Source organism: Streptomyces sp. NPDC086077 (genome assembly GCF_040686175.1).
Lineage (GTDB): Bacteria > Actinomycetota > Actinomycetes > Streptomycetales > Streptomycetaceae > Streptomyces.
Genome location: NZ_JBFBJT010000052.1, coordinates 1 through 46,388 on the forward strand (window position 1 = coordinate 1; position 46,388 = coordinate 46,388).

The 46,388-nt window shown below is 72.8% G+C and carries 38 protein-coding genes and 3 pseudogenes; 27 read left to right on the forward strand and 14 right to left on the reverse strand.

Features of this window, described 5'->3' with window-relative positions; translation table 11 throughout:
- Nucleotides 1–771 precede the first annotated feature (771 nt).
- The 4 genes from AB0O67_RS17200 (at nt 772) to AB0O67_RS17215 (ending at nt 5,648) form a co-directional block, all read left to right on the forward strand.
- The gene (locus AB0O67_RS17200) at nt 772–2,730 is read left to right on the forward strand and encodes an ABC transporter ATP-binding protein (RefSeq protein WP_365450788.1); all 1,959 of its coding nucleotides are present in this window, start codon (nt 772–774) and stop codon (nt 2,728–2,730) included.
- Nucleotides 2,727–4,508 (forward strand): ABC transporter ATP-binding protein, encoded by a 1,782-nt coding sequence (locus tag AB0O67_RS17205; protein WP_365450790.1) that lies wholly within the window; start codon nt 2,727–2,729, stop codon nt 4,506–4,508. The genes AB0O67_RS17200 and AB0O67_RS17205 overlap by 4 nt, the downstream gene beginning before the upstream one ends.
- Nucleotides 4,509–4,856: 348 nt before the next feature.
- A complete protein-coding gene (locus AB0O67_RS17210) occupies nt 4,857–5,327 on the forward strand; it encodes a DUF5709 domain-containing protein (protein ID WP_365450792.1) in 471 nt (156 codons plus the stop codon).
- Nucleotides 5,328–5,384: 57 nt separating this feature from the next.
- Nucleotides 5,385–5,648 carry a type B 50S ribosomal protein L31 gene (locus tag AB0O67_RS17215; RefSeq protein WP_365450794.1) on the forward strand — a complete coding sequence of 88 codons (264 nt, stop codon included), beginning with the start codon at nt 5,385–5,387 and terminating at the stop codon, nt 5,646–5,648.
- Nucleotides 5,649–5,677: 29 nt separating this feature from the next.
- On the opposite strand, the gene AB0O67_RS17220 is transcribed toward AB0O67_RS17215, so the two are convergent.
- Entirely contained in the window at nt 5,678–6,472 is a 795-nt protein-coding gene (locus tag AB0O67_RS17220; protein ID WP_365450796.1) for a metal-dependent hydrolase, read from the reverse strand.
- Between the two features lie 145 nt (nt 6,473–6,617).
- Here AB0O67_RS17220 and AB0O67_RS17225 point away from each other — a divergent pair, with 145 nt between their 5' ends.
- Together AB0O67_RS17225 and AB0O67_RS17230 are read left to right on the forward strand one after the other, a co-directional pair.
- Entirely contained in the window at nt 6,618–9,131 is a 2,514-nt protein-coding gene (locus AB0O67_RS17225; RefSeq protein WP_365450798.1) for a DUF3516 domain-containing protein, read from the forward strand.
- A gap of 19 nt (nt 9,132–9,150) precedes the next feature.
- Nucleotides 9,151–10,017, forward strand: a complete 867-nt coding sequence (locus tag AB0O67_RS17230; RefSeq protein WP_365450800.1) for an acyl-CoA thioesterase II — start codon at nt 9,151–9,153, stop codon at nt 10,015–10,017.
- A gap of 410 nt (nt 10,018–10,427) precedes the next feature.
- Here the strand turns inward: AB0O67_RS17230 and AB0O67_RS17235 are convergent.
- Together AB0O67_RS17235 and AB0O67_RS17240 are read right to left on the reverse strand one after the other, a co-directional pair.
- Nucleotides 10,428–11,213: pseudogene (locus AB0O67_RS17235) on the reverse strand (DUF6397 family protein); the annotation flags it as partial.
- A gap of 137 nt (nt 11,214–11,350) precedes the next feature.
- Nucleotides 11,351–11,764 (reverse strand): roadblock/LC7 domain-containing protein, encoded by a 414-nt coding sequence (locus AB0O67_RS17240; RefSeq protein WP_365450861.1) that lies wholly within the window; start codon nt 11,762–11,764, stop codon nt 11,351–11,353.
- 91 nt (nt 11,765–11,855) lie between these two features.
- Between AB0O67_RS17240 and AB0O67_RS17245 the strand changes: the two genes are divergently transcribed.
- Entirely contained in the window at nt 11,856–12,284 is a 429-nt protein-coding gene (locus AB0O67_RS17245) for a PPOX class F420-dependent oxidoreductase (protein ID WP_365450802.1), read from the forward strand.
- Between the two features lie 15 nt (nt 12,285–12,299).
- Here AB0O67_RS17245 and AB0O67_RS17250 read toward each other — a convergent pair whose 3' ends face one another.
- The 5 genes from AB0O67_RS17250 to AB0O67_RS17270 all read right to left on the reverse strand — a co-directional run bounded on the left by AB0O67_RS17250 (nt 12,300) and on the right by AB0O67_RS17270 (nt 17,358).
- Nucleotides 12,300–12,905 carry an ATP/GTP-binding protein gene (locus AB0O67_RS17250; RefSeq protein WP_365450804.1) on the reverse strand — a complete coding sequence of 202 codons (606 nt, stop codon included), beginning with the start codon at nt 12,903–12,905 and terminating at the stop codon, nt 12,300–12,302.
- A gap of 249 nt (nt 12,906–13,154) precedes the next feature.
- Entirely contained in the window at nt 13,155–13,568 is a 414-nt protein-coding gene (locus AB0O67_RS17255) for a DUF742 domain-containing protein (protein ID WP_365450806.1), read from the reverse strand.
- Between the two features lie 22 nt (nt 13,569–13,590).
- Nucleotides 13,591–14,025 (reverse strand): roadblock/LC7 domain-containing protein, encoded by a 435-nt coding sequence (locus AB0O67_RS17260; protein WP_365450808.1) that lies wholly within the window; start codon nt 14,023–14,025, stop codon nt 13,591–13,593.
- A complete protein-coding gene (locus AB0O67_RS17265; protein WP_365450810.1) occupies nt 14,022–16,535 on the reverse strand; it encodes a nitrate- and nitrite sensing domain-containing protein in 2,514 nt (837 codons plus the stop codon). Before AB0O67_RS17265 ends, AB0O67_RS17260 begins: the two co-directional genes overlap by 4 nt.
- 49 nt (nt 16,536–16,584) lie before the next feature.
- On the reverse strand, nt 16,585–17,358 hold the full coding sequence (locus tag AB0O67_RS17270) for an MHYT domain-containing protein (protein WP_365450812.1): 774 nt from the start codon (nt 17,356–17,358) through the stop codon (nt 16,585–16,587).
- A gap of 152 nt (nt 17,359–17,510) precedes the next feature.
- On the opposite strand from AB0O67_RS17270, the gene AB0O67_RS17275 reads away from it, so the two are divergent.
- The 4 genes from AB0O67_RS17275 (at nt 17,511) to AB0O67_RS17290 (ending at nt 21,099) form a co-directional block, all read left to right on the forward strand.
- The gene (locus AB0O67_RS17275; RefSeq protein ID WP_365450814.1) at nt 17,511–18,110 is read left to right on the forward strand and encodes a class I SAM-dependent methyltransferase; all 600 of its coding nucleotides are present in this window, start codon (nt 17,511–17,513) and stop codon (nt 18,108–18,110) included.
- 116 nt (nt 18,111–18,226) lie between these two features.
- A complete protein-coding gene (locus tag AB0O67_RS17280) occupies nt 18,227–18,523 on the forward strand; it encodes a hypothetical protein (protein WP_365450816.1) in 297 nt (98 codons plus the stop codon).
- A 135-nt stretch (nt 18,524–18,658) separates the two neighbouring features.
- On the forward strand, nt 18,659–19,483 hold the full coding sequence (locus AB0O67_RS17285) for a hypothetical protein (RefSeq protein ID WP_365450818.1): 825 nt from the start codon (nt 18,659–18,661) through the stop codon (nt 19,481–19,483).
- Nucleotides 19,484–19,707: 224 nt separating this feature from the next.
- Nucleotides 19,708–21,099, forward strand: coding sequence for a tannase/feruloyl esterase family alpha/beta hydrolase (locus AB0O67_RS17290; protein ID WP_365450820.1), 1,392 nt, complete (start codon nt 19,708–19,710; stop codon nt 21,097–21,099).
- A gap of 4 nt (nt 21,100–21,103) precedes the next feature.
- Here AB0O67_RS17290 and AB0O67_RS17295 read toward each other — a convergent pair whose 3' ends face one another.
- Entirely contained in the window at nt 21,104–21,286 is a 183-nt protein-coding gene (locus AB0O67_RS17295) for a hypothetical protein (RefSeq protein ID WP_189704020.1), read from the reverse strand.
- A gap of 249 nt (nt 21,287–21,535) precedes the next feature.
- Here AB0O67_RS17295 and AB0O67_RS17300 point away from each other — a divergent pair, with 249 nt between their 5' ends.
- The 3 genes and pseudogenes from AB0O67_RS17300 to AB0O67_RS17310 form a co-directional block, all read left to right on the forward strand.
- Nucleotides 21,536–24,388, forward strand: coding sequence for a DEAD/DEAH box helicase (locus AB0O67_RS17300; RefSeq protein ID WP_365450823.1), 2,853 nt, complete (start codon nt 21,536–21,538; stop codon nt 24,386–24,388).
- Nucleotides 24,385–25,650, forward strand: a complete 1,266-nt coding sequence (locus tag AB0O67_RS17305; RefSeq protein WP_365450825.1) for an SWF or SNF family helicase — start codon at nt 24,385–24,387, stop codon at nt 25,648–25,650. Before AB0O67_RS17300 ends, AB0O67_RS17305 begins: the two co-directional genes overlap by 4 nt.
- A gap of 144 nt (nt 25,651–25,794) precedes the next feature.
- Nucleotides 25,795–26,031, forward strand: a pseudogene (locus tag AB0O67_RS17310) (esterase-like activity of phytase family protein); the annotation flags it as partial.
- A gap of 40 nt (nt 26,032–26,071) precedes the next feature.
- Here AB0O67_RS17310 and AB0O67_RS17315 read toward each other — a convergent pair.
- From AB0O67_RS17315 to xylA, 3 genes and pseudogenes are all read right to left on the reverse strand, one after another.
- A pseudogene (locus AB0O67_RS17315) lies at nt 26,072–26,185 on the reverse strand (leucine zipper domain-containing protein); the annotation flags it as partial.
- 101 nt (nt 26,186–26,286) lie between these two features.
- Nucleotides 26,287–26,568, reverse strand: coding sequence for a hypothetical protein (locus AB0O67_RS17320; protein WP_365450827.1), 282 nt, complete (start codon nt 26,566–26,568; stop codon nt 26,287–26,289).
- 300 nt (nt 26,569–26,868) lie between these two features.
- Nucleotides 26,869–28,035: a xylose isomerase gene (gene xylA, locus AB0O67_RS17325; RefSeq protein ID WP_365450829.1), complete on the reverse strand. Its 1,167-nt coding sequence runs from the start codon at nt 28,033–28,035 to the stop codon at nt 26,869–26,871.
- A 209-nt stretch (nt 28,036–28,244) separates the two neighbouring features.
- On the opposite strand from xylA, the gene xylB reads away from it, so the two are divergent.
- The 3 genes from xylB (at nt 28,245) to AB0O67_RS17340 (ending at nt 31,799) form a co-directional block, all read left to right on the forward strand.
- Nucleotides 28,245–29,690, forward strand: coding sequence for a xylulokinase (xylB, locus tag AB0O67_RS17330; RefSeq protein ID WP_365450831.1), 1,446 nt, complete (start codon nt 28,245–28,247; stop codon nt 29,688–29,690).
- Between the two features lie 94 nt (nt 29,691–29,784).
- Nucleotides 29,785–30,999 (forward strand): ROK family transcriptional regulator, encoded by a 1,215-nt coding sequence (locus AB0O67_RS17335; RefSeq protein WP_365450833.1) that lies wholly within the window; start codon nt 29,785–29,787, stop codon nt 30,997–30,999.
- A 200-nt stretch (nt 31,000–31,199) separates the two neighbouring features.
- Nucleotides 31,200–31,799 (forward strand): peptidoglycan recognition family protein, encoded by a 600-nt coding sequence (locus AB0O67_RS17340; RefSeq protein WP_365450835.1) that lies wholly within the window; start codon nt 31,200–31,202, stop codon nt 31,797–31,799.
- A gap of 29 nt (nt 31,800–31,828) precedes the next feature.
- Here the strand turns inward: AB0O67_RS17340 and AB0O67_RS17345 are convergent, their stop codons facing one another.
- On the reverse strand, nt 31,829–33,280 hold the full coding sequence (locus AB0O67_RS17345; protein ID WP_365450837.1) for an FAD-dependent oxidoreductase: 1,452 nt from the start codon (nt 33,278–33,280) through the stop codon (nt 31,829–31,831).
- Between the two features lie 48 nt (nt 33,281–33,328).
- Nucleotides 33,329–34,561: a polysaccharide pyruvyl transferase family protein gene (locus AB0O67_RS17350; RefSeq protein ID WP_365450839.1), complete on the reverse strand. Its 1,233-nt coding sequence runs from the start codon at nt 34,559–34,561 to the stop codon at nt 33,329–33,331.
- A 561-nt stretch (nt 34,562–35,122) separates the two neighbouring features.
- Between AB0O67_RS17350 and AB0O67_RS17355 the strand changes: the two genes are divergently transcribed.
- The 10 genes from AB0O67_RS17355 to AB0O67_RS17400 all read left to right on the forward strand — a co-directional run.
- Complete coding sequence (locus AB0O67_RS17355) at nt 35,123–36,088, forward strand: NAD-dependent epimerase/dehydratase family protein (RefSeq protein ID WP_365450841.1); 966 nt, start codon at nt 35,123–35,125, stop codon at nt 36,086–36,088.
- A 130-nt stretch (nt 36,089–36,218) separates the two neighbouring features.
- The gene (locus tag AB0O67_RS17360) at nt 36,219–37,880 is read left to right on the forward strand and encodes a carbamoyltransferase C-terminal domain-containing protein (RefSeq protein WP_365450843.1); all 1,662 of its coding nucleotides are present in this window, start codon (nt 36,219–36,221) and stop codon (nt 37,878–37,880) included.
- A 211-nt stretch (nt 37,881–38,091) separates the two neighbouring features.
- Nucleotides 38,092–39,177 (forward strand): glycosyltransferase, encoded by a 1,086-nt coding sequence (locus AB0O67_RS17365; RefSeq protein ID WP_365450845.1) that lies wholly within the window; start codon nt 38,092–38,094, stop codon nt 39,175–39,177.
- The gene (locus AB0O67_RS17370) at nt 39,174–39,800 is read left to right on the forward strand and encodes an HAD-IIIA family hydrolase (protein WP_365450847.1); all 627 of its coding nucleotides are present in this window, start codon (nt 39,174–39,176) and stop codon (nt 39,798–39,800) included. The genes AB0O67_RS17365 and AB0O67_RS17370 overlap by 4 nt, the downstream gene beginning before the upstream one ends.
- Nucleotides 39,797–40,963, forward strand: a complete 1,167-nt coding sequence (locus AB0O67_RS17375) for a glycosyltransferase family 9 protein (protein WP_365450849.1) — start codon at nt 39,797–39,799, stop codon at nt 40,961–40,963. The genes AB0O67_RS17370 and AB0O67_RS17375 overlap by 4 nt, the downstream gene beginning before the upstream one ends.
- Nucleotides 40,960–41,925 carry a glycosyltransferase gene (locus AB0O67_RS17380; RefSeq protein ID WP_365450851.1) on the forward strand — a complete coding sequence of 322 codons (966 nt, stop codon included), beginning with the start codon at nt 40,960–40,962 and terminating at the stop codon, nt 41,923–41,925. The genes AB0O67_RS17375 and AB0O67_RS17380 overlap by 4 nt, the downstream gene beginning before the upstream one ends.
- Nucleotides 41,922–43,193, forward strand: a complete 1,272-nt coding sequence (locus tag AB0O67_RS17385; protein WP_365450853.1) for a glycosyltransferase — start codon at nt 41,922–41,924, stop codon at nt 43,191–43,193. Before AB0O67_RS17380 ends, AB0O67_RS17385 begins: the two co-directional genes overlap by 4 nt.
- A gap of 132 nt (nt 43,194–43,325) precedes the next feature.
- Nucleotides 43,326–43,985 carry an SIS domain-containing protein gene (locus AB0O67_RS17390; RefSeq protein WP_365450855.1) on the forward strand — a complete coding sequence of 220 codons (660 nt, stop codon included), beginning with the start codon at nt 43,326–43,328 and terminating at the stop codon, nt 43,983–43,985.
- Nucleotides 43,982–45,391 (forward strand): D-glycero-beta-D-manno-heptose 1-phosphate adenylyltransferase, encoded by a 1,410-nt coding sequence (gene rfaE2 / locus AB0O67_RS17395; protein ID WP_365450857.1) that lies wholly within the window; start codon nt 43,982–43,984, stop codon nt 45,389–45,391. Before AB0O67_RS17390 ends, rfaE2 begins: the two co-directional genes overlap by 4 nt.
- Nucleotides 45,388–46,388: glycosyltransferase family 9 protein (locus tag AB0O67_RS17400; RefSeq protein ID WP_365450859.1), on the forward strand; the 1,001-nt coding region annotated here is incomplete at its 3' end. The genes rfaE2 and AB0O67_RS17400, both read left to right, overlap by 4 nt.

Here is a 46,388-nt window from a genome sequence, read left to right on the forward strand (position 1 = left end):
GTGTCTTCCTTGGTGGCACTCGAAGCCCAACAAGTCCCCCGGCTGGGCGCCCGGGCGGCGGGACGCGGTGAGAAGGGCAGCGCGCGGTCCGTCTCGGAGTCTTGGGCGACCGAACCGGGGGCGAGCCTCCTGCCGGCCTCGGTGGCCGGTGGTCCGCAGCCCTCGGGTTCTGTTCAGCAGCGGCGGCGGTCCTCGGTGATCAGCCCTCGGACGGCCGTCAGCGCGTGGTCGCCCGAGCCGGCGGCATACACCTCGGCGACAATGCGTTCGGTGTTGCGGGGCGTGGTGAGGATGGTTCCGTCGGCGAAGGTGAGGATGCGGTCGGGGGTGGCGGCGAGGGTGGTGGCAGCGGTGCGCTTCGCGGCGCGGTGCCCGGCGCATTTTCGGGCGGGGCTGTCGGAGCGCGTTCCGACGCGCTCCTCGGCGCGCCTTTCGGCCGCATAGAAGGCGCTTGCGCAGTCGCGCCGGCGTCGGCGCTCGCGCTCGCGCTCGCGCCGAGGAGGGTGCTCGCCACGAGGGTCGCCCCGGTGAGCATGGACATGATAATTCGGCTGTCATGACCGGTGTTCTACGGCGACTTGGGCTCACCCGCAATGAGGTCTCTGGGGCGGGGGTCGACGCGAGGGGACGGGCTGCAGCCGGTTCTGCGCAATGGTCCAGAAAACCGGTTGCCTCCGACCTGCCTGTGGCGCGAGCCTTTCACGGCTTGGTGCCCACCTGCGCGCTCCGCGCTCGCACCCCTTCCGCCCTGACAAGAGCCACTGGGACGTCATGCAGATTCAAGACCTTCCGTATCCCGACCCTGGTGTGCCGGACGCGCGTTCGGGGCCGCGGTTCCTGTGGTGGCTGGGCCGGAACCAGTTGCGCGGTCAGCTCATCGCCCTGACCTGGGGCCTGGTGCACTTCGTCTCGGTCTCCTCGCTGCCGTTCTGCGTCGGCTTCGCCGTCCAGGCCGTGGTCGACCGCTCCGGGGAGCGGCTCGCCCTCGCCGGCGGGCTGATGGTGCTGGCCTGCGCCGGCAACGCCCTCGGCGACACCTTCCTGCACCGGGCCGCCGTCACCAACTGGATCACCGCGGCCGCCCGGGTCCAGCAACTTCTGGCCCGCAAGGCCGCGCATCTGGGTTCCGCGCTGACCCGGCGGGTCGCGGCCGGCGAGGTCGTCGCCGTATCCACCGGTGACGTCGAGAAGATCGGCTGGTTCGTGGAGGCGGTGTCCCGCTTCACCGCGGCTGCCGTCACGATCGTGCTGGTCTGTATCGGCCTCGTCGTCTACCAGCCGGCCCTCGGCGTCGTCGTCGCCGTCGGCCTTCCGGTGCTGGCGGTGGCCGTACTGCCCCTGCTCCCCCGCGCGACCCGCCGTGCCGACGTCCAGCGGGAGAAGGCGGGGTACGCCACCGAACTCGCCTCGGACACCGTCGCCGGGCTGCGCGTCCTGCGCGGCATCGGCGGTGAGGAACTGTTCCTCGACCGCTACCGCCGCGCCTCCCAGGAGGTCCGTCACGCGGCCGTGCACAACGCGCGAATGTGGTCGCTGATCTCGGCGATCCAGGTGCTGCTGCCCGGCCTGCTGCTGATCGCGGTCGTCTGGTACGGCGTGCATCTGGCCCGGCAGGGCCGCATCACCGTCGGGGAACTCGTCACCGTCTACAGCTCGGTCATGCTCCTCACCTATCCCCTGCGGCACTTCGAAGAGATCGCGATGGCCTATTCGTTCTCGCGGCCCTCCGCCAAACGGGCGGCCCGTGTGCTGTCGCTGGAGCGGGCCACGGACGCCGAGGGGGCGCGCGAGGACTCTGCGGAGCCATCCCCCGGGGGCGGGCGCACGGACTCAGCGGGCTCGAACGCGGGCTCGCAACCAGGCGGCCTGCCGTCCGGGGACCTGCCGTCCGGGGACCTGCCCTCGGGGGACCTGTACGACCCGGTCACCGGTCTGCTCGCGCCGTCCGGTCGGTTCACGGCCGTGGTGTGCGGCGACCCGGATGCGGCAGGACGGCTGGCAGAGCGGCTCGGCGGCCATCCCTCGGAGGCCGGTACGCCGGTGCTGCTCGGCGGGGTTGCGCTCGACGAACTGCCGCTGGACCGCGCGCGGACGGCGGTGCTGGTCCAGGACAAGGATCCCGTTCTGCTCTCGGGCACCCTGCGCGACCTGCTCGACGTCCCCGCGTCCGGAAACGTACGCCCGGACGAGGCGCTGGCGGCCGCACAGTGCGAGGACGTGCTGGCGGCGCTCGTGCAGGGCTCGCTCGACGCCGACGACCCGATGGACGCCCGGATCACCGAACGCGGGCGCTCCCTCTCCGGTGGCCAGCGCCAGCGGCTCGCCCTCGCCCGGTCGCTCATCACCGACCCGGAGGTGCTCGTCCTGGACGAACCGACCTCCGCCGTCGACTCCCACACCGAGGCACGGATCGCGGAAGGCGTGCGCGAGCTGCGGGCCGGGCGCACGACGGTCGTCTTCACCTCCTCGCCGCTGCTGCTGGACCGCGCGGACCGGGTGGTGCTCGTCCACGAGGGCGAGGTCGCCGCGGTCGGTGTGCACCGGGACCTGGTGCACGAGGAGCCCCGGTACCGGGCCGTGGTGACCCGGGAGACCGAGGAGGAGGCCGCCGCGCTGAGCGGCGTACTCGCCGAGTTCGACGCCGACGAGCTCAACAAGCTGGACGAGTTGGACGAGTTGGACGAGCTGGACGAGCTGGACGAGCTGGACGAGATCGAGGAGACAGCATGATCGGCGTGGCGCCACCGGCGTACGACCCGGCGGCACCGACGACGGCGCACACCCTGCCCGTCGGTGCCCCCGCGACCGTGCGCGCCTACGTGGCCGAACTGTTCCGCCGGCACCGCCGGGCGTTCCTGCTCCTCGTCGCCGTCAACACGATCGCCGTGATCGCCTCCATGGTCGGCCCCTACCTGCTGGGCGGTCTCGTCGAGCGAGTCTCGGACGACGCGCGCCAGCTGAACCTGGGCCTCACGGTGACGTTCTTCCTGCTCGCCCTCGTCGTGCAGGCCGTGTTCGTGCGTGAGGTGCGGTTGCGCGGCGCGATGCTCGGCGAGCGGATGCTGGCCGATCTGCGCGAGGACTTCCTCGTGCGGTCGGTCGGGCTGCCGCCGGGAGTCCTGGAGCGGGCGGGAACGGGTGATCTTTTGTCCCGGATCACCACCGACATCGACCGGCTCGCCAACGCCATGCGCGAGGCCGTTCCCCAGCTGGCGATCGGTGTGGTGTGGGTGGCCCTGCTGCTGGGCGGCCTGGTCGTCACGGCACCCCCGCTGGCCGGCGCCGTGCTGCTCGCTCTGCCGCTGCTGGTGATCGGCTGTCGCTGGTACTTCCGCCGGGCGCCTGCGGCCTACCGGTCCGAGGCCTCCGGGTACGCAGCCGTGGCCGCCGCGCTCGCCGAGACCGTGGACGCCGGGCGTACCGTCGAGGCGCATCGGCTCGGCGACCGCCGGGTGGAACTGTCGGAGCGCCGGATCAAGGAGTGGACCGCCTGGGAGCGCTACACGCTCTGGCTGCGGTCGGTGCTGTTCCCGGTCATCAACGTCACCCATGTGACCGTGCTCGCGTCCGTCCTGATGGTCGGCGGGGTGTTCGTGCTCCAGGGCCGGCTCGGGCTCGGGCAGCTGACCACGGGCGCGCTGATCGCGCAGATGCTCGTCGATCCGGTCGGGCTGATCCTGCGCTGGTACGACGAACTGCAGGTGGCCCAGGTGTCGCTGGCCCGGCTCGTCGGCGTCCGCGACATCGAGCCGGACGCCGGGGACCCGGCGCTGGCGCCCGACGGCCGGGACGTGCACGCCGACCACGTGCACTTCGGTTATGTCGAGGGTGTCGACGTACTGCGCGAGGTGTCGCTGGACGTCGCCCCCGGCACCAGGCTGGCGCTGGTGGGCCCCTCCGGCGCGGGCAAGTCGACACTGGGCCGGCTGCTCGCCGGGATCTACGCGCCGAGGGACGGCCGGATCACCCTCGGCGGTGCGGAACTGTCCCGTATGCCCGCGGAACGCGTCCGCTCGCACGTGGCTCTCGTCAACCAGGAACACCACGTCTTCGTCGGCGCCCTGCGCGACAACCTGCTGCTCGCCCGCACCGACGCCGTCGACGCCGAGCTGTGGGCGGCGCTCGGCGCGGTCGACGCGGACGGGTGGGCGCGCGCGTTGGAGAAGGGGCTGGACACCGAGGTCGGCTCGGGCGGGCTCGCGCTCACCCCGGCCCAGGCCCAGCAGATCGCGCTGGCGCGGCTGGTGCTGGCCGATCCGCACACGCTGGTCCTGGACGAGGCGACGTCCCTCCTCGACCCGCGCGCGGCACGTCACCTGGAACGGTCCCTTGCCCGCGTCCTCGACGGCCGCACCGTCGTCGCCATCGCCCACCGCCTGCACACCGCCCACGACGCCGACGTCATCGCCGTCGTCGAGAACGGCCGCATCAGCGAGCTGGGCAGCCATGCCGAGCTGGTCGAGGCGGACGGGGCGTACGCGGCGCTGTGGAGGTCGTGGCATGGGTGAGGGGTGACGGCTCACGGCGCCCGGCCTCCCTGGGGAGAACGGGGTGCGAGCGGCGCGCGGCCGCTGTTCGGACGCCCCCGGCGTCGCCGCGCGCCGTCCCGGCCGAAGCCCCCTCCCCGGCCCGGGCACCCACGTGCCGGGCCGCGCGGCTTCGACGGCTCGCCCCCTGTCGGTGCCCGTGGCGTTGCGCGGGGGCGAACAGGGGTGGAAGGCTGGAAAGCGGCGCAGGCTCGGGGAGCGTCCGCGAAGTGCGCGGGACAGCAGTGGACGCAGTCTGTGTCCCCGGTACGGACGGCGCGACGTCGACCGTGGCGGGAACGGCCCCGTCCTCACCACCTGGAGGTACCCGTGAACAGCGCCGACGGATGGGGAGACGACGTCTACCAGCCCGACGGGTCCGAGCAGCGCGAGGACACGGGGCTGCTCGACGCGGAGGACACCCTGGACAACGACGGTGTCAGCGACCCCCTGGATCGGGGCTGGTCCCCTCCGGAGCGGCCGTGGGCGGTGGAGCACAACGGCGTGACGGCAGCCGAACGGGTGCGGGGGGAGACCCTGGACCAGCGGCTGGCGGAAGAGCTGCCCGAGTCGGCCGTACCCGAAGGCGACGGCCTCGGCGACGCCGACGGCACCGACGGGGAACTCCTTGACAACGAGGTCGGCGGCGCCCGGTCCGGGCGGCTCGTCGCCCCGGACGAGGGGGCGCACGAGGACGACGAGTCCGCGCTGATCGCCACGGACGTCGGGATCGACGGGGCGGCCGCCTCCGCCGAGGAGGCCGCCGTCCACATCGTCGACGAGGACGCCCTGTCCGGCTGACGCCGACCGCGCCCGCCCGACGCCCCCGCCCATGCCCCCTCCGCACCAGGAGCAGCCATGCAGCAGGACAAGCACCCCGACTACCACCCGGTCGTCTTCCGGGACCGCGCCGCCGGGTACGCCTTCCTGACCCGGTCCACCGCCACCAGCGAACAGACCATCGAGTGGGACGACGGCGAGAACTACCCCGTCGTGGACGTCGAGATCTCCTCGGAGAGCCACCCGTTCTACACCGGCAAGGCCCGCACGGTGGACACCGAGGGCCGCGTCGCCCGCTTCGAGCGCCGGTACGGAGAAGGTACGCGTCAAGGCACCGACTGACGACGTCTCCGTGCGCGCCGTGCTGGGCCTCAGATCACGTTGAGTGCCGCCGCGCCGCCCACTCCCCCGAGCACCATGAACGCCGGCATCAGCACCTTCAGCTCCACCCAGCTGCCCGCCCTGAACCGCATGACCTTCGGTGGCCCGATCGGATACCAGCGCTTGCGGCCCACCGGGATCGGCCACAGTATCGGGCAGCCCGAGACGGTCAGCGCGTCCCCGATGTCGTGCACCAGCGCGCCGAGCACGATGGGCAGGCCCAGCCACAGGTACTCCTGGCCCGGCTCTGTGAACAGCCAGTCCGCCCCGTTGCCGGGCTGGTCCAGGACACCGGCGACGATCCAGGCGCTCGTCGCGGCGAGCAGCCACACCAGGACATCCGCGCTGGCACCGCGGGTCGCCCGCCACAGCAGGCCCTCGATGGCCAGCACCATGTGGACGAAGAGGATCGCCAGCACCGCCCAGCGCCCGCCGGTGATCGCCAGCACCGAGGCGCCCGCGCCGATCAGGACCGCCCACAGCCAGGTGTGCGTGAGCGTGCGGTGCCCCCCGGAGCGACGCGGATCGCCCTGCTTCTTCGTGGCCTTGTAGACGGCGTAGGAGAGTTTGTCGACGATCTCGCAGAGCCAGCGCGACAGCGGTCCGAAGGAGCGCGAGATGGTGGCGGCCTTGTGGTCGAGGTCGGGGGCGAGCGCGGCTCCAGCGCAGATCAGCGCGCCGCACAGCAGGACCGGCCAGGGCATCCCATGCCCTGCCGCGGTGGCGGCGGCTCCGACGCCGAGCCAGGCCGCGGCGCCCGAGAGAGAGTGTGCTGGTCCCATCATTGCCGCTGCCCGCCCCATTCTTCGTGCGCCGCTGTCCAGTTGACTCGTTGCGCCGACGTCGTGTCGGCGACACAGCGTAGCGTTCGCGATCTTCATGCGGGCATCCGATTCCCGCATCGGCCGGAAGGCCAGGCAAGATGGGGGCGTGACCCTCATCGATCAGCTGCCGCAGACCGCCGACCCCGACGCCCTCTACGAAGCCTTCGAGTCGTGGGCGCAGGAGCGCGGTCTCACGCTCTACCCCCACCAGGAGGAGGCGCTGATCGAGGTGGTCTCCGGTGCGAACGTGATCGTGTCGACCCCCACCGGATCCGGCAAGAGCATGATCGCCGCGGGCGCCCACTTCGCCGCGCTGGCGAGGGACGAGGTCACCTTCTACACGGCTCCGATCAAGGCGCTGGTCTCGGAGAAGTTCTTCGAGTTGTGCAAGCTGTTCGGGACCGAGAACGTCGGCATGCTCACCGGCGACGCCTCCGTGAACGCCGACGCCCCGGTGATCTGCTGCACCGCCGAGGTGCTCGCCTCGATCGCCCTGCGCGACGGCAGGAACGCGGACATCGGCCAGGTCGTGATGGACGAGTTCCACTTCTACGCGGAGCCGGACCGCGGCTGGGCCTGGCAGATCCCCCTGCTCGAACTGCCGCAGGCGCAGTTCGTCCTCATGTCGGCCACCCTCGGCGACGTCTCGATGTTCGAGAAGGACCTCACCCGGCGCACCGGCCGCCCGACCTCGGTGGTCCGTTCGGCGACGCGTCCGGTGCCGCTCTCCTACGAGTACCGGCGCTCCCCGCTCACGGAGACGCTGACGGAGCTGCTGGACACCAAGCAGGCGCCCGTCTACATCGTGCACTTCACCCAGGCCCAGGCGGTGGAGCGGGCGCAGGCGCTGATGAGCATCAACATGTGCTCGCGCGAGGAGAAGGAGCAGATCGCCGAGCTGATCGGCAACTTCCGCTTCACCACCAAGTTCGGCCGTAATCTCTCCCGCTACGTCCGGCACGGCATCGGCGTGCACCACGCCGGCATGCTGCCCAAGTACCGCCGCTTGGTGGAGAAGCTCGCCCAGGCCGGTCTGCTGAAGGTCATCTGCGGCACGGACACTCTGGGCGTGGGCGTCAACGTGCCCATCCGCACTGTGCTGTTCACCGCACTCACCAAGTACGACGGCAGCCGGGTACGCACGCTGCGCGCACGCGAGTTCCACCAGATCGCCGGGCGGGCCGGGCGGGCGGGCTTCGACACTGCAGGCTTCGTGGTCGCCCAGGCTCCCGAGCACGTCATCGAGAACGAGAAGGCGCTCGCCAAGGCGGGCGACGACCCGAAGAAGCGCAGGAAGGTCGTCCGCAAGAAGGCGCCGGAGGGCTTTGTCGCCTGGAGCGAGGACACTTTCGAGCGGCTGATCGCCTCCGAGCCGGAGCCGCTGACGTCCCGCTTCCGGGTCACGCACACCATGCTGCTGTCCGTGATCGCCCGGCCCGGCAACGCCTTCGAGGCCATGCGGCACCTCCTGGAGGACAACCACGAGCCTCGCAAGCAGCAGCTGCGGCACATTCGGCGGGCGATCGCCATCTACCGCTCGCTGCTGGACGGCGGCATCGTCGAGAAGCTGGACCAGCCGGACGCCGAGGGCCGCATCGTCCGTCTCACCGTGGACCTTCAGCAGGACTTCGCGCTCAACCAGCCGCTGTCCACCTTCGCGCTCGCGGCCTTCGAGCTGCTGGATCCCGAATCGCCGTCGTACGCGCTGGACATGGTGTCCGTCGTGGAGTCCACGCTGGACGATCCACGCCAGATCCTCGCCGCCCAGCAGAACAAGGCGCGCGGTGAGGCAGTGGCCGCGATGAAGGCGGACGGTGTCGAGTACGAGGAGCGCATGGAGCGGCTCCAGGACGTCTCCTACCCGAAGCCGCTGGAGGAGCTGCTCTTCCACGCGTACGACACGTACCGCAAGAGCCACCCGTGGGTCGGCGACCACCCGCTGTCGCCGAAGTCCGTCATCCGGGACATGTACGAACGGGCGATGTCCTTCACGGAGTTGGTCTCCTTCTACGAGCTGGCCCGCACCGAGGGCATCGTGCTGCGCTACCTGGCCGGCGCGTACAAGGCCCTGGAGCACAACATCCCGGACGACCTCAAGTCCGAGGACCTCCAGGACCTGATCGAGTGGCTCGGCGAGATGGTGCGTCAGGTCGACTCCAGCCTGCTGGACGAGTGGGAGCAGCTCGCCAACCCGGAGGTGATGACGGCCGAGGAGGCTCAGGAGAAGGCCGACCAGGTCAAGCCTGTTACCTCCAATGCCCGCGCCTTCCGGGTCCTGGTCCGCAACGCGCTGTTCCGCCGCGTCGAACTGGCCGCCCTCGACCAGGTCGCGGAGCTGGGCGAACTGGATGCCGAGTCCGGCTGGGACGCCGAAGCCTGGGGCGAGGCCATGGACAAGTACTGGGACGAGTACGACGACCTCGGCACCGGCCCCGACGCCCGCGGCCCCAAGCTGCTGCTGATCGAGGAGGAGCCGGAGCACGGGCTGTGGCGCGTCCGGCAGATCTTCGACGACCCCAACGACGATCACGACTGGGGCATCAGCGCCGAGATCGATCTTGCGGCCTCCGACGCCGAAGGCCGTGCCGTGGTCCGCGTCACCGACGTCGGCCAGCTGTGAGCACAGGAGACACACAGTCATGACAAACCCGGCCGAGAGGCTCGTCGACCTGCTCGACCTGGAGCAGATCGAGGTCAACATCTTCCGGGGCCGCAGCCCCCAGGAGTCGCTGCAACGGGTCTTCGGCGGCCAGGTGGCCGGCCAGGCGCTGGTCGCCGCCGGGCGCACCACCGAGGGCGACCGGCCGGTGCACTCGCTGCACGCGTACTTCCTGCGGCCCGGGCGGCCGGGCGTGCCGATCGTGTACCAGGTCGAGCGGGTCCGTGACGGGCGGTCGTTCACGACCCGCCGGGTCACGGCCGTGCAGCAGGGCCGCACGATCTTCAATCTCACCGCCTCCTTTCACAAGCCTGAGGAAGGGAACTTCGAGCACCAGCTGCCGCCGGCTCGCGAGGTGCCGGACCCGGAGTCGCTGCCGACCGTCGCCGAGGAGATTCGGAAGCATCTGGGCGCGCTGCCCGAGCAGTTGGAGCGGATGGCGCGCCGCCAGCCGTTCGACATCCGGTATGTGGACCGGCTGCGCTGGACGCCGGAGGACATCAAGGGCGCGGAGCCGCGCAGCGCCGTGTGGATGCGCGCCGTCGGGCCGCTCGGTGACGACCCGCTGGTACACACCTGCGCCCTGACGTACGCCAGCGACATGACCCTGCTGGACGCCGTGCGCATCCCCGTCGAGCCCCTGTGGGGTCCGCGCGGCTTCGACATGGCGTCGCTGGACCACGCGATGTGGTTCCACCGGCCGTTCCGCGCGGACGAGTGGTTCCTGTACGACCAGGAGTCACCGATCGCGACCGGCGGGCGAGGGCTCGCCCGTGGGCGGATCTACGACCTGGAAGGCCGTCTGCTGGTGTCGGTCGTCCAGGAAGGGCTGTTCAGGGCGCTGTAGCTGCGGCTGTTGCTGTTGCTGTTGCTGTTGCTGCAGGGGAGGGTCCAGCCGCCGTGGGGGCCTTATGAGCTTCTGCGGCGAAGCCGGCCCAGCAGGCCTCGGGGGCGCTCCGACTCAGGGGCGCGAGCGTGGGTGCGGGCGTCGGGTCGGGGCGTGGCAGGCCGTGTGGGGGGTCGGGACGCGGGCGGGCGCTCCTTGTGCAAGGCCCCCGGCCGACGCACCGCACGGTGCGACTGGGCGGATCCGGCCGGGTGCACCGTACGACGCTCGTCACCGTGATCGGCCCGTCGCTCCGCACAGTGCGCGTGACCATGGTCGGTCCGACGGTCCGTACGGCGCGCTTCAGCGTCGTCGCCCCGACGTTCCACACCGTGCGCGTCGCCTTGTTCAGCCTGGTTTTCGGCCCGAGGTGCTGGTCGCGGTGCCGGACGATGTGCGCGGGCCTCGTCCAGCACCTGGCTGAGCTCGGCCCGCAGCCAGCTGATCTCGTCCGGGGCGTCGGCCGTCATGAGCCTCTCGGCGCGCTCCGCCGACGGTGAACCGGGCGCGCCCTGGGCCGGCGGTCCCGGACGGAACCGGTTCACATGAGCGCGCTCGTAGGGATCCGCGACGATGTCCGCGACCTGAACGGGATCCAGCAGCGCGGCCAGGGCACCGGCACGCTCCCAGGGATCCTCGGCCCCGCGCAGCAGGAACCCCACATACCGCCCCCGCCAGTTGCGGGCGCGCAGATCCACCCCTTCGCGCAGCCGAACCCGCAGCCCCTCGGGCAGCGCACGACCCTTCACCAACAGCGCGTTCCGCTCGTCGGCCGCGACCTGGCTCACCTCGTCGGCCAGATAGAGCCAGACGAGCGTCCGATAGCGGTTCAGGTAGAACGCGACCGGCACCACCAGCCCCAGCCGGGCCAGACGCGTGAACCGGTCACCCGTCACGCCCATGAGGTGCGCGGCCTCGTTCGTGCTCACCGTCCGCACCCGTGCGAGGAGCGCCTCCGGGAAGCCGTCCTCCGCGCGCAACCGCTCGATCTCGGCGCGGGTGACGCGCCGCCCTCCGCCGCCTTCGTCGGGCAGTGTGCGGATCCCTCCGAGGTTCACCGCGAGCTCGAATTCGCGTCGTTTCATTCCCAGTTCGCGTGCCGCGCGGCTCGGCGTGTACGTGAGAACTTTCGGACTAGCGATGGTGTTGCCCGACATGGCGTCTCTCCCCCGTGGAGTCGTGATCGATGGGCTCCGCTCACGCTCCGTGCGTTCGCGGTCACACCACCGTAGCCGCTCCGTCCGATCACGTGGCGAGCCTGTGGATAACTTCGCGGGGGCAGAAAACGCGCTGGTCAGAGGTCTGTGAACGGGAACCGCTCAGGCTGGCGGGCGTCCACACCGAGGTGCTCGCCGACCCGGTTGACGAGCAGTGTCATCTCGTAGGCGATCTGGCCGATGTCGGCCTCCGCGGCGCTGAGTACGCACAGGCAGCTGCCACTGCCGGCCGCCGTGACGAACAGCACCGCGTCGTCGAACTCGACCATCGTCTGGCGCACCTGCCCCGCCCCGAAGTGGCGTCCCGATCCCTTGGCCAGACTGTGCAGTCCGGACGCGACGGCGGCGAGGTGTTCGGCGTCCTCGCGCCGAAGCCCGGTGCTCGCCCCTGTCACCAGTCCGTCGTTGGACAGGACGAGTGCGTGCCGCACATGCTCCATGCGCTCGGTCAAGTCGTCCAGCAACCAGCCCAGTCCCTTGTGCACCATGATGTCGATCTCCCCGTGTGACGACTCCCCCTGGCCGGAGGATCTCTCCGCCAGCCTTCACCACGTCCGGCTGACGGGCAAGCAGGATGGGGGCATGGCACAGAAGATGACCGACACGGAATGGCGGGCCTTTCTGTCACAAGGCACCCGCACCGCAAAGCTGTCCACCGTGAGGGCTGACGGGAGCCCGCACGTGGCGCCGATCTGGTTCCTGCTCGACGGGGACGAGGTGGTGTTCAACACCTCCAAGGAAAGCGTGAAGGGGCGCAATCTGGCCCGGGACGGGCGGGTCGCCCTCTGCGTGGACGACGACCGGCCGCCGTTCGACTTCGTCGTCGTGCAGGGGCGGGCCCAGCTCTCCGAGGACCTCGACGAGCTTCGGGAGTGGGCCACCCGGATCGCCGGGCGGTACATGGGCGAGGAGAACGCCGAGGCGTTCGGGGAACGCAACGGCCAGCCGGGAGAACTCCTGGTGCGGGTCACGATCGACAAGGTCCTGGCCCAGAAGGCCGTCGCCGGCTGAAGCCCCTCCGACCGATCAACTAACGGAGTCGAGGAGCCGGGCGGTGTGCACCCGCCCGGCGTACTCGACGAGCCGGATGAGCACTTCCTTCCCCGAGTCACGGTCACGTGCGTCGCAGAGCACGACCGGAGTTCCCCGATCGAGGTCCAGCGCGCGGCAGACGTCCTGTGCGCCGTAGGCGCGGGCGCCCGTGAAGCAGTTGACGGCCACGACGAAGGGGATGTGGCGGTGCTCGAAGTAGTCCACCGCGGGGAAGCAGTCCTCCAGCCGGCGGGTGTCGGCCAGGACGACCGCCCCCAGCGCTCCCTGCGACAGCTCGTCCCACAGGAACCAGAAACGGTCCTGTCCTGGTGTACCGAACAGGTACAGGGAGAGCCCGGAGCGGATGGTGATGCGGCCGAAGTCCATGGCGACCGTGGTCGTGACCTTGTGGTCCACGCCGTCGGTGTCGTCCACCAACTGACCGGCCTCGCTCAGCAGCTCCTCGGTACGCAAGGGCCTTATCTCGCTGACCGCGCCCACCAAGGTGGTCTTGCCCACGCCGAACCCGCCGGCGACAAGTATCTTCAACGCCAGGGCGGCGGTATCGCCCTCGGTGGCGTCGGACGTCTCGGAGACCATCGATCACTTCTCTCGGGAGTGCCGGCAAGGGTCGACGTCGGTACGCGCGTGCCACGCCGGGACACGGCGTCCGCACACAACTTCGGTGCTCGTGTGCGAAGGCAGCATCATGGCAACGGCCGGTCCCCGCAGGGCGCTCGGACCGCTCTTTGCCTGATGTGACCGACTCGAATGCGTTCCGCGCCCACAAAGGCGCGTAAGTGGGCGGTCTGTGCGGCCGTACGCGCGCGGGTTGTCGTGAGCGTTCATCTACAGCGCCCGCAGTCCGTCGATGACCTCGCGCAGAATCCGCTCGTCGGGCAGTTGGGCGGGGGGCACGGGGCGGCTGACGGTGACGCGGCCGAGTTCCAGGAGGTCCCCCAGCAGGACCCGGACGACACCGACGGGGAGGTCGGCGCCCGCGGCGAGTTCGGCGACCGATTGGGTCTCGGGGCGGCACAGATCGACGAGTGCCCGGTGCTCGGGGCCGAGCGTGGGGTCGTCGTCGAGGTGGGGAGCGCCCGGGTCGAGAGTGACCAGGGCGATGAGGTCGAAGCGCACCCCGGTGGGCCCGGGTTTGGTGCGGCCACCCGTCATGGCGTACGGCCGCACGAGCGGGCCCGCCTCGCCGTCATACCACTGGCTGCCCTGCTCGTGCGGGCTGCCCTTGATGTCCTCGGTCATCTGTGCGGACCGCCTTCTCGCCTCATCCGGCGGCGGGCCGCGCGTTCATGCGCGGCGCCGTGTAGAGGTGCTCACCGACGCGTTTCACCAGCCGTGCCATCTCGTAGGCGACCAGGCCTATGTCGGCGGTGACGGCGGTGAGGACGGCCAGGCAGGAGCCGTCTCCGGCGGCGGCCACGAAGAGGAAGGCGTCGTCCATCTCCACCATGGTCTGGCGCACGCCACCGGCGCCGAAGTGCCGGCCGGCCCCCTTGGCCAGGCTGTGGAAGCCCGAGGCGACGGCGGCGAGGTGTTCGGCGTCCTCACGGCCGAGTCCGGTCGAGGAGCCCACGGCGAGTCCGTCGTTGGAGAGCACCACGGCGTGCCGTACCTCGTGCACGCGCAGTACCAAGTCGTCCAACAGCCAGTCGAGTTCGCCGGAACTCTGAGCGGCTCTCATGCCAGGGTCCTGGATCATGCGGGGTCTCCTTCGCTGCTGTCACTGCCGCCTGCGGGGGCGGGTCTCGCGCCGCGGCCGGGTGGGCGGCCGCCACCGCGTGCCCATCCGTCGCGGTAGGCCGCCATGCGGTCACGTACGAGTTCGGGTGTGCGCCGGTCGTCGTTCCGGTGGGCGGACGGCTGCGGCGGGTCCTGGGCGCGCCGCTCGCGCAACTGGGGGGCGAGGCTGGCCTGTCGTACCCGGCGGGGGAGGTTCTCGGATCCTTCCTCGGGGTCGGGGGCACGGTGCAGGCGCAAGGTGGTGACTCCGGGGGGCGGGGTTTCGGGGCCGGTCTGCGCCGTGGCCGGGACGGGGGCCACCAGGGCGGGCCGGTCACCGGTGGTGGGGACGGCCTCCTGGTGGAGGGGTCCGCCGGGCACGCGCGCGTACCTGTGTTCCGGGTCCGCCGCCTGGGCGCTGGAACGTTCCGGCACACCGCTGTGCAGCAGGGCGGTGGGCAGCAGGACGACCGCGGTGGTACCGCCGTAGGGGGAGGTGCGCAGGTGCACCTTGATCTCATGGCGTGCGGCGAGCCTGCTGACGACGAAGAGGCCGAGCCGGTCGCTGTCGAAGAGATCGAGCGCTTCTGACTGGGCGATACGGCGGTTGGCCTCGGCGAGGGTGTCCCGGCCCATTCCCAGGCCGCGGTCCTCGACCTCTATGGCGTAGCCGTTGCCGACGGGCTCTCCGGTGACACGCACGCGCGTGTGCGGGGGTGAGAACTGGGCGGCGTTCTCGACGAGCTCGGCCAGCAGGTGGGTGAGGTCGGCGACGGCGGCGCCGATGACGAGGGCTTCGGGTAGCTGCCGTACCTCCACGCGCGCGTAGTCCTCGATCTCGGAGACGGCGGCGCGGACCACGTTGGTCAGGGAGACCGGCATGCGCCAGGCCCGGCCGGGGGCCGCGCCGGAGAGGATGATCAGGCTCTCGGCGTGGCGCCGCATACGGGTGGTGAGGTGGTCGAGCCGGAACAGGTCGCTCAGTTCGTTCGGGTCGTCGGAGCGGCGTTCCATGCTGTCCAGAAGGGTCAGCTGACGGTGGACGAGGACCTGGCTGCGGCGTGCGAGGTTGACGAAGACACCCGAGATGCCGCTGGCGAGTTCGGCGCGTTCCACGGCGGCGCGCAGCGCGGCCCGGTGCACCGTGCCGAGGGCCTCGGCGACCTGGCCGACCTCGTCCTCGGCGGGCGGCCCGGGCGGTGCCTCGGCCCGGACGTCGATCTCCTCTCCGGCGCGCAGTTTGCGCATGGCTTCGGGGAGTTTGCGACGGGCGATCTCCAGTGCGCCGTTGCGCAGGCTGATCAGTTCGACGACGAGGCCGCGCCCGATGCGTACCGAGATGACGAGCGACGCGGCGACGGCGGCCAGGCCGAAGAGCACGGCGGCGCCCGCAGGGGTGAGCAGGCCGCGTGCGAACGGGTCGGCCCGGTCGGCCACGCCCCGGGCGGCGTCCCGCTCGATGGTGCGCATGCCGCCCTGCACGCGCGCGTGTGCGGGGGTCCAGTCGGCCTCGGACGCGGCCTTGATCGCCGCGGGCCCCGGCCGGCTCGTCAGGACCTTGTCCTCGACGGCGACCAGGGCCGTGTAGTCCACGCTCCCGGCGAGGTTCCGCCAGGCGGCGCGCTCGTCGCCGCGCAGGTCGGCGACGGCGCCGTCGGTGAGGGCGCGGCGGGTGTCGACCGCTCCGGTGAGCAGCCGCATCCGCTCGCCGTCCAGGCGGCCCGCGAGCCGGGCGCTGGAGAGCAGCACGTCCTCCCGGGCCAGGGCCTCGCCGGCGCGGGAGAACTCCAGCAGCACGCGCGCGTCGGAACCGAGTTCGGCGTCCTGGATGCCGGTGAGGGCACCGCCCACGCCGAAGGCCGTGGAGATGGTGTTCGCGTACCGCTCGTACGCCTCGTCCCATCCGGCACGCCGCTCCAGCACGTCCGCCCGCAGCGTCCGCAGCCCCTCCGTGCCCGTGACGAAGGTTTCTAGCCGCATCGCGACTCCCTTGGGCAGGTCCTGTCCCTCGGCGACGGTGTTGCGGTCGCCGAGCCGCAACCTCGCCACCGCCCGGTCCGTGCGCTCAGCGAGGCGCCGCAGCTCGCCACCGGCGCCGGCCGAGGGGTCGGTGGCGTGCCGTACGGCGGCGGCGCGCTCGGCCTGGAGCGCGGCCACGGTGGCCGCCACAGGGGCGCGGACGTCGGAGTCCACGCGCTGCAACTGGCGTAGCCGGGCGACGTCCTGGACGGTGCTCACGGTGGCGTACGCCCAGAGGGCCAGGAGTGAGACGGCGGGCACCATCAGCAGACAGACGATCTTGGCGCGCACGGTACGCGGCCGGATGTGCCAGCGCTCCCCCGCGCCCGTGGGATCACCTGTCGCCTCCGCGTCCACGGTGTCCCGCGGGGTTTCGTCGGCCGGTGGTCCGGCGTGGGCGCGCCGGCCGCGCGCGGGGGTCGAGGGCGGCGTCTCGGCGCCTGTGCCGGGTTTCCTGCGGGGGGTACGCATGGCCTCCTCGTTCGGAAAGGGTTCGGTGCGGTCCGGTGCAGGTGCGCCCTCAGTGGGCGGCGCTCCCGAGGGGCCGCTGGGCCGATGCGGAGGCCGCGCGCTCGCCTGCCGTCGGGGACAGCGCCACGAAGGCTGAGGTCAGGAAGAGGTAGGACCCGAGGCCGACGGCGAGGGGGAAGACGAACTGCATCGCCGTGGCCCCGGGCAGGACCTCGCCGGAGGGCGTGACCTGCACGCGCACCGCGAACATCCCGGTGTAGTGCATGCTGCTCACGGCCGCGCCCATGACGAGGGAGGCGACGGTGACCGCGACGGGCGACTTGATGTTGAGCGCCGCCCACAGGGCCGCGGTCGCCGCGACGACGGCGATCACGACCGAGAGGGCGACCCGCATCGGGTCGTACATCACGTCACCGTGCAGGCGTACCGCCGCCATGCCCAGGTAGTGCATGCTCGCGACGCCCAGTCCGGTGGTGAGGCCGCCGATGAGCAGCGCACGGACCCGGTCGCGGCCGTAGCCGACCGCGAAGACGCCGGCACTGACCACGATCATGGCCACGAGCAGGCTGAGCACGGTGAGCGGTACGTCGTAGCGGATCTCGGTCCCGCTGACGCTGAAACCGAGCATGGCCACGAAGTGCATGGTCCAGATGCCGGTGCCGAGGGCCGAGGCGGCCGTGATCAGCCAGTTGCGCCGCGAGCGGCCGGTGGCTCCGAGCGCGCGGACCGTACAGCGCAGGCCCAGTGCGGCGCCTGTGCAGGCCATGACGTACGACAGTACGGGTGTCAGCCAGCCGAGGGCGGCGTGGTCCATGTGTCCCATGGCCAAGGAACGCTAGCGGGAGCACGGGAGCACAAAGGGGGCGCATTTCGAAAGGCGGTGGAATATGACGCAGATATGTACCTGAACGATCGCGTCCCGCTCGAACATGTGCGCCGGGGCGTCCTCCGTGTCAGTGAGGGATCATGCCGAACATGAGCGACGACCGTACGCACGTCCAGGAGTTCTTCACGGCCCGCGCGGCCGACTGGGACAGCCGGTTCCCCGACGACGGCCCCGCCTACGCGGCCGCGGTCGGCGAGCTCGGTCTGCGGGAGGGCGGCCGCGTCCTCGACGCCGGCTGCGGAACCGGACGGGCGCTGCCGCCGCTGCGAGCGGCCGTGGGCGCTTCGGGAGTGGTCTTCGGGGCCGATCTGACCCCCGCCATGCTGCAGGCCGCCGCCCGGGCCGGACGGGACCGTGACGGGTGGCTGCTGCTCGCCGACGTGGCCGCGCTGCCCCTGCGCTCGGAGTCACTCGACGCGGTGTTCGCGGCGGGCCTCATCGCTCACCTGCCCGACCCGGCGCAGAACCTGCGGGAGTTGGCGCGTGTGGTGCGCCCCGGCGGCAGCCTCGCCCTCTTCCACCCGATCGGCCGCGCGGCGCTCGCCGCCCGACAGGGCCGCCGAATCACCCCGAAGGACCTGCGCGCGGAGCCCAACCTCCGCCCGCTGCTGGCCGGTTCCGGCTGGACCATGACCTCGTACGTCGATCAGGACGACCGCTTCCTCGCGCTGGCCGTCAGGGCGGGCTGACCGTCCCGGCGCTTCTCCGCGCCTTACCCCTTCTGCCGCCGCAGCTCCAACTCTACGTTGAGTAGCAGCGGGTGAGCGCCCGGCGAGGGAAGCCACGAAGGGGGATGGTGGTCACTGTGTTCGACAGAGTCCGCAAGGCGTGGTCCGGGTTCCGTGAGGCGGCGCGCGCGGAGCGCGAGCCCGGTCCGGACCGGCGGGGGCACAATCTGTTCGAGGCAGCCGCGGCGTACGTCTCGGCGTGCGCGGAGGACGACCAGGACCGCATCGACGAGGCGGCGGGCCGGGTGTCGCCGGAGGCGCTGTCGTTCGGGGTGAACGAGCTGGCGTGCCGGGCCGTCATCGCCCTGGCCCGGGAGCGCGACCAGTCGCCGCGGACCGTCGCACGCGAACTGCTGGGGCTGCCGACGGCGTGAGTGGGGGGCGACGAGGGGTCGTTCCGGCCCAGTCCGGCCGGACAACCGCAGGTCCGATGGTCCGCACAGTCGTGACAAGCGGCTTCCGGTCGCACTAGGGTGCGCGCCGATGGACGAACCCCTGGGGAGGCTGGGATGGCCGGGACGGACGCGGACGCCGTCGCCGCCGAGGACGACGCGCTCTATGTGCTCACGGCAGTGCTGCTGACGCCTGCGCGGTTTCCGAGCGTGCTGGGCGACGACTACCCGGAGGCCTGCGCGGCACTGGGCATCGCGCCGCTGGCCGACGGGTACGGCCTCGTGTTCGGCCAGGACGGCGAGGGCGCGCGGTGGACGGTCGTCACGGACGACGTGTCGCTGGTCGCGGTCGCCATCGCCTCCTGGGACTGCGGCATGGAGTACGACCTGTCGCCCGACGAGCGGTCCGTGGTCGCGGCCCTGCCGGGCTGGCCGCTCGCGGTCGCCGTCGCGGCTCCCGGCGTGCCCGCGCCGCACGACCCCGACCCCGAGGACGCGGGCTGCGCACCGCTGTCGCCGCCGGACACCACGGGCTGGGGGGCGGCCCAGCGCAGGCTGGGGGCGGACGAGATCGCGGTGCAATGGACGTCGTGGCGGGAGCAGGTCGTTGACAAGGAGCTCGTCGTCCCCGAGCAGGACCCCGAAGCCGCCGAGGACGAGCCGGCCGGCCCGGACCGCGGCGTGATCCGGCGCGTCCTCGCGGAGGCGCACGCGTACGTGGACACCCCGCCGCCCCTGGGCCGCGTCCGGTCGTCCTTCGCCACGGGCGACGCCCGGACGCTGCGCGCGGACGGCCCGGGCTGGTCGCTGGTGGCGCGGACCGACGACATGGCGTTCCTGCTGGTCGACGAGAAGCCGGGCGAGGTACTGCCGGTGGGCCGGGGGCCCAAGCTGCCCGCGCTGCTGGAGGCGCTGGACAAGATGGCGGTACGGCCCAGCTGAGGCGGGCCGACGCCACAAGCAGCGGACGGTCAGCGGACCCTCTGTAGCCGTCGGCCAACGGCCCCGGAGAAGCAGGGGCCTTCACCACCTGTGTCGGTCACCCATGCCTCAACTGGACGCCATGTGGTGTCACTCCATGGAAGACGAGCGGCGCTCGCCCCACGATGGGGCAGCCCCGGCTCGGCCCGTGTGCCGTGCCCCGTCGTCCCGCCCCGGAGGCCCGCATGCGCCCATCCCCTGGCATCCCCCTGGTTGCCACCGCTCTCCTCGCGGCTGCCCTCACGGCGCCGGCCCCGGCCCTCGCCCAGGACGTCGGCGACCCTCACTGTGCGCGTCAGGACCGCGTGCGGGTGCCGGGCGCGGCGCTTCAGCAGACGGTGTGTCTGGCCGACCTGACCACCACCGGCCTCGCCGGTACCCCGTACACCGACCTGGCCGACCAGGCGGGGCTGACGGCGCAGGCCACGCGCACGCCGTCGGGGGTGCCGGGTGTGCAGGTCGACGGGTACTTCCCGGACTCGTCCCGGTTCAACGCCACGCACGGCTGGCGCCATGACGCACAGTTCGTGATCCGGCTGCCGGACCGCTGGAACGGCGGCCTTGTCGTCACCGGCGCTCCAGGGACTCGCAGGCAGTACGCGACGGACAAGGCGATCTCCGACCGCGTGCTGGCACAGGGCTACGCGTACGCCGCGACCGACAAGGGCAACAACGGCACCGACTTCTACCGCGACGGCGATCGGCCCGGCGACGCGGTCGCCGAGTGGAACGCGCGCACGACCCAGCTCACGCGCGCGGCCCGCAAGGTTGTGGCCCAGCGCTACGGCCACGCCCCGCGCCGCACCTACGTGACGGGCATCTCCAACGGCGGCTATCTGACGCGCTGGCAGCTGGAGAACCATCCGGAGCTGTACGACGGCGGGGTGGACTGGGAAGGCGCCCTTTGGACGGCGGACGGCCCGAACCTGCTCACCTCCCTGCCCACGGCGGTGGCGCGGACCTACGGCTCGGCGTCGGACGAGGACATGTACGGCGTGGGCTTCGCGCGTGGCTCGGAGTTCCTGTGGCCGTACCACGAGAAGGCGTACTGGGGTGTCACTCAGAAGACCTACCGCGCGGAATTCGACCCGGCGTACGACCCCGGCTGCCCCGGACCGTCGGCCGGAACCACGCCCGAGGAGATCCTTGCGCCCTGCGCGTCCGACGCGGACTACGACTACGCCTCGCGTCCGTCCTCCGTCCACCGCGCCGTGTCACGGGTGGCGCTGACCGGGCGCATCGGCAAGCCGCTGATCACGCTGCACGGGGACATGGACACGCTGCTGCCCAAGGCCGCCGACTCCGACGTGTACGCACGCATGGTCGACGGGAGGGGGCGGGGACCGTTGCACCGTTACTACACGGTGCAGGGCGGTACGCATGTCGACGGGCTGTACGACACCCATCCGGACCGGCTGCGACCGATCCTGCCCTGCTATCGGTCGGCGTTCGACGCGCTGGTCGCATGGGTGGAGCGAGGGACCCGGCCGCCCGCGGACCGGACCGTCGGCCGGTCCGCGGGCGGTGATGTGGTCGACTCGTGTGCGCTGGACGGCAAGGCCGCCGCGGATCGGTAGCGCCTCAGCGGCCCAGCTCCTTGCGCGTGACCCGGCGCAGCCTGCGGCGCTGCGACGGGTCCAGCGTGAGGTACGCGGCGGCCGGGACGCCCAGCACTATGAGCAGCGCGGCCCACCAAGGCAGCCAGATCAAAAGGATGAGCCCGACCGCCACGCCTCCTGCGGCGATCTTCGCGTTCTTCGACATGTGTGTCGCCTCCTTCGCGGCCACTGCCGCTCTCTGTTCTGAAAACGGGCCCGCGTTTCCGGCGGTTCCGGCCGCACCCCTGAGACGCACCCTGAGACATCCCTGACGCTCGACCCCGAGCCACCCCTGAGAGCCAGGGCGTGAGCGGAGTCACAACTCAAGCATGCCGGGCCGTGCCAGGAAGTGCTGTACCCTCGGCGACCTCGCCCCAGCTAGTCAAACTTGAGGAATGCGGCCATCTCTGTGCAGATGATTCCCACGGCAAACCCCTCCGAAATCACCGAACTGGCCGAATGCTGTGCCGTGTTCATGCCCCGTGATCCGGCCCGCACCGGCCGTGTCGCCTTCTGGCGCCCCGACGGCGCCACCCCGCCGGTCGTGAACGGCGGCACGGTCGAGGAGCTGGCTGTCGTGCTGCCCGGTGGCGCCGGCGTCGAACTGGCCGGCGTGCCGGCCGTCCTCCTGCCCGTACGAGCGGCACTGCCCGTCCTCACGCACGCGCGTGCCGCCCGGACGGGACACCGGGCGGCCGAGTTCTGGGGCGCGGCCGCCGTTCTGGGGCTGCAGTTCATGACCCGGGGGCTGCTGCTGCCCGGCCTGTCGCCCGGTGATCACGACGCCTGGCGTGCGGGACCGTTGCGCGTCGAGGACGTCGAGAGCGTCCGCCGGCTCGCCGCCGCGATGCCACCCGAGGCGCACGCCGTACCGCTGGACGGCTCCGAGCCACTGCGGCTGCCGGACCCGGAGCGCCTGCTGCGGACCTTCCTGGACGCGGTCGCCGACACGCTGCCCCGCTCCCCTGCCGCGTCGCTCGTGACGGGCGGCCCCGCCTACGCCGCCACCGAGCCGCAGCATCTGCCCGGACAGCGGGCCTGGGCCGCCGATGTGGCCGCCGGCCACGACGTGGGCGTACGGATCTCGCTGCGGATCGAGGTGCCCGGCCTGGCAGCGGAGGACGGCACCGCGCCGGACTTCCGGGCCGTGCTCCAGGTGCACAGCGTGAGCGACCCCTCGCTCGTCGCGGACGCCGCCGAGGTGTGGGCCGGAACGGACGCCACCGGGCGGGCCTTCGGCCCCCGCGCGCGGCTGGACGCGCTGCTCGCGCTGAGGCGCGCGGCTCGGGCCTGGCCGGCGCTCACTCCCCTGTTGTCGGCCGCGGTGCCGGACGCCGTCGAACTAGCCGACGAGGAGGTCACCGAACTCCTCGGTGGCGGCTCGGCGGCTCTCGCCGGCGCCGGGGTCGACGTGCACTGGCCCAGGGAGCTGGCCCGTCGGCTGACCGCCCGCGCGGTCGTCGGTCCACCGGACGACGGGAGGACTCCGGCCAAGCTCTCCTCGGACACGCCGTCATTCCTGTCCGCGGACGCGTTGCTCGCGTTCGACTGGAGGTTCGCGCTGGGCGGCCGACAGCTCACGCGCGACGAGCTGGACCAGCTCGCCGAGGCGAACCGCCCTGTGGTGCGGCTGCGTGACCAATGGGTGCTGATCGACCCTCAGGAGGTCCGCCGCGCCCGCGCGCGACAGGACCACAAGGTCACGCCCCTCGACGCGCTCGGCGCCGCCCTGACAGGTTCTACGGAGGTCGACGGCCAGCGGGTCGAGGTGGAGCCGACCGGCTGGCTGGCGGCACTGCGGGACCGGCTGGCGGACCCGGAGGCGCAGGAACCGGTCGGGCAGCCTGCCGCACTCGCCGCCGAACTGCGCGACTACCAGCTGCGGGGCCTGTCGTGGCTGGCCCGGACAACGTCCCTGGGGCTCGGCTGCTGTCTCGCCGACGACATGGGCCTCGGCAAGACGATCACCCTGATCGCCCTGCATCTGCACCGCCGGAGCGACCCGTCCGCCGCCGGTCCGACCCTTGTGGTCTGCCCGACGTCCCTGATGGGCAACTGGCAGCGGGAGATCGAGAGGTTCGCGCCCGGCACACCGGTGCGCCGCTTCCACGGCTCACGCCGTGACCTGGACGGTGTGGCCGACGGGGAGTTCGTCCTGACGACGTACGGCACCATGCGGCTCGACGCGCGGCGGCTTGCCGAGGTGCCGTGGGGCCTGGTGGTCGCGGACGAGGCACAGCACGTGAAGAACCCGTACTCGGCGACCGCGCGTGAGCTGCGGTCCATCGGCGCACACGCGCGCGTGGCGCTCAGCGGCACGCCGGTCGAGAACAATCTTTCCGAACTGTGGGCGATCCTCGACTGGACCACCCCTGGGCTGCTCGGCCGTCTCGGCACGTTCCGCAGCCGGTACGCGCGGGCCGTCGAGGACGGCCAGGATCCGGCCGCCGCGGAACGGCTGTCCCGGCTGGTGCGGCCCTTCCTGCTGCGCCGCCGGAAGTCGGATCCGGGCATCGCGCCCGAACTGCCGCCGAAGACCGAGACCGACCGTGCCGTGTCGCTCACCACGGAACAGGCGGCGCTGTACGAGGCCGTGGTACGCGAGACGCTCGCGGAGATCGCGAACGCCGACCACATGGCCCGGCGTGGGCTGATCATGAAGCTGCTGACCGGCCTGAAGCAGATCTGCAATCACCCGGCGCAGTACCTCAAGGACGAGCGGCCGAGGATCGCCGGGCGCTCCGGGAAGCTGGAACTGCTGGACGAGTTGCTCGACACGATCCTCTCCGAGGGGTCGGGCGTTCTGGTCTTCACCCAGTACGTGGCCATGGCCCGGTTGATCGAGCGGCATCTGGCGGACCGGGGCGTGCCCACGCAGTTCCTGCACGGCGGAACGCCCGTCCCCGCGCGCGAGGCGATGGTGCGGCGCTTCCAGGACGGCGAAGTTCCTGTGTTCCTGCTGTCGTTGAAGGCGGCGGGCACGGGCCTGAACCTCACGCGTGCGGAGCATGTCGTCCACTACGACCGCTGGTGGAACCCCGCCGTCGAGGCACAGGCGACGGACCGCGCGTACCGCATCGGCCAGGACCGGCCCGTGCAGGTGCACCGGCTGATCGCGGAGGGAACCATCGAGGACCGTATCGCCGAGATGTTGCACCGCAAGCGGGAGCTGGCCGACGCGGTGCTGGGCTCCGGTGAGGCCGCGCTCACGGAGCTGACGGACGCGGAACTGGCCGACCTGGTGGAACTGCGAGGGGCGACGCGATGAATCAGTACGACGACACGGAGCGCACGTTCGCCGCGTTGCCGCCCGCGCGCGGGCGGGGCTTCGCGCTCACCTGGTGGGGCCGGGCCTGGCTGAAGGCCCTGGAGGACGCGGCACTGGACGCGGCACAGGTGAAGACGGGCCGCCGGCTCGCGCGCGCGGGAGCCGTGGGCGCGGTGTCGGTGCGGCCGGGACGGATCACGGCGGTCGTACAGGACCGGGACGGCACGGCGCACCGGGCCGATGTGCTGCTGGAGGAGTTGTCGGCCGACCACTGGGACCACTTCCTGGAGATGGCTGTCGAGCGTGCCGGGCATGTCGCGGCGCTGCTCGACCGGGAGATGCCGCCGCACCTGGTGGAGGACGCGGCCACGGCCGGTGTCGACCTGCTGCCCGGCATGGGCGATCTGGAGCCCACCTGCGACTGCGGTGCCTGGGACCACTGCGGACACACGGCGGCGCTCTGCTACCAGGTGGCCCGGCTGCTCGACGAGGACCCGTTCGTCCTGCTGCTGATGCGCGGGCGCGGTGAACGGGCCCTGCTCGGCGACCTCCAGACCCGCAGTGCGGCGCCCGCGCAGGAGAGGGCCGAGGAGCACGCCGAGCCGGAAGGGGTGGATGCCCTGGAGGCGTACGCGGCCGGGGACATCCTGCCTCCGTTGCCGGCACCGCCCGAACTTCCGGCAGAGCCGGGACTGCCGCCGTCCTTGGACACCGAGGCCCCGCCCGCGCCCGGCGTGGAAACAGCCGCCCTGGAGTTCCTGGCCGCCCGGACGGCGGTGGCGGCGCACCGTCTGCTGGCCGAGGCGCTGCGGGCAGGCGTGGCCGTGGAGGAGCTGACGGTGGCGCAGGACGCCGCACGGCTGGCTGCGGGTGCTCCTGAGCGGCTCGTGGCCGAGCGGCTCGCGGCGGGGTCCGGACGGGGCCCCGGCGAGCTGGCGGCGGCCGTGCGGGCGTGGCGGTACGGCGGGGTGGCCGGGCTGTCCGTGCTCGAGGAGGGGTGGTCGGTCGAGGGCGAGACCCTCGCACGCGCGCGTGCCGCCCTGGAAGCGGCCTGGGACGACGACGAGCGGCCGGAACTGCGGGCGCGGGGCAACCGGTGGACGGTCGCCGGCGGACGTGGCCAGCTACGCCTCGGGCGCGACGGTCGCTGGTGGCCGTACCGGAACGAGGGCGGCCGTTGGGTGCCTGTGGGCGGCGCCGACCGGGACCCGGCGACAGCGCTGGCCGCCACGGAGGGCGTGCGGATGGAGGAGGCCCGCTGAGCGCGTGACGGCATCGGTGACCGTGGGGCGGCTGACTCGCAGTCAGCTCCGGGCGGCCCCCAGGCCCGCGCGTCTGCTGACGTGGCGTCGGCCGGGCCGGCGGTCGCTGTCCGGTTCACGCGGCGGTTCTCACCGGCGCCGGGCTACCCGGTCGTCGAGGCGCTGCCCTCCGTACTCCTGAACCGGAAGATCAACCGTGGTTCCGAGGGCCTCGCTCTGCTGCCGTGCGGCGACCTGGTGATGGCGGTGCAGAGCCCGCTGTCCCTGCCGGACAAGGACGCCGGGGAGGCGTCGGGGACCACGCGGCTGCTGCGGTTCTCGCCGAAGAAGCAGGCCGTCACCGCCGAGTACGCGTACCGCTTCGACCCGGTGGACGTCGTCGCACTCGGGCGAGGACGATGACGGACCCACTTTTGGGCGGTGACGCGGAGATGCCCGTCTCCGCAGCGACGTGCGCGACCGGGCGGCCACCGCAGACACGTTCGACGAGCAGCCGCCTGCCATGAACGGTCAGCGGGGCATCACGGTGGGACATGAAGACCTCCGTGCGGTGCAGTCCTAGACAGCTCCACCACACCGGAGGTCTTCGCCATGATCAAGCTCGGCCAGCGTTGACAACGCTCGTGATCAATACACCTAGGGCCGAGGCAGTTCGTCGTCCGGAAGGTCCGAGATCAGGGATTCCAGATCGCTCGGAAGATCACTCGGAAGATCGCTGGGCAGCTCCGAGGGGAACTGGGTCGGAAGTGACGGCAGTCCGCTCGGCAACCTGGTGGGAAGCTCGCCGGGGATGCCGAGGCTCGGGTCCGCAGACGTGCTGCTGCCAGCGGTCGGCTTCCCGTCCGGCGACTCGTCACTCCCGGAGTCCATCAGCACCAGCACGGCGACGACGACCGCGACCGCTACGAGCACGGCCACGGCGAGCAGGACGGGACCGCGCCGCCATCGCGTGGGTATGGATCCGAATTCCGCGGTGGACGGTCCGAAGCCGCCACCCGGAGGCGGCGTGTCACCCGGTGATCCGGGCGGTTGAGGCGGTACGGGCGGAATGGCCATGGTGACCAGGTTCCCGAAGCGGGCACCCGCGCCGCGACCCCCACGCGGTGGTTGACACGGGCTCATGCCATGGAGCGCGCGATTCCGTGGCATTCCGCGCGGAGGTCGGACCCGCGTACTCCGGTCGGACCCGCGTACGCCCCGCGCAGGACTCGTACGGCCTCAGCCGCGCGCGCCCAGCAGGTGGTCCATCGCCAGCTGGTCGAGCCGCTCGAACGCCATCCCGCGCGCGGCGACCGCGTCGACGTCGAACTCCTCGAACGCGGTGCGGTCGGCGAGCAGCGCCTGCACGCCGTCCGCGGCCGTGGGCTGGGCCAGCTCGTCGAGTCGCGAGGCGCGCAGGGCCTCCTGGACCTCGGGGTCGGCGCGGAAGGCGGCGGCACGCTCCTTCAGGATGAGGTAGTTGCGCATGCAGCCCGCTGCCGACGCCCACACGCCGTCGAGGTCCTCGGTCCGCGGCGGCTTGAAGTCGAAGTGGCGCGGACCCTCGTAGCCGGCGGTCTCCAGGAGGTCGACCAGCCAGAAGGCGGACCGAAGGTCACCGGCGCCGAAACGCAGGTCCTGGTCGTACTTGATGCCGGACTGGCCGTTGAGGTCGATGTGGAAGAGCTTGCCCGCCCACAGGGCCTGCGCGATGCCGTGCGGGAAGTTCAGCCCGGCCATCTGCTCGTGACCGACCTCGGGGTTGACGCCGTACAGCTCCGGCCGCTCCAGGCGCTCGATGAAGGCCAGGGCATGGCCGACGGTGGGAAGCAGGATGTCGCCGCGGGGCTCGTTCGGCTTGGGCTCGATCGCGAAGCGCAGGTCGTAGCCCTGGGAGGTGACGTACTCGCCGAGGAGGTCGAACGCCTCCTTCATGCGGTCGAGTGCGGCGCGCACGTCCTTGGCGGCACCGGACTCGGCCCCCTCACGCCCGCCCCACGCGACGTAGGTCCGCGCGCCCAGTTCCGCCGCCAGGTCGATGTTGCGGATGGTCTTGCGCAGCGCGTACCGGCGGACGTCGCGGTCGTTGGCGGTGAACGCGCCGTCCTTGAAGACCGGGTGCGTGAAGAGGTTGGTGGTGGCCATCGGGACGGTCATGCCGGTCGCGTCCAGAGCCTGACGGAAGCGCTTGATGTGTGACTCGCGCTCGGTGTCCGAGGATCCGAAGGGGATCAGGTCGTCGTCGTGGAAGGTCACTCCGTGGGCCCCGAGCTCGGCCAGGCGCTGCACCGTCTCGACCGGGTCGAGGGCACGCCGCGTGGCGTCGCCGAACGGGTCCCTTCCCTGCCAGCCGACGGTCCACAGGCCAAAGGTGAACCTGTCCTCGGGGGTGGGCTGGTAGTTCATGCCGCGGCTCCCTTGCTCGCTTGCGACTCTCGCACACGACTATTTCGTCATGGCGGTTTACAAATTAGTATGCGAACGCATCCCTGGGAAGAGACCATCGCCTCAGTGGGAAGAGACACAGAAGAGACACAGGTGTCTCATCCGAGACATGAGCAGCAGGAACGCCCAGGCACGAGCCGCAAGAACGCCGCAGAAACAGGGAGAGCCCGATGTCAGCAGCCGAGGGTCCGCTCGTCGTCGGCGTGGACACGTCCACCCAGTCCACCAAGGCGCTGGTCGTCGACGTGTCCACCGGTCAGATCGTGGCGAGCGGCCAGGCGCCGCACACGGTCACGTCCGGCGCCGGCCGGGAGAGCGATCCCCGGCAGTGGTGGGAGGCGCTGTGCGAGGCGCTGCGCCAGTGCGGTGAGCCCGCCCACGAGGCCGCCGCGGTGTCCATCGGCGGCCAGCAGCACGGCCTCGTCACGCTGGACGCCCGGGGCGAACCGGTGCGCCCCGCCCTGCTGTGGAACGACGTGCGCTCGGCGCCGCAGGCACGGCGGCTGGTCGAGGAGCTGGGCGGCGCGAAGGTCTGGGCGGACCGCACGGGCAGCGTGCCCGCCGCGTCGTTCACCGTCACCAAGTGGGCCTGGCTCGCGGAGCACGAGCCCGAGGCGGTGCGCGCGACGAAGGCGGTACGGCTCCCCCACGACTACCTCACCGAACACCTCACGGGCCAGGGCACGACCGATCGCGGCGACGCCTCCGGCACCGGCTGGTGGGCGTCCGGCAGCGAGGCGTACGACGAGGAGATCCTCGCGCGCGTGGGTCTGGATCCGGCGCTGCTGCCGCGCGTGGTCCGGCCCGGCGAGGTGGCGGGCACCGTGCGGGACAGTCACGACCTGCCGTTCTCCAAGGGCACCCTGGTGGCCCCGGGCACCGGCGACAACGCCGCCGCCGCGCTCGGTCTCGGCCTGCGCCCCGGCAGCCCCGTGATGAGTCTGGGCACGTCCGGCACGGTGTACGCGGTGTCGCAGCGGCGTCCCGCCGACCCGACCGGCACGGTGGCGGGCTTCGCCGACGCGCGCGGGGACTGGCTGCCGCTGGCCTGCACCCTCAACTGCACCCTCGCCGTCGACCGTGTCGCGGCCCTGCTCGGCCTTGACCGCGAGGCCGTCGAGCCCGGCACGAGCGTGACCCTGCTGCCGTACCTGGACGGCGAACGCACCCCCGACCTGCCGAACGCCTCGGGGCTGCTGCACGGCCTGCGGCACGACACCACCGGCGGTCAGCTCCTCCAGGCGGCGTACGACGGCGCCGTGCACGCACTCCTGGGCGCACTGGACCTGGTCCTCGACGAGGACGCGGACCCCTCGGAGCCCCTGCTGCTGATCGGCGGCGGCGCCCGGGGCACGGCCTGGCAGGAGACGGTACGACGGCTCTCCGGGCGGCCCGTCCAGGTACCCGAGGCACGCGAGCTGGTCGCCCTCGGCGCGGCCGCCCAGGCGGCCGGCGTGCTCACCGGCGAGGATCCGGCGGCGGTCGCCCGGCGCTGGAACACCGCGAACGGGCCGGTCCTGGACGCGGTCGAGCGGGACGAGGAGACGCTGGCCAGGATCTCCGGGGTACTCTCCGACGCGGCCCCGCTGCTGGAGCGGAGCCCCGAGAGCCGGTGACACCACTGAGCCGCCTGGGCCCACCGGGCCACCAGGATTGACCGAGCTGGCCGAACCGGCCGAACCAGCCGAACTGATCCACGAGGACGGGGGCATGACCGCACCGCTGCACAAGGCCGACCCCGCCGGTCCCGGACGCGCGCTGCCGGACACCCAGCAGGGCATGCGGCGCCGCAATCTCGCCCGGGTGATGCACACCGTCAGCGCGGAGGGCCCCGTGTCCCGCGCCGCGGTGGCCTCGCGCATCGGCCTGACCCGTGCGGCGGTCTCCACCCTGGTCGACGAGCTCATCCGTACCGGCCTGCTGGAGGAACTGGGGCCCGAGCGTCCCGGCCGCGTGGGCCGGGGCCGTCCCGGATCCGCCCTCGCGGTCAGCGGGCACGGCCCCGCGGGGATCGGCGCGGAGGTCGGCGTCGACCATCTCGCCGTCTGCGCGGTCGACCTGCGCGGAGAGGTGCGTGCGCGGGTCGTACGGCACGGCCCGAACCGCGACCGCCCGCCCGAGCCGGTGATCGAGGAACTCACCGCGCTGGTGCGCCAGGTCGTCGCCGAGGTGGAACGCGAAGGGCTGTGGCCCGCGGGGCTCGCGGTGGCGGTGCCCGGTCTGGTGGCGCGCGACGCCCGGACCGTTGTACGCGCCCCCAATCTCGGCTGGCACGACACCGACCTCGGCTCCCTGCTGCCCGCGGAGCTGCCCCTCACCGTGGACAACGAGGCCAACTTCGGCGCGCTCGCCGAGCTCTGGCTAGGCGAGGAGACGCCACGTGACTTCGTGCATGTGTCGGCCGAGATCGGTATCGGCGCGGGCGTGGTCGTGGACGGTGGACTGCTGCGCGGAACGCGGGGGTTCGCGGGCGAGTTGGGGCACGTGCCGGTCCAGCCGGACGGGCTGGCGTGCGCCTGCGGCGGACGGGGGTGCCTGGAGCAGTACGCCGGCGAGGAGGCCGTGCTGCGTGCGGCCGGCCTGCGGCCGGGCGGGGACCGCGTCGGACTGCTCGCCGGGCTGGCTAGGGAAGGCGACGAGAACGTACGGCGGGCGCTGAGCGAGGCGGGCGAGGCACTCGGCGTCGCGCTGACCGGGGCGGTGAATCTGCTGGACCCCGAGAGCGTGGTGCTGGGCGGCGCGCTGGCCGGGCTCGCACCCTGGCTGCTGCCGTCCCTGCGCTCCGAGCTGGCCCGCCGCACGGCGGGGCCGGCCTGTCCGGTGTCCGTGTCGCGGCTGGGTTCCGAGGGGCCGTTGCTGGGGGCCGGGCACTGGGTGGTGCGGGGGGTGCTGGATGATCCGGCGGGGGTCGGATCGGGGGGCTGACAGCTTCCGAGAAGCTCGTCAAGGCCTGCCCGCTCCCCGTTCGGGTGAGCGAGTTGTCCACAACGTCGCGGTCGTCCACGGAACGACGGCGCAGCCTTCACGCAACCGTCCCGCGCCGTACCTTGAATGACAAGAGGCGCGGTCGGCCGACCCGAGTCCTCCCTCGCTCCGAAATTCCTCCAGTTGAGAGGCGATTCCCCATGGAACGGGCACGACTGCTCCCCCACCGGCGACGGATCCTCAAGGGCGCCGCCCTCGCCGTCGTCCCCTACGCTCTGCTGCCCGGACCCAGAGCGGGCGCGCAGACCCCGGCTCCGGACCACCCGCTCGCGGAGTGGCAGCCGGCGACCCACGCCAACTACACCGAGGCGAACCGTCCGGCGACCCACCCCATAGACCTGGTGGTCATCCACGTCACGCAGACCGACTACTCCGGGACCCTGGCGGTCTTCCAGCACCCCCGCAAGAAGGTGTCCGCGCACTACGTCGTCAGGTCCGGCGACGGACACGTGGCGCAGTGCGTCCGCGAGTCCGACATCGCCTGGCATGCGGGGAACTGGGAGTTCAACACGCGCAGCATCGGCATCGAGCACGAGGGGTGGGTGGACCAGCCCGGCTACTTCACGGACGCCATGTACGCGCGCTCGGCCGCCCTCACCGCGGCGATCTGTACCAAGCACGGCATCCCCAGGGACCGCGCCCACGTCATCGGCCACTACGAGATACCGGGCACCGATCACACCGACCCCGGCCCCCACTGGGACTGGCCGCGGTACATGAGGCTCGTCAACTCCGCCTGACCTGAGCGGGTCCAGGAGGGGCCCGGTCCTCAGCCGTGCTCCGCCGCCGCCCCAGCCGGCAGGTCCAGCCGCGCCCCCTGACGCATCAGCTCCTGCTGGACCAAGGCGTGCGGTACCTCACGTGGGCTGCGGTTGATCCGGGTGGACAGCGCTGCGCAGACGCCCGCGGCCTGGCCGGTGGCCATGGCGATAGGCATGACGCGATAGGAGGAGTGCGCCACATGGGAGCCGGAGATGCAGCGGCCCGCGACGAGCAGGTGGTCCGTGTCGCGGGGCAGCAGACAGCGCAGCGGGATGTCGTAGAAGCGGCCGCGGGGGACGCGTTTGAGGACCGTGCCGCTGCCCCTGGGGTTGTGGATGTCGACGGGGTAGGCGCCGTGCGCGACCACGTCGGGGAAGGGGCGCGCCGCCAGGATGTCGTGGCCGGTGAGCCGGTAGTCGCCGAGGATGCGCCGGGTCTCGCGGACGCCGATCTGGGTGCCGCTCTGCCCGACGTAGGCCTCCTCGAATCCGGGGACGTGCCCGCGAAGGAAGCGGTCGATCTGTTCCATCTGGCGGCGGGCGACGTACTCGGCGCGGCTCAGGTCCCACACGTCGATGCCGAGTGCCCGGGTGACTCGGGTGCTGTTGACGCTGACCTCGCGAGGGTGCGGGGTGCCGAAGAAGAGGATGTCCTCGCGGGGCAGGCTCAGTTCGCCCGCCTTGGTGGCCTCCTCCACGAGGTCCCACAGCCCGTGCACGCCGCGCCACTGGTCGGGGTGCTCACGGACGTACTCGCCGAACCGGGGCCGCAGGAAGTCCACGACGCGGAACATCAGCGTCATCGGCTGTACCAGCCCGTCCTCGGGCCGGCCGATCTCCCACGGTGCTCCACAGGCGGCGGCCACGTCGCCGTCGCCCGTGCCGTCGACGACGACATCGGCGTCGATCACCACCGGGCCGGACTTGGTCTCGAAGACGACCCGCCAGCCGTCGCCGAGGGGAAGCGCCGAGGAGGCGAAGGAGTGGAACAGCATCTGGACGCCGGCCTCGTCGAGCAGGTCGAGGAGGACGAGTTTGTAGATCTCGGGGTCGAACGGCACGGTGTACCCGGTCTGGAGGGAGGGCGGGATGCAGCCGCCGCGCTCGTTCAGCCTGTCCAGCAGCCGCCACAGGAAGCCCGCGACCACCGCCTCGCCCTCGCCGTGGTCGGTCGGCAGCAGCTGGTCGCCCTCCTCGCCGGGTTCGGTGAAGACGGCCTGCTTCTGCTCGTTGTGGAACGACATCAGCGGCATCACGAGGGCCACGGTCGCGTTGCCGCCCAGGAAGCCGTACCGCTCCACGAGCACGACGTCGGCGCCTGCGTCGGCCGCGGCGTACGCGGCAGCGGTGCCGGCCGGTCCGCCGCCGATGACCAGGACCTCCGTACGGCCCCCGTGACGGGCCTCGCGCGGGGGCAGGGTGACGGTCCGTGGCACTGGAGGTCGTTGCAGGATCGGCATCGGTTCTTCCCGTCGGAGGTGTTCCGGAGGCGGTGGGGGCCCGGTGCGTCAGGTCACCGATCCGGAACCGGGCCGCAGCAGGTGCAGGCCGGGACGTTCGGTGTCCGGCATCTCCTCGGACCGCTCGATCCGCTCCTCCAGCGCGTCGAGAACCACGGAGCACCGGACGCAGGTCTCCCGGGCTGCCCCCCGCAGTGTCTGGACGCGCGCGTCGAGATCGTCGCGCCGTTGCGGGAACTCGTCCCACAGCCGGTCGACCTCCGCGAGCAGCAGCCCGGCCTGCTCCCGCGCCACACCGACCAGCGCGGGCGCCCCGATACGGCGGGAGAAGTCGAAAACCTTGCCGGAGTAGGGCAGCGGCAGCACAGGCAGCCCCGAAAGAGCGGCGAAGATCACGAAGTGCAGGCGCATGCCGACGGCGAGGTCGAGGTGGTTCATGAAGCCGAGGACCTGGCCGGGGCTGTAGACACTGTGCAGGATGCGCCCGCGATCAGGTGCGGTCATCCGAGACAGCACGCCGTGGGCGTGGTGGACGTCCTGGCGTTCCATCGGCACGAAGACCACGTGCGCCTCCAGCCGCCGTACCAGGAAGTCGGCCACGTCGGCGAGGAGGGCGTGGTAGTCGCTCTCGTCGAGCTTCTCCGCGGCCCGGCCCGGTTCGCGGACCGACATCCCCACCAGGCGGGTGTCGGCGGGGATGCCCTCGTGCCGCATCATCTGCTCGGTGAAGGGCTCCGGCGGCAGCAGCAGCGCCGGATCGGCGGTCACGGTGATGTCGCGATCGAGCCCGGCCTCCTCCAGCACCAGCCGGGACTCCTCGTCACGTACGACGACCTCGTCCATGGCGGACAGCACGGTACGCACGGCCTCCCGGTCCTCCGCCTCACGCAGCGGCCCCGCGCCCACGGCGTACGCGAAGGTGCGCACGCCTCTGGTCTGGGCGGCGCCCACCAGGCGCAGATACCGGCGTGCCTCACCGTCGTAGAGGAGGCCGCCGCCACCGAGCACCAGCAGGTCCAGGTCGGACAGGACGTCCAGGATCTGTTTCTGCGGGACGCCTTCCCAGTCGACCACCTCGTCGGCGGCGGGCTGGTGGGCGCGGGTGTGCTCGGCGTCCCTGCTGAAGACGACGAGCCGGGCCTGCGGGCGGTGGACGCGCAGGCAGCCTAGGACGCAGGTGAGAATGGCCTCGTCGCCGATGTTGAAGCCGCCGTACGAGCCGAGCAGACCGATGCGCGGCCCCGGTCCTGGGGGCCGGAAGGGCTGGGTGGTGAGGGTCATCCGGAACTCCTGTCGAAGGAGCTGACGAGCAGTTCGGGGGTCCGGGACAGCTACGTGGGCGCGGCGGGGGTCGGGGGCAGGCTTCATGGGTGGCTGAGGTCGCTGCCGCGGGCCGGGGCCGGGTTGCCTTGCCCGAGCAGAAGAAACCCCGGGGCGGGGACAAACCCCTCGACCAGTTACTTCCCGACAGGCAGCGTCATCTTTTCACGGGATCGGTGCCGCCACCATCGCAGCGTCGGTCCCTCCGGGCGGGTCAGCGTCCCCAGCTCGGGTGGATGGTCCCGGCCGGTGGGGAAACCGGCGTCGCACGTCGACGCCCGCGCCTCTCCTGCCTCAGTCGCCGGGGCGTCACGCTGCGTGCATCACCCGAATGCCGTACGCCTCCGCGCCTCCCTGGCCCGGGCGGAGGACGCTGATCTCGGTAACTCCGGCGCCCCGCGGCGCCCGCGGCCGGCGTCGGAAGAGAAGGCGGAGAAGGCGGCGTCGACAAGGCAACAACCAGGGTCCGTACCGGCGCCGGGCTTCGAGAGGCCGTCGTCGTCACGTGCAGAGGAGACCTCCATGACCACCGCATCCTCACGTACCTGGGAGCACGCCGTCGTCACCGGCGGTGCGGGATTCGTCGGCTCGCATCTGTGCGCCGCGCTGCTGGACTCCGGCGCGGCGGTCACCTGCGTGGACGACTTCAGCACCGGGCGGCCCGAGAACATCGCCCCGCTCCTGGAGCGCCCCGGATTCACTCTGGTCAACGCGAACGTCGCCGAACAGCTGCCCGTCAGGCGGCCCCCCGATCTCGTCCTGCACTTCGCCTCCCCGGCCTCCCCGGCCGACTACCTGCGGCTGCCCCTGCACACGATGGAGACCGGCAGCCTCGGTACCCGCCACGCGCTGGACCTGGCCCATGCCCACGGAGCCCGCTTTCTGCTCGCGTCGACGTCCGAGGTCTACGGCGACCCGCAGCAGAACCCGCAGGACGAGCGGTACTGGGGAAACGTCAACCCGGTGGGCCCGCGCAGTGTGTACGACGAGGCCAAGCGGTTCGGCGAGGCGCTCGCCACGGCGCACGCCGACGCGGAGGGCACGGACACCTGCATCGTGCGGCTGTTCAACACGTACGGCCCACGAATGCGCGGCCACGACGGGCGGGCCGTGCCGACCTTCGTCCGCCAGGCCCTGGGCGGCGAACCGCTCACGGTCACCGGCGACGGTGGCCAGACGCGTTCGCTGTGCTACGTCGAGGACACCGTCCGGGGCATCCTCGCTGCGGCGAGGCACGGCATGCGCGGGCCGGTGAACATCGGCAATCCGGGCGAGATCACCATGCTGGACCTCGCTCGCCTGGTCATCCGGCTCGCCGGTTCCTCCTCGGAGATCCGCTTCATCGAACGGCCGACCGACGACCCTGCCGTGCGCTGCCCGGACATCACGCTGGCCCGCGACAAGCTCGGCTGGGAGCCCACGGTGGACGCGGAGGAAGGTCTGCGCCGCACGATCGACTGGTTTCGCGCGACGGCCGGCGCCAGCTGAGACGCCGCGGGCCGACGGCGGGCGCCGACCCGCTCCGAAGCGGAGACGAAGCGCTGAAGCGCCCCTGGCGCGCACCACGATCACGCCCGCAGGCCCCCACTCACCCCACCCGAACCCCTGGGGGACCCCCATGCGCATCCTCGGAATCAACGCCCTCTTCCACGACCCTGCCGCCGCCCTCGTGATCGACGGCCGCACCGTGGCCGCCGCCGAGGAGGAGCGGTTCTCCCGCCGAAAGCACGGCAAGCGGCCGGTGCCGTTCTCCGCCTGGGAGCTGCCGGAGAAGGCCGCCGCGTGGTGTCTGCGCCGGGCGGGACTGCGCCCGCGGGACCTGGACGCGGTCGCCTACTCCTACGACCCGCAGCTCGCCCGGCCCGCCGAGGCGATGGGCCTGGACGACCCCTGGGACCACCTCCGGCAGACGTACGCCCGCGAGGCCCCCGGCTTCCTCGCGGCCGCACTCCCGGGGCTCGACGCCGAGAGGGTCCGTTTCGTCCCGCACCACATGGCGCACGCCGCGTCCAGCGCCTTCGCCGCACCCGACGCCGGGGACTCGTCCGTGCTGGTGCTGGACGGTCGCGGGGAGCGCGCCTCGCACCTCGCGGCGCGGCGGGTCGGGGACCGGCTGGAGCCGCTGCACGCGCAGGAGCTGCCGCACTCCCTGGGCCTCATCTACGAGGAACTGACCGATCATCTGGGCTTCCTGCGGTCCTCGGACGAGTTCAAGGTGATGGCCCTGGCCTCGCACGGCAACCCGAGAGTGCTGGCCGAGCTGCGCAGGTACGTGTATCCCACCGGGGACGGCGGGTTCCACGCCGCGGGCGTCCCCTGGCACGAGTTCTGCCCGCCGCGCGGAGCGGACGAGCCGTGGACGCAGGAGCACGCGGACGTGGCGGCGAGCGCGCAGGCGGTGCTGGAGGAGACGCTGCTCGACCTGGTGCGCTGGCTGCACGGCCGGACCCACCACAGCGTGCTCACCCTCGCCGGCGGCGTCGCGCTGAACTGTGTCGCCAACTCCCGTATCGCCCGCGAGGGCCCCTTCTCGCGGGTGTGGGTGCAGCCGGCGGCCGGTGACGCGGGCACGGCGCTGGGCGGTGCGCTGCTGCTGGCCGCGGGCGCGGGGGACGCGCCGGAGCCGATGGCGGGCGCCGACCTGGGCCGGGACTGGTCCGACGCGGAGCTGGGCGCGTGGCTGAAGACGGCGGCCGTACCGTTCGAACGTCCGGCGGACATAGCGGAGGCGGTGGCAGAGGCCCTTGCTGACAACGGGATCGTCGCCTGGTTCCAGGGACGCTCCGAGTACGGTCCCCGGGCGCTCGGCCACCGCTCGCTGCTGGCCCATCCCGGGCACGCGGGAAATCTCGAACGACTCAACGACGTCAAGGGACGTGAGCAGTTCCGGCCGGTGGCGCCCATGGTGCCGGCCGACCGCGCCGCCGAGATCTTCGACGGGCCGCTGCCCAGCCCGTACATGCTGTTCGTGCATGATGTGGCCGAGTCCTGGCGCGAGCGCATCCCGGCCGTCGTGCACGTCGACGGCACGGCCCGCATCCAGACCGTGGATCCGGCCCAGGAACCGCTGGTCGCCCGGATGCTGGACGCGTTCGAACGGCGCACGGGCCTGCCGGTGGTGGTCAACACCAGCCTCAACACGGCCGGCCGGCCGATGGTCGACGATCCGCGCGACGCCCTGGAGTGCTTCGGCTCCTCGCCGGTGGACCTGCTCGCCATCGGCCCGTACGCGATCCGGCGCGGCGAGTTCTTCCGCGCCACCGGGGAGGAGAGGGCCTGATGCGGGAGCACACGGCTCGGGCGTCACATGGACGCCCGCAGGACCCCGCTGCCGAACATCCCGGCCGGGCGGCACATCGCGCACGGCGACTGCAGGGACCCACACCGGGTCACGCGACCCCGGCGTCCCCCGGCCGCATGACCCGGTCCGCGTACCCCGCCGACCCAACGGCCCCCGCCGCCGAGCCCGAGCAGGCCACCCGGAGGCCCCGATGAGCGACGCAGCACCGTCGGCCCCCGCCGCGTACGCCGACGACGCCTACGCGGTGGTGATCCCCACCCTCGGCCGTCCCAGTCTGACCGCCTGCCTGCGCGCGCTGGCCCGGTCCGGCGGTCCGCGCCCGGTTCGGCTGGTCCTCGTCGACGACCGCCCGGACGCCGCGGTGGCCGAGCTGGCGGCCGCGGTTCCCGAGCAGTTGCGCGCGCTCACCACGGTCGTCCGGGGTGGCGCCCGGGGCCCCGCCGCCGCCCGTAACGCGGGGTGGCGGGCGGCCGGAGGCGTGCCCTGGATCGTGTTCCTGGACGACGACGTGGTGCCCAGCGCCTCCTGGGGGGAGGACTTGGCTCTCGACCTGGCCGGGGCGGCGTACCGGACGGGCGCGGTCACCGCACGGATCGACGTCCCGCTGCCCCCGGACCGCCGCCCCACCGACTGGGAGCGCAACACCGCCGGACTGGCCACCGCCCGCTGGATCACCGCCGACATGGCCTACCGCAGGGCCGCCCTGGAGGCGGTCGGCGGTTTCGACGAACGCTTCCGGCGGGCCTTCCGGGAGGACGCCGAGCTGGCCCTGCGGATCCTCGCGGCCGGCTGGACGGTGACGGCGGGATGCCGCCGTACGACGCATCCGGTACGGCCCGCGGGCCGCTGGGTCTCGGTACGGCTCCAGGCAGGCAACGCCGACGACGTGCTCATGACCCGGCTGCACGGCCGGACGTGGTGGCGCCGGGCGGGGGCGCCGCGCGGGCGGCTGCCCCGGCATCTGGCGGTGACCGGGGCGGCGGTGACGGGCCTTGCCTGCGCGGCCCTGGGTCGGCGCCGGGCGGCCGCCGCGTGCGCCGGGCTGTGGCTGGCCGGGACGGCCGAGTTCGCACTGGCCCGGACCGTACCGGGGCCGCGCACCCGCGACGAGGTGGCCACGATGGCGCTGACCAGCGTGGCGATCCCCCCTGCGGCCGTGTGGCACTGGCTGCGCGGGCAGCTCGTCCACCGTGGGGCGCTGCCCGTCACCGTGCCCGGGCCCGGTGAGCCGCCGCGTCACCCGCGGGCACGCGACTGGGAGCGGGTCCCCTCATGACGCCGCTCACGACGCCCCGCGGGCCGCGCCGGGCACCGGGACCGTGGCTGTTCGACGGCCCCCCGCAGCCCGTCCCCGACGGCTTTCCGGCCGCCGTCCTGTTCGACCGTGACGGCACCCTCGTCGTCGACGTCCCCTACAACGGCGACCCTGCACGGGTCGTGCCGATGCCGACGGCGCGGGAAGCCGTCGACGCGGTGCGGGCACGGGGCATCCCGGTCGGCGTGGTGAGCAACCAGTCGGGCGTCGCCCGGGGCTTGTTGACGTACCGCCAGGTCGCGGCCGTGCGACGGCGGGTGGACGACCTGCTCGGCCCGTTCGCGCTGTGGGCGGTCTGCCCGCACGGCCCGGACGACGGCTGCGGGTGCCGCAAGCCCGCGCCGGGCCTGGTGCTGGCCGCGTGCGCACGGCTCGGCGCGCCGGTCGACCGCACCGTCGTCATCGGCGACATAGGGGCCGACGTGACCGCCGCCCGCGCCGCCGGTGCCCGCGGCGTGCTGGTGCCGACCCCGGTGACCCGTCCCGAGGAGACCGCACAGGCCGAGACCACCGCTGCCGACCTCCGCGCGGCGGTCCGGCACGCCTTGGCCCTGGCACCCGACTCGACACCGGGAGAGTCATGACGGCCGATTCCCGAACGCCTCCCCGCTCGCTGGTCGTTCGGCTGGACAGCGCGGGCGACGTCCTGCTGGCCGGTCCCGCCGTGCGGGCCGTGGCCACCGGATCGTCGTACACGGCGCTGCTGTGCGGGCCTCAGGGGGCAAGCGCGGGGCGGATGTTGCCAGGCGTGGACGAGGTGCTGGTGCACGACGCGCCGTGGGTGGGCCTGGAGCCGGCGCCGGCCTCCCGGCAGGCGACCCGGCAACTGGTGGACACGCTGGCGGCCCGGCGCTTCGACCGGGCGCTGGTGCTCGTGTCGTACCACCAGAGCCCGTTGCCCGCGGCCCTGCTGCTGAAGCTGGCCGGGGTCGCCTGGACGGCCGCCGACAGCGAGGACTACCCGGGGGCCCTGCTGAACCTGCGCCACCACCGGCAGCCGCACCGGCACGAGGTGCTGGCGGCGCTCGACCTGGCCCAGGCCGCGGGATTCGCCCTGCCGCCGGGCGACGACGGGGCGCTGCGCATCGCGCCGCCGCCGGACACGACCCAGCTGACCGGACCCGATCCGTACGTGGTGCTGCACCCCGGCGCCGCCGTGCCTGCGCGGGCGTGGAGCGCCGGGCGGGCGGCCCGGGCGTCTGCCGCGCTGTCCGCCGCGGGGTACCGCGTCGTCGTCACCGGCGGCCCCGGCGAGCGGGACCTGACCGCCCAAGTGGCCGGGACGCACGCCCTGGACCTGGGCGGGGTCACCGATCTGGAGCGGCTGGCCGGTGTGCTCGCCGGGGCGCGGGTCGCGGTGATCGGCAACACGGGACCCGCGCATCTGGCCGCCGCCGTCGGCACGCCGGTGGTGTCGCTGTTCGCGCCGGTGGTTCCGGCCGAGCGCTGGCGGCCGTACGGCGTCCCGCATGTGCTGCTCGGTGACCAGAAGGCGATCTGCGCGGGCACCAGGGCCCGGAACTGCCCCATGCCGGGCCATCCCTGTCTCGACGGGATAGGTGACGCGGAAGTGCTGGCCGCGGTGACCGCACTGAGCACGAACCGACCAGTCGGAATGAATGACTTCAAGCAGACAAGAAAGACATACCGGACAGGGCCCGTACTGAACCAGGGCCCCTCGCCCAGGTCGCCCGGCCCGCGCGGGCCGGGCGGCATGGCCGGAACGGAACGAGGAGCGGCCACATGAACATCCTGTTATGGCATGTGCACGGCTCCTGGACCACGGCGTTCGTCCAGGGACCTCACACCTACCTCGTTCCTGCCACTCCGGATCGCGACGCGGACGGCCTCGGCCGCGCCCGCACGTTCTCCTGGCCCCCCTCGGTGCGGGAACTGACGCCCGCGCAGTTGCGGGACGCGGAGGTGGATCTCGTGATCCTCCAGCGCCCCCACGAACTGGAGCTGGCCGAGCGCTGGCTGGGCGGCCGGCGTCCTGGCCGTGACCTGCCCGCCGTCTACCTGGAGCACAACGCCCCGGACGGTGACGTGCCCACGACCCGGCACGCCTTCGCCGACCGCGACGATCTGAAGCTGGTGCACGTCACCCACTTCAACCGCCTCTTCTGGGACTGCGGCAGCACACGCGTCGAGGTGATCGAGCACGGCATCGTCGACCCGGGCCACCAGTACACCGGCCGCCTCCCCCGCGCGGCCGTCGTCGTGAACGAACCGCTGCGGCGCGGCCGCTACACCGGGACCGACCTGCTGCCCGAACTGGCCCGCGCCGCACCCCTGGACGTCTTCGGCATGCGAACCAAGGGGCTGGCCGACCACCTCGGCCTGCCCGAGGAGCGCTGTCGGTCCGCGGATCTGCCGCAGAGCGAACTCCACGCGGCCATGGCCGAACGCCGGATGTATCTGCACCCGGTGCGCTGGACCTCGCTCGGTCTGTCGCTCCTGGAGGCGATGCACCTGGGCATGCCGATCGTGGCGCTCGCCACCACGGAGGCCGTCGAGGCCGTCCCGCCGGACGCGGGCACACTGTCCACCCGTCCCGAGGTGCTGGCACATGCCGCTCGGCGTTACCTCGAAGAACCGGAGGCCGCCGTCGAGGACGGCGCCCGTGCCCGCCAGGCGGCCCTCGAACGTTACGGGCTCAAGCGCTTCCTGAACGACTGGGAGCGTCTGCTGACGGAGGTGCGCTCATGACGTCAACGGTCGGATCCCTGCCGCACAGCGACGTGGACGGAGAAGGGCCGGGCTCGCTGTCCATCGCCCTCGTCTCCGAGCACGCGAGCCCGCTGGCCGCGCTGGGCGGAGTCGACGCGGGCGGACAGAACGTCCATGTGGCCCGCCTCGCGAGCGCGCTGGCAGACCGGGGCCACCACGTGACGGTGCACACCCGCCGCGACGACCCCGACCTGCCCGACATCGTGCCCCTGCGTGACGGCGTCGAGGTGCACCACGTCCCGGCAGGGCCGGCGGAGCCGATACCCAAGGACGAACTGCTCCCTCACATGGGGGACTTCGCCCACCATCTGACGCGACTCTGGCGGGCCCGGCCGCCCGACGTCGTGCACTCGCACTTCTGGATGTCAGGACTCGCCTCGCTGCGCGCGGTGCGCTCCCTGGACCTCCCCCTGCTGCACACCTATCACGCGCTGGGCACGGTGAAGAGGCGGCACCAGCAGCTCGCGGACACCAGCCCGCCACAGCGGATCGGCCACGAGACGGACGTCGGCCTGGGCTGCGACCGGGTGGTCGCCACCTGCCGGGACGAGGTCATGGAGCTGACCCGGATGGGCATCTGCGCCGACAAGGTCGGGGTCGTGCCGTGCGGGGTCGACACCGAGCTGTTCACCCCCCGGGGACCGGTCGCGAAGCACCGGACCCGGCGCTACCGGCTGCTTCAGCTGGGCCGGCTCGTCCCCCGCAAGGGCGCGGCGGTCTCCGTCGCCGCGCTGACCCGGCTGCCGGACACCGAACTCCTCATCGTCGGCGGCCCTCCGAAGAACCGGCTCGACGAGGATCCGGAGGTCCGTCGCCTGCGCGCCCTCGCCCATCGGGCCGGGGTCGCCGACCGGGTCCACTTCACCGGCGGGGTGCCCAGCCACCAGGTGCCGGCGCTGCTGCGCGGCTCCGACGTGGTGCTCTGCCCGGCCGACTACGAGCCCTTCGGCATCGTCCCGCTCGAGGCGATGGCCTGCGGCCGCCCCGTCGTCGCCAGCGCGGTGGGCGGCCAGCTGGACACCGTCGCCGACCCGGCCACCGGAAGGCTGGTGCCGCCCCAGGACCCCGAGGCACTCGCCTGGGCCGTCGCCGAACTGCTGGCCCGGCCCGAGGTTCGGGAGACGTGCGGCGCCGCCGGGCGCCGTCGAGTGCTGCGCCGCTACGGCTGGAACCGCGTCGCGGCCGAGACCGAGGCGGCGTACTGCGCCGTCCTGGACGCCCGCAACGCCGCGACGGAGGTGGTGTGAGCCCTCGACGCCCGCCGGTCCGGGCGGCCCCGCCCGGTCTTCGACAGCGTTCCGACCCACCGCACAGCACCGACGCCCGAAGGAGGTGCGGGTCCGGCCGCCGTCCCGTGTGACGCGGTACGCCCGACCAGCATGAGCGAATTCGTGAACCCCGCGTCATCCCTGTCCCCCGCACCGGCCGCGTTGGAGACCGCACAGAGCCACTGCCGGTCCTTGGAGCAGGCGTTGGTCCGGCTGCGCCGGGACGGGCTCGGCCGGATAGCCGGCTGGGGCGGCCGGCTAGCCGCCGTCCTGCCGGCCGGCGGCCGCCTCCTGGCCGCGGGCAACGGCGGCAGCGCTGCCCAGGCCCAGCATCTGACCGCCGAGCTGGTGGGCCGGTACCGCAGGGAGCGGCCCGCGTATTCGGCCATCTCCCTGCACGCCGAGACCTCCAGTCTCACCGCTCTCGGCAACGACTACGGGTTCGACCAGGTGTACGCCCGGCAGGTGGCCGCCCACGGCCGCCCCGGGGACGTCCTCGTGGTGCTCTCCACGTCCGGCCGCAGCGCCAACCTGATCAGCGCGGCCGCGACCGCCCGGACGGCGGGTCTGAGCGTCTGGGCGCTGACGGGACCCGGGCCGAATCCGCTGGCCGAGGCCGCCGACGAGGCGCTGTGCATCGACGCCGACACGACGGCGACCGTCCAGGAGACCCATCTGGTCGCCGTGCACCTGCTGTGCGAGGCCTTCGACACGGCACTCGCCCCCCGCGCCGCGTCCCGCGCCGTCGCCGCCCACGGGAGGGCCTCGTGACGGCGCCGAAGCCGCTGGTGGTCGTCGGGGACGTGCTGCTGGACGAGGACATCGAGGGCGTCGCCACCCGCCTGGCCCCCGACGCGCCCGCTCCGGTCGTCGACGTCACCCAGGACCGCGCACATCCCGGCGGTGCGGGCCTGGCCGCGGCCCTGGCGGCCCGCGGTGGGCGCGAGGTGATCCTGGTGACCGCCCTCGGCGACGACGCCGCGAGCGAGGCGGTACGCCGTCAGCTGCGCGGCAGGGTCCGGCTGGTGGAGATTCCGCTGACCGGCAGCCTGCCCGTGAAGACCCGCGTGCTGGCGGGCGGGCGCCCGCTGGTGCGGATCGACCGGGGCGGCGGCTTTCCTGGTGAACCCGACGGGGCGGTACGGGAGGCACTCACCCAGGCCCACGCCGTACTCGTCGCCGACTACGGGCGGCACACGGCGAGCGCCGTCCGTCAGCATCTCGAAACGGTGGCGCCGCGCACCCCGCTGGTGTGGGATCCGCATCCGAAGGGGGCGGAGCCCGTCCCCGGAGCGCGGCTGGTCACGCCGAACGCCGCAGAGGCGCGCGGCCTGTGCCCCTCCCCGGAGCGCGGGGCCTGCGGAGGCACGAGGAGCGACTCGCTGCGCGCACACGCCGAACGCGGGGCCGCACTCGCGGAGCGCTGGCAGGCGGCCGGAGTCGCGGTGACGCTCGGCGACCGGGGAGTCCTGCTGGCCCGGCCGGGCGACGGCACCCCGATGCTGATCCCACCGCCCTACCAGGCCACCGGGGACCCGTGCGGCGCCGGTGACTGCTTCGCCGCAGCGACCGCCACGGCACTGGCGGACGGCGCGCTCCCGGAGGAGGCCCTCCAGCGGGCGGTGGCCGAAGCGGCCGCGTTCGTGTCGGAGGGCGGGGCCGGCAATCCGGCGCTGTGGCGGACCGCGCCCGCCGTACCCGCCACCGGCGGGCGGGGCTCGGACCCCCTCGCCCTCGCCGAGCAGGTCCGGGCGCGCGGCGGGACGGTGGTCGCCACCGGCGGCTGCTTCGACCTGCTGCACGCCGGTCACGTGGGACTGCTGGACAGCGCCCGCGACATCGGCGACTGCCTCATCGTCTGCGTCAACTCGGACGCCTCCGTCGCCCGGCTCAAAGGCCCGGGACGACCGTTCAACCCGGTGGCGGACCGGGCCCGCGTCCTGCAGGCCCTCGGCAGCGTCGACGCCGTGGCGGTCTTCGACGAGGACACCCCCGAGCAAGTGCTCGCCCGGCTGCGGCCCGATGTGTGGGTGAAGGGCGGCGACTACTCCGTCCAGGACCTGCCCGAGGCCGAGTCGCTGCGTGCCTGGGGCGGACAGGCGGTGGTCCTGCCCTATCTGGACGGCCGGTCCACGACCGTGCTGGCACGTCGTGCGGCCCGGGCCGCCGCCCGATGACCGCCCGGCCGGTCCCCCGGGTGCTGGTGCTGCGCGCGCTCGGTCTGGGCGACCTGCTGACCGCGGTGCCCGCCCTGCGGGCGCTGCGCCGGCACGCCCCGGGTCATGAGCTGGTGCTGGCCGCCCCGGAACGGCTGTCCGAGCCGGCCGCCGCCACCGGCCTGGTGGACCGGTTGCTGCCCACGTCCGCCCCCGGCCGGGAGGTGCCGACCGACCTGCCCTGGACGGGCCCCGCGCCCGACCTGGCCGTGGACCTGCACGGCAACGGCCCGCCGAGCCACCTGCTGCTGCAGCGCCTGCGCCCGCACCGCCTGCTCGCCTACGCGCACCCGGACACGCCGGACGTCACCGGCCCCGTCTGGCGCCAGGACGAGCACGAACGGGACCGCTGGTGCCGGCTGCTGCGCTGGTACGACATCCCGGCCGACCCTGCGGACCTGCGCATCCCGGTGCCCAGGACGGCCTCCCCGGCGCCGGGCGCCGTCGTCGTGCACCCCGGCGCCGACGCCCCCGCCCGCTGCTGGCCGAAGGAACGGTTCGCGGCCGTGGCCCGGGAACTCCGCCGGTGCGGTCACGACGTCGTGGTGACCGCCGGTGCGGGCGAGGGCGCGCTGGCCGCGTACGTGGCGGCGGAGGCCGGGCTGCCACCGGGAGCGGTCCTCGGCGGGACCGGTGAGGTGCCGTTCCACCAACTGGCCGCGCTGGTCGCGGAAGCCCGCTGCGTGGTGGTGGGCGACACCGGGCCGGCCCATCTTGCCACGGCGCTGGGCACCTGCTCGGTCGTCCTCTTCGGGCCGGTCGCCCCTCGGCTGTGGGGGCCGCCGCCCGACTCGCGCCATCGGGTGCTGTGGCATCCCGGGGAGGACGACGCGGCCCGGCCGGGCGACGCCCACGGCCGGGTACCGGACGCCCGGCTGCGGCAGATCGGCGTCGAGGAGGTCGTGGAGGCGGTGCTGGCGGTGACGGAGGGGGTGACCGGCGTGCCGGTCGCCCCCAC

Excerpts from the sequence above, each read along its gene's own strand:
- AB0O67_RS17365 (WP_365450845.1), top strand. The coding sequence starts at position 38,092 with ATGAGCGACGCAGCACCGTCGGCCCCCGCCGCGTACGCCGACGACGCC.
- AB0O67_RS17340 (WP_365450835.1), top strand. The coding sequence starts at position 31,200 with ATGGAACGGGCACGACTGCTCCCCCACCGGCGACGGATCCTCAAGGGC.
- xylB (WP_365450831.1), top strand. The coding sequence starts at position 28,245 with ATGTCAGCAGCCGAGGGTCCGCTCGTCGTCGGCGTGGACACGTCCACC.
- AB0O67_RS17345 (WP_365450837.1), bottom strand. The coding sequence starts at position 33,280 with ATGCCGATCCTGCAACGACCTCCAGTGCCACGGACCGTCACCCTGCCC.
- AB0O67_RS17300 (WP_365450823.1), top strand. The coding sequence starts at position 21,536 with ATGATTCCCACGGCAAACCCCTCCGAAATCACCGAACTGGCCGAATGC.
- AB0O67_RS17350 (WP_365450839.1), bottom strand. The coding sequence starts at position 34,561 with ATGACCCTCACCACCCAGCCCTTCCGGCCCCCAGGACCGGGGCCGCGC.
- AB0O67_RS17390 (WP_365450855.1), top strand. The coding sequence starts at position 43,326 with ATGAGCGAATTCGTGAACCCCGCGTCATCCCTGTCCCCCGCACCGGCC.
- AB0O67_RS17250 (WP_365450804.1), bottom strand. The coding sequence starts at position 12,905 with ATGGTCTCCGAGACGTCCGACGCCACCGAGGGCGATACCGCCGCCCTG.
- AB0O67_RS17305 (WP_365450825.1), top strand. The coding sequence starts at position 24,385 with ATGAATCAGTACGACGACACGGAGCGCACGTTCGCCGCGTTGCCGCCC.
- AB0O67_RS17360 (WP_365450843.1), top strand. The coding sequence starts at position 36,219 with ATGCGCATCCTCGGAATCAACGCCCTCTTCCACGACCCTGCCGCCGCC.
- AB0O67_RS17255 (WP_365450806.1), bottom strand. The coding sequence starts at position 13,568 with ATGACCGAGGACATCAAGGGCAGCCCGCACGAGCAGGGCAGCCAGTGG.
- AB0O67_RS17370 (WP_365450847.1), top strand. The coding sequence starts at position 39,174 with ATGACGCCGCTCACGACGCCCCGCGGGCCGCGCCGGGCACCGGGACCG.
- AB0O67_RS17230 (WP_365450800.1), top strand. The coding sequence starts at position 9,151 with ATGACAAACCCGGCCGAGAGGCTCGTCGACCTGCTCGACCTGGAGCAG.
- AB0O67_RS17265 (WP_365450810.1), bottom strand. The coding sequence starts at position 16,535 with ATGCGTACCCCCCGCAGGAAACCCGGCACAGGCGCCGAGACGCCGCCC.
- AB0O67_RS17245 (WP_365450802.1), top strand. The coding sequence starts at position 11,856 with ATGGCACAGAAGATGACCGACACGGAATGGCGGGCCTTTCTGTCACAA.
- AB0O67_RS17220 (WP_365450796.1), bottom strand. The coding sequence starts at position 6,472 with ATGATGGGACCAGCACACTCTCTCTCGGGCGCCGCGGCCTGGCTCGGC.
- AB0O67_RS17355 (WP_365450841.1), top strand. The coding sequence starts at position 35,123 with ATGACCACCGCATCCTCACGTACCTGGGAGCACGCCGTCGTCACCGGC.
- AB0O67_RS17385 (WP_365450853.1), top strand. The coding sequence starts at position 41,922 with ATGACGTCAACGGTCGGATCCCTGCCGCACAGCGACGTGGACGGAGAA.
- AB0O67_RS17295 (WP_189704020.1), bottom strand. The coding sequence starts at position 21,286 with ATGTCGAAGAACGCGAAGATCGCCGCAGGAGGCGTGGCGGTCGGGCTC.
- AB0O67_RS17275 (WP_365450814.1), top strand. The coding sequence starts at position 17,511 with ATGAGCGACGACCGTACGCACGTCCAGGAGTTCTTCACGGCCCGCGCG.
- AB0O67_RS17335 (WP_365450833.1), top strand. The coding sequence starts at position 29,785 with ATGACCGCACCGCTGCACAAGGCCGACCCCGCCGGTCCCGGACGCGCG.
- AB0O67_RS17270 (WP_365450812.1), bottom strand. The coding sequence starts at position 17,358 with ATGGGACACATGGACCACGCCGCCCTCGGCTGGCTGACACCCGTACTG.
- xylA (WP_365450829.1), bottom strand. The coding sequence starts at position 28,035 with ATGAACTACCAGCCCACCCCCGAGGACAGGTTCACCTTTGGCCTGTGG.
- AB0O67_RS17285 (WP_365450818.1), top strand. The coding sequence starts at position 18,659 with ATGGCCGGGACGGACGCGGACGCCGTCGCCGCCGAGGACGACGCGCTC.
- AB0O67_RS17205 (WP_365450790.1), top strand. The coding sequence starts at position 2,727 with ATGATCGGCGTGGCGCCACCGGCGTACGACCCGGCGGCACCGACGACG.
- AB0O67_RS17260 (WP_365450808.1), bottom strand. The coding sequence starts at position 14,025 with ATGATCCAGGACCCTGGCATGAGAGCCGCTCAGAGTTCCGGCGAACTC.
- AB0O67_RS17375 (WP_365450849.1), top strand. The coding sequence starts at position 39,797 with ATGACGGCCGATTCCCGAACGCCTCCCCGCTCGCTGGTCGTTCGGCTG.
- AB0O67_RS17380 (WP_365450851.1), top strand. The coding sequence starts at position 40,960 with ATGAACATCCTGTTATGGCATGTGCACGGCTCCTGGACCACGGCGTTC.
- AB0O67_RS17215 (WP_365450794.1), top strand. The coding sequence starts at position 5,385 with ATGCAGCAGGACAAGCACCCCGACTACCACCCGGTCGTCTTCCGGGAC.
- AB0O67_RS17290 (WP_365450820.1), top strand. The coding sequence starts at position 19,708 with ATGCGCCCATCCCCTGGCATCCCCCTGGTTGCCACCGCTCTCCTCGCG.
- AB0O67_RS17200 (WP_365450788.1), top strand. The coding sequence starts at position 772 with ATGCAGATTCAAGACCTTCCGTATCCCGACCCTGGTGTGCCGGACGCG.